Genomic DNA, 56358 nt, shown 5'->3' with positions numbered 1-56358 from the left:
ACCTGCCCCCCGGCACCGGCGACATCGCGATCTCCGTCGCCCAGCTGCTGCCCAAGGCGCAGATCCTCGTCGTGACCACCCCGCAGGCGGCCGCCGCGGATGTTGCCGAGCGGGCGGGTGCGATCGCCACCCAGACGGGCCAGACCGTGGCCGGCGTCGTGGAAAACATGTCCTACCTTGAAATGCCCGACGGCGGCAGGATGGAACTGTTCGGCAGCGGCGGCGGCGCCGTGCTCGCCGGGCGCCTCTCGGCCACCGTGGGTGAGGACGTGCCGCTGTTGGGCCAGATTCCGCTCGAAGTCCTGCTGCGTGAGGGTGGGGATTCCGGAGTGCCGCTGGTGCTGGGCCGTCCGGAGACGCCTGCGGCCGTGGCCTTGACGGGGATCGCCGGCAGGCTGGCGTCGGTTCCCCGCGGCCTCAAGGGCATGCCGCTGGGTCTGCAGCCCCGCTGACAGCGGCCGGCCGCATCCCTGCGCAGGCACTGCGGCGGGCCCGCCGCGGGAAGTCCTAGGTCGCCTCTGAGTCGAAGGGTGCCGGTTCGCCCTCGGGCAGCCGCTCGAGCACCCGCTCGGGGCGGTGCGCGGCGACAGCAGTCGCGGCAGCGGCCGTGGAGACCGTTGCCGGTGCCCCGGCGCTCATCGGCTTGGTGTCATCGTCAAGGAGCGCTTCCTTGATGATCCGGCGGGGATCGTACTGGCGCGGATCGTACTTCTTCCAGTCGACCTCATCGATGTCGATGCCGACTTCTTCCTTGATCTGTTCCCGCGCACCTGACGCCATCCGGCGCACTTCCTTGACAATATTGGCAAGTTTTTGGGTGTATTCGGGCAGCCTGCTGGGACCAATCACCAGAAGGCCGATGATCAGCAGAAGTAAGAACTCCGGTCCATTGATTCCAAGCACTTTAGGAAGGTTACCCTCTCGCTCGGGCTGGCGACGATTCCGCGAAGTCCGTATGCCGGCCATGTCCGGCCCGTCCCTGCCTCACGGTGCCAGGTGCTCCAGGATTCGGCTCAATCCGCGCTCGATCCGTTCCGGAAATCCGTTGTGCGAGGCCGGCACGGGAGTGCCACTGCTGACCCGGGTCAGCGCGGCAACGCCGTCGTCCGCCTGCTCGGCCGGCAGGTCCGAAATGTACGTGTATGTCGCCGCCGACGTCTGGTAGATGGCCCGGTAGGGCGGGGCGGGGTTGACCCAAAGAAAGCCATACCCGGGTTCGGGGGCGGCCGACGGCGTGCCGGCCTTGGCCGGGATAAAGCCGTCAGCCACGGCGGCGTGTCCGGTCAGCACATTGATGGGCGAGACTTCGGCCCGTGCGGGTGCGGGGGGCGCCGCGGGCGCCCGCGTCGAAGCGTGCTGCTCAAGGACCGTGGCGAAGTGCCGGCCATCCGTGAGGCGAAGTTCCAGGACCTCGTCCCCGGAGATGACGCCGGCACGGGCCCAGATGAGGTGGAATCCGAGCTCGCGCAGCTCCGGACATGTCCACCCCTGCGAGCGGAACGCAGCAAGCTCACCGGTGTTCAGCGTCCCGGCAGGGGTGAAGTCGGGCTCGCCGCCGAGGCCGAACGCAACACGGGGCCCGGTTCCCTCGGCGCCGGCGACGCCGGATCCGCTGGTGTCGAACAGCTCCGTTGCACCGAGCGGCTCACCGCTGCCGGGCAGCCCGGGGGCATCCGGGTGGGCGAGGGTGGCAGTCTCTGCGCCTTCGGCGGGGACCGCGTCGTCGCCTCCCATGACGTACGCGGTGCCGGTCATGAGGGCCAAAGCGGCGACGGCTCCGCCGACAGCAAGCACCGGCAGGCGCGGGCCGCGGCGACGGGCGCCGTGTGGACCCGCGGCGGCGGCGCGACCGGCGACCGGTCCCGCCGTCCCTGGCCGGCCCGGCAGGGCGTGTCCCGGCGGGAACCGGTCCGAGGGCCACGGACGATGGCCGGCCCCGGCAGCGCCCGCCGCGCCCGGCCGTTCCGCTGCATCCAATACGTCCGCTGTGTCCGCCGGGTCGGGGCGTTCCGCCATGGCCCGTTCCGGAGCTGAAGGTGCCGAAGGTGTAGGAGCCGTAGGTGCCGGAGCTGTAGCTGCAGGCACCGCAGCTTCCGGGGCTGTTTGTTCCCGCTCCGCTTCGGCTGTCCGTTCGGCCGCCGCCCGTTCCGCGGCCAGCTGACCGGTCCGTGCCAGGAGCCGTGCAGTCAGGTCCTCACTGGCCTCGGGCACGGCGGCGCCGCGGAGCTTCTCGAGGTACTGGCGTTCGCGCTGTTGCCGGGCGCGGCATTCGGCACACGATTCCACGTGGTCGTGGCGGCCGGCGGCCCATTTCCGGGTAGCCCCGGGCCCGCCCCAGAACCTGCAGCCTGGTGCTCCCAGCAGCCGTCTCAGCAGACCCATTGACCGGTTCAGAGGAGGCCGGCGATGCGCGGCATCTTGAGCCGCGGCTTGAGGGACTGCTTGGCCGGCTGCGCCGGGCGCGGGTCGCGGTGCGCGAGTTTTTCACGGAGCATTGTCCGGCCGCGGTGAATCCGGGACCGGACGGTCCCGAGTTTGATGTCCAGCGCGGCGGCGACTTCGTCGTAGGAGAGCCCTTCGAGGTCGCACAGCACGACGGCGGCGCGGAAGTCGGGCGGAAGTTCCTCGAGCGCTGCCTGGACGTCGACGTCGAGGTTGTTGAATTCGAAGCTTTGCTCCGGCCCGGGCTCCCGGCCCGGCAGCCGCGACTCGGCGTCGTCGGCCAACGCATCAAAGCGGATCCGGCTCTTGCGCCGGGCCTGGTCCAGGAACAGGTTGGTGGTGATCCGGTGCAGCCAGCCATCGAGCGTGCCGGGCTTGAAGTTCTCGAGCGAACGGAAGACCCGCACGAACACCTCCTGGGTGAGGTCCTCGGCGTCGTACTTGTTTCCGGTCAGACGGTACGCAAGGCGGTAGACCTTGGCGGAGTGGTTCGTCACCACTTCCTCCCAGGTCGGCCGGACCCATTCGGCTTCCGCCGCGGTCCGGGACTGGCCGGTTGAATCTGTTGCCTCTGTTGCCGGGACAGGTGCCAGAATCGACATCGTCCACTCCCCTCGTGGATGGTACCTACGCCTGAATTGTGCCTGCTTGCACAGGTTTCTGCACCCTTCATTCGACGCCGATCACCACGCGGATGAGCGGATACCCATCATTTCAAAATAAGCTGGGAATTTCCTGATCCACCGCGGTCTTCCGCCGAAGGCAGAACGACCCCCTCCGGCCGGGGCCACGGTGCTGCCGCTTCCGCGTCCCGTCCCGCCGGACACAGTACGCTGTAGGGAACACTCCCCTGCCGCCCAGAAAGCGATATCCCATGAGCGCCGATAAGTCCACGAGCTGGTCCTATGCAGAAGATCTGCCTGCCGAGGATGAGGTCCTGTTGCACGCGCGCGAACGGTCCTTCGAGCTTGGTGTGACCCCGATCGGCCCCGGCGTGGGCGCCGTGCTGACGGTGCTGGCGGCGGCGTCCAAGGCACAGACCGCCGTGGAGATCGGCACCGGCGCAGGCGTGTCCGGCGTGTGCATCCTGCGCGGGCTGGGTCCGCAGGCTGTCCTGACCACTATCGACGTCGACGTCGAACACCTCAAGGCAGCGCGCGAAGCGTTCCAGGAGGCCGGCAGCCCCGCCAACCGCACCCGCACCATTTCGGGCCGGGCCGGGGATGTCCTGCCCCGGCTTACGGACGGCGCCTATGATCTCGTCTTCATTGACGCGGACAAACCGAACTACCCCAGTTACGTCGAACAGGCCGTGCGGCTGCTCAAATCCGGCGGGCTGCTGATCGTCAACGATGCCCTCGACAAGGACCGGGTCGCGAACCCGGCCGCCCGGGAAGCCACCACCGTGGTGTTGCGCCAGATCGGCAAGTCCATCCGCGACGACGACCGTCTCGCTTCCGCCATGCTGCCCACCGGAGATGGCCTGCTGATCGCGGTGAAGAAGTAGCCGCCAGGATTCACCAGCCCGGGTGCAGGGGCGGGCGCTGACAGCAAAGGGCAGGGTCCGCAGCCTGGTGGCCGGGACCCCGCCCTGTTGCAAAGCTCTTGGCGTGACGCTATTCGGTGACGCCGACGAGGCATTCCTTGAGGTTCGTCGCCTCAGCGGCATTGAGTTCGACTACAAGCCGCCCCCCGCCTTCGAGCGGAACACGCATGATCAGGCTTCGTCCCTCTTTCGTCACTTCCATAGGGCCGTCGCCGGTGCGTGGTTTCATTGCCGCCATAAGGAATATCCCCTCCATTAGTCCCTGACATACCAGCCCGGCCGGGCTGCGTCCGCTTGGCCAATCAAGCCGTCCGGCAGCGCTCCAGGAGGCTGCCGTGACCGGCAAACTCACAAATAAACCGCTTACAAACTGTGTGCTTCTTGTCCTTGCTTATCCTCTATTATCGCGTAACAATCCGCCCGTAGCTAATCGTTGGACTTTCCAGCGCGTCCCGCCAGGCCGGGCCGGCACCGCCAAATGGTGCTGTGCGTCACGGCGGGTAGTCCCCTCCGCCCGGCAGTTGCGCCCACGCCCACAGCCACACAATCCAGACGACCTGCAGCAGCACGAACATGACCACCACGGTGCCGCGGTAGGCGCGGGAACGCGAGAGAAGGGCGGCGCTGAGGGCGAGCGGGAACAGCGGCAGCAGCATCCTGAACGTGCTGGTCTGGGGGTGCAGGAAGACCAGCAGGTAGCCCATATAGCAGCAGCACCAGAGCCTCAGCTCGGTGCCCAGGGCGACGACCGGCCGGGACATCATCAGCAGCGTGAACGCAGCAACGAACACGAAGGGAGCCAGCACGCCGAAGGTCGGCCCGAACAGCATGATGCCGGCGTCGAACCATGGCTTGAACGGCACCAGGTCTTCGCCGCGCCATGCGGTTTCGGTCTTGGTGTAGGCGCCCGGATCGCCGGTCGCGGCCCAGGCGATGGCCGGCCACAGCAGGGCACCGATGCCGCTGACGGCGGTGAGCCCGCCCAGTGACCACAGCTCGGCGTTGCCGGGGAGGGCGAGGCCGTCCCGGCGCTGCACTGTGACGCCCTGTGTCGCGGGGCTCTGGTTCGCGGGGTGTTGTGCCGTGGCGTGTTGTGCCGTGGGATGCTGCACAATGCGGGTCTGCGCACTACGGGTTTGCGCAGTACGGGTTTGCGCAGTACGGGTTTGCGCAGTGAGGCGCTGCCAGAGACGGTAGAGCAGCAACAGGCCCATCATCGCGGCAAACGGAACCCCGGTAGGCCGGGAAAGGCACATCAGGACCACAACGGGCATGGCCCACAGGTACCGGCGCTCCATGACAAGCAGCAGCGCGGCGCCGAGGAGCAGCAGGTTGAGGGATTCGGCGTAGGGCACCTGCAGCACCGGCGCCACCGGGAAAGCCGCCAGGAACACCGTCCCCCAGAGCGCCGTGCGGTGCGTGGCCCGGTGCCGGAAAATTCTGTACGCCACGAGGGCTGCACCCACACCGGAGACCATGGCAATGGCCGTCAGGGACCACGCCGGGCCCGTGCCTGTCAGCCCGGACACCACCCGGCCCAGCACCGGAAACAGGGGGTAGAAGGCCCACGTGTTCTCCTGGACGGTGCCGGCGTCGTCGGTCGGCAGAAGCGCCGGATACCCCGCCTGCAGCGCTTGGGCGTACCAGCGGGCATCCCAGATGTTGATGAAGTTCCAGTAGTCGGGCTTGGCGGGAAACCACGGATTCACGCCCTGGTGCAGGGCGGCGGCCATGAAGATGCAGGCGCTGACCAGCCTGGCGGCGATGTAAAGTCCGGCCACCTGCGCCCACCAGGGCCACCGCGCCATCCCGGCGCCCGCGGCGGCGATGCGGCTCCACAGGGCCGCGTTCAACCCCTGGGGCTTCCGGGCCTCAGGCGCCGCGACGGTCTTCGGGTCTTCCACGCGGCTCACGGACGCTGTTCGGTCGGCGGACGGAGGCGCTCCAGTTCCTCCCCGAGTGCCTCGATCTCCTGGTCCTTGGCGGTGATCTGCTCCCGCAGATCATCCAGGACCTGATCCACCTGGTCCATCCGGTAGCCGCGGAGTCCGACGGCGAAGCGCAGACGGTCAATGTCCGCCGCGGCCGCGCGCTCGGGCAACAGGACCGGCGGCAGGGATGCGACCGGCTCGTCGAAACCGTCGTCAAAGGAACCGCCCGCACCACCGTCCCGGCGGCGACGGAAGATTTTCGGTGCCAGGCCGGTGCCCAGGAGGACGGCGACGCCGATCAGCACAATCGCCAGGAAAACCAGGAAGAGACTCACTAGACCATCGTGCCAGAAGCCGGACGCCGGAGCGCTCAGGCGGACGGATCAGCCCCGCGTTCCCTTGATGTTTGCCGTGCCGGTCCCGTTGGTGGAGCCGCCGTTCGGGTTCCGGTGGCGGGCGGCGCCTTCCACGACCAGCTCGACGGCCCGCGCGGGGTCGTCCACCACCTGCACGAGGTCCAGGTCCTCGGCCGAGACCATTCCCTCCGCGACGAGAGTGTCCCGGACCCACTCGAGCAGGGGGCTCCAGAACGCGGTTCCCACCAGGACGATCGGGAAGGAAGTGACCTTGCGGGTTTGGACCAGGACCATGGCTTCGAAGAGCTCATCCAGGGTGCCGAGGCCGCCGGGGAGCACGATGAAGCCCTGGGCGTACTTGACGAACATGGTCTTGCGGGCGAAGAAGTACCGGAAGTTGATGCCCAGGTCCACCCACTGGTTCATGCCCTGTTCGAAGGGCAGTTCGATTCCGAGCCCCACGGAGACGCCGTTGCCCTGCACGGCGCCCATGTTGGCGGCCTCCATCGAGCCGGGGCCGCCGCCCGTAATCACGGCCAGTCCGGCCTCGGCCAGCCGGCGTCCGACCTCGACGCCGAGTTCGTAGTACGGGCTCCCCGGCACGGTGCGGGCGGAACCGAAGACGCTGACTGCCGGACCGAGATCGGCCAGCGCGCCGAATCCTTCCACAAACTCGCTTTGGATCCGCAGCACGCGCCAGGGGTCGGTGTGGACGAACTGTCCCGGCCCTTTGGTGTCCAGCAAGGTCTGGTCGGACATCGTGACCTTGGCGGCCTTGCGGCGCAGCTCAAGCGGACCCTTGTGGCGGATCCCGTTGGGCGCCGGTGTGCTCCGGGCCTCCCTTGCCGGCTTTCCGCCGGGATTCTGTTCCGGGTTCTGTTCGGGGTTTTGCTTGGGGCCGTGCTGCGGATCGGTACTCATGCCCATAGGCTAGCGCGGAACTCGACCGCCGCCGCGTCGGCGCGTCGGCGCCGCACGGCCGCAGCCGCCTGCCGAGGCCGTATGCCGAGGTCAACGGCGAATGTCCGACGCAGTCCAGCAAGGGGCCTGACGTGCAGGTATCTCTTGAATCACGATCTGCACCAAAATGAGTGATTGCCGTCATATCTGGTCAATCTTCGCTAGATTCGTACTATGACTACTCAAGTGCCCGGCGATGCCCTCGTCTCCCTGAAGGCCGTGAACAAGCATTACGGCCAGCTGCACGTCCTGAAGGACATCAACCTGAACGTCCGCAAGGGTGAAGTTGTTGTTGTCATCGGCCCCTCGGGTTCCGGCAAGTCGACGCTCTGCCGCGCCATCAACCGCCTCGAGACCATCGACGACGGCGACATCAAGATCGATGGCAAGGAACTGCCCGAGGAGGGCAAGGAGCTGGCCAAGCTGCGCGCCGACGTCGGCATGGTCTTCCAGTCGTTCAATCTGTTCGCCCACAAGACCATTCTGGAAAACGTCACTCTCGGCCCCATCAAGGTCAAGGGCGTTGCCAAGTCCGAGGCCGACAAGGACGCCATGGCCCTCCTGGAGCGGGTCGGCGTCGGGCATCAGGCCCCCAAACTTCCGGCCCAGCTCTCCGGCGGCCAACAGCAGCGCGTTGCCATCGCCCGTGCCCTGGCCATGAAGCCCAAGGTGATGCTCTTCGATGAGCCCACCTCTGCCCTCGACCCGGAAATGATCAACGAGGTCCTGGACGTCATGGTCCAGCTCGCCAAAGAAGGCATGACCATGATCGTGGTCACCCACGAGATGGGCTTCGCCCGCAAGGCGGCCGACCGCGTCGTGTTCATGGCCGACGGCCAGATCGTTGAGGACGCGACCCCCGAGGAATTCTTCAACAACCCCAAGAGCAGCCGGGCCAAGGATTTCCTGTCCAAGCTGCTGACACACTGACCGACTACGTTTTCGCACCCTGGCTGCCGGACGGCGGCCGCCCAATGAAAGGAATGTCATGATGGCATTTTTGACCCGAAGGAAATCCCTTCTGGTTGCCGCTTCCGCAGCACTGGCACTCAGCCTGAGCGCCTGTGGCGGCAGCTCCTCCACGACCACCAACCCGCCCGTAGCCGAGAAGCCGAGCTTTCCTGCCGATTCCACCATGGCCAAGCTTTCCTCCGCGGGCAAGATCACCATCGGCACCAAGTTCGACCAGCCGCTCTTCGGCCAGAAGGGCCTCGACGGCAAGCCCGTCGGCTTCGACGTCGAAATCGGCAAGCTGATGGCTGCCAAGCTGGGCATTCCCGCCGACAAGATCGAGTGGGTCGAAACTGTCTCCGCCAACCGCGAGCAGTTCCTCAAGCAGGGCAAGGTGGACATGATCGTCGCCACCTACACCATCAATGACAAGCGCAAGGCCGAAGTCGACTTCGCCGGACCGTACTACGAGGCCGGACAGGCGCTCATGGTGAACAAGGACAACAACTCCATCACCAAGCCCGAAGACGTCAAGGGCAAGAACGTCTGCTCCGTGACCGGCTCCACGCCAGCCTCGACGATCGTGGAGAAGTACGGAGCCGTCCTGGTTCCGGCCGCGACCTACTCAGCCTGCCTGGAACCGCTGCGGAACCACCAGGTTGAAGCCGTCACCACCGACAACGTCATCCTGGCCGGTTTCGTGTCCAAGGAACCGGACGCCTTCAAGCTGGCATCGGATCAGACCTTCACCAAGGAGCCCTACGGCATCGGCCTGAAGAAGGACGACACCGCCTTCCGCACGTGGGTCAATGACCAGCTGGAGGCCTCCGACAAGGACGGGTCCTACAAGAAGGCCTGGGAAGACACTGCCGGCACCGTCATCAAGACCACGCCCGCGCTTCCCACGATCGACCGCTACTAGCCGCCACTCCCGTCTTTCGCCTGGAATCCCCTCAACGCAGCTGAAGGAACTTATGGACGTCATTATTGAAAACCTCCCCCAGTATTGGGACGGTTTTCTCCGAACCCTTTTCCTGTCCCTGGTCTCGGGGATTATCGCCTTGGTCTTCGGCACCATCCTGGCTGCCGCCCGTGTCTCGCCCGTCGCCGCGCTGCGTGGCTTCAGCATGACGTACGTCGAGATCGTCCGGAACACCCCGCTGACCATCGCGTTCTTCTTCGCCGCAGTGGTTCTGCCCCGCCTCGGCGTTACGTTCCAGCAGTTCGAGGTCGCCGCCATCATCGCCCTGAGCGCCTACACCTCGGCCTTCATTGCCGAGGCCGTGCGCTCCGGCGTCAACAGCGTCCCGGTGGGCCAGGCGGAGGCCGCCCGCAGCATCGGCATGCAGTTCACCCAGGTGCTCTCGCTGATCATCCTGCCGCAGGCCCTGCGCACCGTGATCCCGCCGTTGATCAACATTCTGATTGCCCTGGTCAAGAACTCTTCTGTGGCCGGCGCGTTCTATGTGCTGGAACTCTTCGGCCAGGGCAAGCAACTGGCCAATGCCAACGGCGACGCCGTCATGTGGGTCCTGGTCGGCATCGCATTCTTCTACCTGCTGATAACCATCCCGCTTGGCTTCCTCGCCAGCGTCGTTGAACGAAAGGTGGCGATCGCACGATGAGCTCTGTTCTCTATGACGTCCCCGGCCCCAAAGCCCGCCGGGTCTCGCTGATCGGCTCCATCATCGGCGTGATCGTGATCGGTGGCCTCCTCGTCCTGGCAGTCGTGACCCTCGCCCAGCAGGGAATCTTCGACCCCAAACGCTGGGCGGTCTTCCAGCTTCCCGAGGTCTGGGCCCTGATCGCCGCCGGCATCGGCGCCACGCTGGCCGCCGCGGCCGTGTCGGCTGTGATTGCCTTCCCGCTGGGCCTGCTCCTGTGCCTGATGCGCATCTCGGACAACGCCTGGATCAGGGTGCCCACCCGGATCGTGCTGGAATTCCTGCGCGGCATGCCCGTCGTGCTCATGATGCTGTTCGTGCTGCTCGTCTTTGCCACCAGCTCGTTCATCGCCGTCGTGGCCGGCCTTGTCCTTTACAACTCGGCGATTTTCGCCGAGATCATCCGCGCCGGCGTCCAGTCGCTGCCCAAGGGTCAGCGTGAGGCCGGCCTGGCGATCGGCCTGACGAGCTTCCAGTGCCGGCTGACCATCGAGCTGCCGCAGGCCATCCGGCGCATGCTGCCGTCCCTGGTCGCGCAGCTCGTGGTGCTGCTGAAGGACACGTCGCTCGGCTACATCGTCGCCTACGGCGAGCTGCTCCGGGCCGTGCAGGTCATGGCGGACTTCCTGGGTCCGCAGTACCTGTTCCCGGTGTTCTTCGTGGCCGCGGCCATCTACATCGCGATCGACCTGGCAGTCTCCCGCCTGGCCATCTGGCTCGAACGCCGCGGTTCCAAGCGCGCCGCCGGCGGCGTGGCGCACGTGCCGGTCGCCGGTATTCCGGCCGCCAAGTAAGCCGTCCCGCCCACAAAGGGTCCGGAACCTCTCGGAGGTTCCGGACCCTTTGTGCGTTGCGCCTTGTTTCCTGCCTTGTTTCCTGGTCGTGGTGTCCTGGGCGTTGGTTCCTGGGCTTTGCTAGGCGCTCAGCCAGGTCCGCAGCGCCCGCAGGCATTCGCGGATGGCGTCCGCCTCGACGTGTTCGTTGTCCTTGTGCGCCAGCAGAGCATCGCCGGGCCCAAAGTTCACCGCGGGGATGCCCAGTTCACTGAAGCGTGCGACGTCGGTCCAGCCGTACTTGGGCTTCGGCTCCCCGCCGACGGCGGCGACGAAGGACGCCGCCGCGGGGTGGTGCAGGCCCGGCCGCGCGCCGGCCGCGCTGTCGGTGCGCACGACGTCGAATCCGTCCAGCAGTTCGCGCACGACGGCCTCGGCTCCGTCCGGGGTCTTGTCCGGCGCGAAGCGGTAGTTGATTTCCACGACGCACTTGTCCGGAATGACGTTCCCGGCCGTGCCGCCGTGGATCTTCACGGCGTTGAGGCTTTCGCGGTAGTCCAGGCCGTCAACCGTCACGGTCTGCGGCTCATACGCCGCCAGCCGGGCCAGGATCGGGGCCGCGGCGTGGATGGCATTGCTGCCCATCCAGGCCCGGGCCGAGTGGGCAGCCTCGCCGTTCGTGGTCACTTCGAAGCGGCTGGTGCCGTTGCAGCCGCCCTCCACCGTCCCGTCGGTCGGCTCGAGCAGGATCGCGAAGTCCCCGCCGAGCAGGGAGCCGTGATTGCGCACCAGACGGCCCAGGCCGCTCTTCACGGCCTCGACCTCCTCGTGGTCGTAGAAGACGAACGTGACGTCCTTGCCTGGTTCCGCCCCGCCGTCGAACATGGTGGCCGCCAGCGCCAGCTGCACGGCGACGCCGCCCTTCATGTCAGTGGCGCCGCGGCCGTAGAGGATCCCCTCTCCAGGGGCCCCGGAGGGCCAGTACGCCGGCACGGTCCCCAGCGAGCCCTCTGTGGTGGGCAACGGCACGGTGTCCAGGTGCCCGGCCAGGATGACGCGCTCGGCCCGGCCCAGGTTGGTGCGGGCGATGATCGAATCGCCGTCGCGGACCAGCTCCAGCTGCGGCAGCTGGCGGAGGGCATGTTCCACGGCGTCGGCCAGGACCCCCTCGTTGCCGGAGACGCTGTTGATGTCGATCAGGGCGGCCGTGAGCAGGGCGACGTCCTGGCGGAGGTCCAGATGGACCGGTGTGCGGACAGGGACGCTGGCGGTGGCACTGGCAGGGGTGCGCGGGTTCGTGGGGGTCACCGTTCCACCTTATCTGTTTGCCTCCCCGTCCCACCTGAGTCGCTGCAGGGGCCGTTTCCAGGCGTCAAGAGGTCCTGCAGCGGTCAATCGGGTTGTCATGAGTTTCAGCGCCCGACGGGCCTCTCGTTAGACTTGGGCCATGACTGAAACTGCTGCTTCCGCTGTGCCCGCCGACGCTCGTTCTGACGCCCGCTCTGCCTATGGCTACGGGGTGGCCACCGTCTCCACCCGCAACGGTGACGCCACCGTGCTGGACGTGTGGTTTCCGGCGCCCGTGCTCGGAGTCGCCGCGGAGCACCAGCGTGACGTGGAGAACGCGGACCAGTCGCTGATCGACATCGCCGCCAGCGGCATTGACCCGGACCGGGGCACAGAGCAGATCGTTGTCTTCGCCCAGATCAACCTGGATGCGGCACCCGCGGACACGGCGGACGCCTACCTTCGCCTGCACCTGCTCTCCCACCGGCTCGTCCAGCCCAACACCATCAACCTTGACGGCATCTTCGGCAAGCTTCCCAACGTGGTGTGGACCAACTTCGGCCCCGCAGCCGTGGAGGACTTCGAGCTGACCCGGGCGCGCCTGCGCAAGCGCGGCGCCGTCACGGTGTTCGGCGTGGACAAGTTCCCGCGCATGGTGGACTACGTCGTTCCCTCCGGCGTCCGGATCGCCGACGCCGACCGGGTCCGGCTCGGTGCGCACCTGGCCGAAGGCACCACGGTCATGCACGAGGGCTTCGTGAACTTCAATGCCGGAACCCTGGGTACCTCCATGGTCGAGGGCCGGATCTCGGCCGGCGTCATCACCGGCGACGGGTCCGACGTCGGCGGCGGGGCCTCGATCATGGGAACCCTCTCCGGCGGCGGCAAGGAAAAGATCTCCCTCGGCGAGAGGGTCCTCCTCGGCGCCAATTCCGGTGTGGGCATCAGCATCGGTGACGACTCGGTGGTGGAGGCAGGCCTCTACGTCACCGCCGGCACCCGTGTGCGCGTGATCGGCCCCAAGGACGCCGACGGCGAAGACACCAGCCGGATCGTCAAGGCCGTGGACCTTTCCGGCGTTCCGAACCTGCTCTTCCGCCGCAATTCCACCACTGGTGAGGTTGAGGTCCTCCCCCGCAAGGGCCAGACGGTGGAGCTCAACGAGGCCCTGCACGCCAACTGACCGCACCGGCTGGTACGGTATGGCGGGCGGCGAAGACCGCGCGGGCGGGGCCGACCCGCCCCGCCGAAAAAGCCGATGACGCAGCCCCCAGGGGCCTGAGGGAGTATTTTCGTGGCACGACGAGGGAGCTGGCGGCGCCGGATTGTCCTTCTGCTGACCCTGGCGATGGTCGCGGGCGGCATCTACACCGCGGTGACGTTCCTGCAACGGTCGGAGACCTTGATCACCGAACGCTGCACGGCCACGGGAAGCGGCGGCGATGACCTCTCCACCGACCAGGCGGCCAACGCCTCCCTCATCACCGCCGTCGCGGTCCGGCGGGGACTTCCGGCCCGGGCCGCCAGCATCGCGCTGGCCACCTCGATGCAGGAATCCAAACTGCGCAACATCGGCCATGGCGACCAGGCCGGTCCCGACTCCCGCGGACTGTTCCAGCAGCGGCCGTCCCAGGGTTGGGGCACCACGGCGCAGGTGATGGACCCGTACCACGCCAGCAATGCGTTCTACGATGCCCTCGTCGAGGTTTCCGGGTACGAGTCGCTCGATATCACCGTTGCCGCCCAGCGCGTCCAGCGCTCGGCGTACCCGGAGGCCTACGCCCAGCATGAGGTGATGGCCCGCGCGTTCGCCTCCGCCCTGAGCGGGCAGACGCCCGCAGGCCTGGACTGCTCGCTGCGCTCCCCCGACGCCGCCGGGAATCCTGCCGCCGTCACCGCAGGGCTGACCGCTGCTCTCGGGGACGTGACGGCGTCCACCGACGGCCGGACCCTGCTCGTCGAGGCCGAAGGAACCCAGGCCTGGGCTGTGGGCCAGTGGGCCGTGGCCAACGCCAAGGAGCTCGAAATCACCAGCGTGGAGGTCGAGGGCCGCGCCTGGAACCGGCAGTCCCGCGACGGCTGGCAGCCGGCCCAAGTCCCGGCCGGCCAAGTCAGGGTTACCGTCGCAGACGCCCCCGGCACCTGACCGCTACCGGGGGTCAGTTGGCAGCGGGGTCAGTTGGCAGCGGGGTCAGTTGCCAGCGGGGTCAGTTACCAGCGGGTCAGTTGCCAGCGGGGTCAGCCGTCACCGGGCGGGCTCAGACGAGGAGATCGACCACCGGCTGCACGTAGCTGCGGAACAGCTCCGGCTGGGACAACAGCTCGTGGCTCATGATGATTTTATCGGGCTCGAGATACCAGGCCCGCGGCTCCGCAAGCGGGAGCTCGATGATCGTCAGGCCGAAATCCTTTGAAGCCCGTCCCACGTCAAGCAGGCGGTCCTCCACCATGTCGGCCAGCAGCTCGTTGTTGCCGTTGGCTTCGCGCTCCGCCTCGAGGGTTCCGTATTCGGCGAGGCGTTCCCGGGCCCACGTCAAAGCGGCCCCGAAGTGGGCCTGCAGCACGCGCCGGAGGGCCGGCGAATTGCTGAACGCACGGAAGCCCGGAGGGGAGAGCTCGGGGGACATTTCCGGGTGGTCTTTCAGCAGCTGTTCCCACCAGGCCTCCCATTCGGTCTTGAGCGCAGCCGGGCCGCCAACCTCTGCGATCAGGTGGGAGTGGTCCGAGGCGCGGATCTTCGGTGCCGCATGGCAGAGCGCCGGGTGTCCCGCGGTGTCCAAGCCGGCGGCGTCACGAACGTAGAGGGCAATGAGCATGGGACCAGAAGTATCCATCGTGATCCGCCAGCCTGGTCCGCCGGTGTGGTGCATCCAATTGCCTCCTTGGCAAGACGTACGATCTCAGTCTATTCCTGTTGTTATGAGGCGTTAACGGCTGGCTGCCCGGCCGCCAGCCGTCGGTTCAGGCCCGCCAGGTGGGCTTCGAGCACATCCTTGCACATCACGGCCGTCATCCACTCGGGCTGCAGGAGGGCGTGCATCGTCAGGCCGTCCAGGACTGCCAGCAGCAGTTCCGCTTCGGTGACGAGCACCTGCTGGTCGAGGCCGGCCGCGTGGTCGGCGTCAGCGCCTTCGGCCTCGGCCAGGCCCAGGATGAGCCCGCCCACGACGGCGGCCACCGCCCGGTGGCTGCGGTCGGCCTCGGCGGCCAGGAACGGCCTTGTCCGGGCGGCATTCTTGAAGGCCATCCAGACGCAGGCATCAACCGCCCGTTCCTCGTCCAGCGGAAGAAACTCACCCAGCAGCGCCAGGACGGCCGCATGCTGCTCCCCTGAAACCGGCGGCGCATCGCCCAGCCGGGAGTCCGCGTCGGTGAGGCGGCCGACGATTCGGTCCACCACCACGGCGAACGCGTGGGTCAACAGCTCGTCGCTGCTGGCGAAGTAGTGCCGCACCGAGCCGACGGCCAGCTGCGCTTCATCGGCAACTTCCCGCAGCGAGGCCCGCTCGAGGCCATCCGTTGCGATGATCCTGAAGACTGCGTCAACTATTTCCTGGCGCCGGATGACGGCGTCGACAAATTTAGGCACTGGTCTTTTTTAGCACGTACGTGCCGCGGCCGCCCCGGGCCACACCGGTCCCGGCGGGGACGTGGCGCGGGTCACAGCGACACAGTGCCCCCATAAGTACGACGCCGGCCGCGCACCTCAGCAAAAGGTGCGCGGCCGGCGTCGTACTGTCTATCGCGCGCCGTGGCCGGCGGGCGGGCTACAGCGACGGGTAGTTGCGTTCCGGTTCGCCGACGTAGAGCTGGCGCGGGCGGCCGATCTTCGTATTGGGGTCGCTGATCATCTCGCGCCACTGGGCGATCCAGCCCGGCAGGCGCCCGATGGCGAACAGCACGGTGAACATCTTCTCCGGGAAACCCATGGCCTTGTAGATCAGGCCGGTGTAGAAGTCCACGTTGGGGTAGAGCTTGCGCTGGATGAAGTAGTCATCGCCCAGGGCTTTCTCTTCAAGGCGCATGGCGATGTCGAGGAGCTCGTCGTTTCCGCCGAGTTTGCTCAGGACCTCGTGGGCCGTGGCCTTGATGATCTTGGCGCGCGGGTCGTAGTTCTTGTAGACGCGGTGCCCGAAGCCCATGAGGCGGACGCCGTCTTCCTTGTTCTTGACCTTCTCCATGTAGTCCTCGGGCTTGATGCCGTCGGCCTGGATCTGGCGCAGCATCTTCAGGACGGCCTCGTTGGCACCGCCGTGGGCGGGGCCGAAGAGGGCGTTGATGCCCGCGGAGACGGAGGCGAACAGGTTCGCGTTCGAGGAACCTACCAGGCGGACGGTCGACGTTGAACAGTTCTGCTCGTGGTCGGCGTGCAGGATCAGGAGCAGATCCAGGGCCTTGGCGATGACCGGGTCCACCTCGTACTGCTCGGCCGGCAGGCCAAAGCTCAGGCGCAGGAAGTTCTCCACCAGGTTCATCGAGTTGTCCGGGTACAGCATGGGCTGCCCGATCGACTTCTTGTGGGCGTAGGCGGCGATGACCGGCATCTTGGCCATGAGGCGGATGGTGGACACCTCCACCTGCTCGGCGTTGAACGGATCCAGCGAGTCCTGGTAGAACGTCGACAGCGCCGACACGGCCGAGGACAGCACCGGCATCGGGTGGGCGTCACGGGGGAAGCCGCTGAAGAAGCCCTTGAGCTCCTCGTGCAGCAGGGTGTGGTGGCGGATCCGCTGGTCGAAGGACTCCAGCTCGGTGGGGGTCGGCAGGTTGCCGTAGATCAGCAGGTAGGAGACTTCCAGGAAGCTCGAGTGCTGGGCCAGCTGCTCGATCGGGTAGCCGCGGTAGCGCAGGATGCCGGCGTCACCATCGATGTAGGTGATGGCCGAGGTGGTGGCCGCGGTGTTCATGAAACCGGGGTCGAAGGCGACGGCGCCGGTCTGCTTCAGCAGCTTGGAAACGTCGTAGCCTTCGTTCCCTTCTACAACCTTGATGCGCGGGAGTTCGAGTTCGCCGCCGGCATGGCGCAGGGTTGCGCTGGTGGTTTCAGTCATGGAGTCTCCTCATGAGGCATCGGGGCCTCTGTCGAAAGCTGGTCCAACATCTGGTGAAGCTGCCCGCGGATCCTGTGCGGACAGGATTTCCAAAGGCTGCGCTGCCTTCTTGTGGAAAGCCACCATTGATCGTCAGTTAAAAAGTACCTTCACTTCGCGGGTGGCACTAATCCGGGGGGGCCGTAAAACGCCAAAAACACGCCACATGTGGCACGCGTCACAGCATTGTTACGCTTCCGGGTCAAGCCGCGAGACGGCGGCGTCGATCCTTTCGTCGCTGGCGGTCAGCGCCACCCGGATGAACCCGTTGCCGGCGTCGCCGTAGAAGACCCCGGGGCCAACGACGATTCCGCGGTCCGCGAGCCGGCCCACGGTGTCCCACGTCGCCTCGCCGGCGGTGGCCCATAGATAAAGGCCCGCCCTCGATTCATGGATTGTCAGGCCGAAACCTTTGAGCGCGGGCACGATCCGTTCCCGACGGCCCCGGTACAGGTCCTTCTGGGCCTGGACGTGGGCGTCGTCGCCGAGGGCCACGCGCATGGCTTCCTGGACCGGATAGGGCACAATCATCCCGGCGTGCTTGCGGCTGTTGACCAGGTTCGCCATGATCACCGGATCGCCGGCGACAAATGCCGCGCGGTAACCGGCCACGTTGGACTGTTTGCTCAGCGAATAGACGGCGAGCAGGCCATCGTGGGAGCCTTCTGCGACCTGCGGATCCAGGACGCTCGGGACGGGGGCGCCGCCACGCTGGAGGTCCCACTCCCCCCAGCCGAGCTCGGCGTAGCATTCATCGGACGCGACGACGGCGCCGAGCTCGCGGGCCTGCCGGACGATCCGCCGCAGCGACGCGATGTCGCGGACGCTGCCGGTGGGGTTGGCCGGTGAATTGACCCAGACCAGGCGCACGCGGGCCCGGGTGCCGGCGTCGAGCTCGTCGAGGTCGTCCGCGGCGACCTGCTCCGCACCGGCGAAGGTGGCCCCGATGTCATAGGTGGGGTACGCAACCGTGGGCCGGACGACGACGTCGCCCGGCTTCAGGCCGAGCAGGAACGGCAGCCACGCGACGAGTTCCTTGGAACCCACCGTTGGCATCACATTCTGCGGGTCGAGCCCGGGGACGCCGCGCCGGCGCGCAAACCAGCCGGCGATGGCTTCCCGCAGGGCCGGCGTCCCGTGCACCGTGGGATAGCCGGGGGCGTCCGCGGCGGCGCGCAGTGCGTCCTGGATGAGGGCCGGCGTCGCGTCCACCGGGGTTCCGATGGAAAGGTTGACGGCTCCTGCCGGGTGCCGGGCTGCCGTGGCGAGATACGGCGCCATGGCCTCCCACGGGTAATCGGGCAGGCTCAGGCCGAAGGTGCGCACCGCGGATGTCACCGTAGCGCCGTCCTAGTTCTCTTGGTTCTGCGGCGGCAGGGCGGCGATCATGGGGTGGTCGGTGTGGGTGTTCCCAACCTTCGCGGCGCCGCCCGGGGACCCGAGTTCGTCGAAGAACTCGACGTTGGCCTTGTAGTAGTCGGCCCATTCTTCGGGGGTGTCGTCCTCGTAGTAGATCGCCTCCACGGGGCAGACCGGCTCACAGGCACCGCAGTCCACGCACTCGTCGGGGTGGATGTACAGGGAACGCTCACCCTCGTAAATGCAATCGACGGGGCACTCCTCAATACATGCCTTGTCTTTGACATCTACACACGGCTGCGCGATTACGTACGTCACGTCCCTGGCCTCTCCACGTTGGTTCCGGCGACCGGCCGGATGATTTCCAGGCCCTGAGCCGGGCTGCTGACTTCTGAGCCTATTATCTCCCAGCCTGTTCCCGCGAACCTAGCCGGACGTCACACATGCTCCGCGTCTTACGATGATCTGATGAGCTCGCCTTTGCCCTTGCCCCAGCAGTTTCTCTCCGCCGCCCCGCTCGGCACCCGCGTTGTGGTCCGGTACAGGATCGACGGCGGCCTGACGGATGCCCTCGGCGAGCTCGTGGATCGCGCCGACGGCGTATGCACCGTCCGCACCCGCCGCTCCGACGTCGTCATTGCCCTCCCCCTTGTCGTGGCAGCCAAGGAAGTCCCGCCGCCCCCGCCGCGCCGCGCCGCGCGGGTGCAGGAGCCCTGACGGGCGGTTCCGGGGTGGGCGCGTCGGTGGTGGTTGCGCCGAGGGGATATGCCCTCCGCCCCACCTGACAACTGGACATGCCCTCCCCTGCTGGCCAACCACGCACATGTCCAGCCCCACACCCGGCCACCAATGGACATGCCCTCCCCACCTGGCCAACCACGCACATGCCCAGCCCCACCTCCGGCCACCAATGGACATGCCCTCCCCACCTGGCCAACCACGCACATGTCCAGCCCCGCCCCCGGTCATCAATGGACATGCACTCCCCTTGCTGCTGGAGATGCACATTTCGGCGCCGTGCTCATCGCCGCCAGCCAGCGCGGGACATGTCCAGTGGTGAATCGACGGAACAAGGGACATGTCCAGCGGTAAACCAACAGAACAAGGGACATGCCCAGTGGTGCATCTAAAGAGCACGGGCCATGTCCAGTGGTGCATCGAAAGAGCGCGGGACAATTTCAGCGGTGGCTGGGCGCGGTGCAGGATCAGAGTGCAGGACCACAGTGCCGAACCGCATCGCAAGGGCACACGAAGCCGGACGTGGAGTCTGACTCTAGGCGGCGGCAGATAGCCTGTTCAAGGCTTCGCGGACCATAGCGATGAAATCCTCGGGGTGGTCCCTCAGCAGCGGGTACGTCACAACAAGAGTCGGGATTCCACGTCGCGTGGTGACGTTCCAACGCCGCCGGTCTTCCTCGAAGCTTGCCCTGTCCATGTGGAATCCCGCCCCGTCAGTCTCGATGCCGAGACGGCCGTCGACCATCAGGTCCAGGTGTCCCATCCCTGGAACGTTGACCTGCGATTCAACATGGAAGCCGGCCCGCCGCAGCAGGAACCGGGCCAGGCACTCAATGAGCGACTGCGACTGCGGGACAATCTCCGACACGATCCGGCGCTCCCGGGTGTCGTTCCGGCCATCGAGGCGCCGACGCAATGAACCCAGCGGGAGTCCCTTCAGCACGACGGCGGATTCGGCGATGATCAGCCCGTGAGGTTCGGGTAGGCAGCGCAAGCATTGGATGACCGTGTCCAGGAGTGTCGGCGGGGCGGGCGCCCGGTGGCACACGAAGCCCTGGTAGCTCCTGCTGTGGGTGAGGGCAACGTGCGGCTGGGCCGGGGCTTCAAGGACCCACAGCCCGCTGAAGTGCGCCGCGGTGATGCACGCCGGTTCCGCCGGAAGCGAGCGTATGGCGATCAGCTGCGCGTCTGCACCGGGCAACGCATAGACGCCGCGGGCCACCCGTGACACGGCTCCCGAGGCCATCGCGGACTTGAGCTGAAAATCGGAGACCCCCGCGGCGGCAATGTATTTGGCGCGGGCGACGCCGTCGTAATTCGAGAGCACCTCAATGATGTTGGCCATTCACCCATGGTGGAGCCGCACTCTGCGCCCTGGAAGTCGGATCCCGCACTATGTGGAAAACTGCACCGGCCGGATGGGGGCGGTGCCGGACAGGTCCGACCATGAGGGGGGCATGTCCCGCGCACCAACCCGGGGGCCGGACATAATGCCATTGTGCCCACTCGAGCGACCGAAAAATGGGCATGTCCCGAGGGGAGCCGGGCAGGGCGGTCCGGTCCTGGCCCGTCGTCACCGGTCCTGGCCGGTCGGCCTCCTGTAGCGCCGGCACCAGGCCAGCATGGCCACGGTGATGCCTGCGATGCCGAAGACCCAGATATTGCCCGCGGCGTCGCCGATGACCGGGCGCTTGCCCGTTTCCAGGGTGGACCACCAGCCAATCAGCGCGTAGCAGAGGACTCCGCAAGCCGCCGTCGGGACGACAGAACGGAATGCCGCCCCCAGCCACAGCTGGACCGAGCCCAGCAGCACGAGCGCAGCGACGGCGCCCCACGGGACGTCCACTCCGCCCAGGACCAGATCGTGGCGATGCAGGGCGGTGCCGGCCAGGGCAACAAAAAGAGCTGCCGGCACGGCGGCGGCAATGCCGCCTGCCGTACCGGCAGCTCTCTTAATCACGTTGTGGCTGAAGCCCGGAGACCGGGATCAGACCTTGGCGCGGGCGCGGTTGGCCTTGGCACGCTCGTTGGTGTCCAGGATGACCTTGCGGATACGGATTGAATCCGGGGTAACCTCAACGCACTCGTCTTCGCGGGCGAATTCGAGGGACTCTTCAAGGGTCAGGTCGCGCGGGGGCGTCAGGTTCTCGAAGGTGTCCGAGGAAGCTGCACGCATGTTGGTGAGCTTCTTTTCCTTCGTGATGTTCACGTCCATGTCGTCGGCGCGGGAGTTCTCGCCCACGATCATGCCCTCGTACACCTCGGAGGTGGGCTTGACGAAGAAGGATCCGCGTTCCTGCAGGTTGATCATGGCGAACGGGGTCACAACACCGGCGCGGTCGGCGATCATCGAACCGTTGGTGCGGTACTCGATGGGGCCGGCCCACGGCTCGTAGCCTTCGGAGATGGAGGCGGCGATGCCGGCGCCGCGGGTGTCCGTGAGGAACTTCGTGCGGAACCCGATCAGGCCGCGGGCCGGAACGATGAACTCCATGCGGCACCAGCCGGTGCCGTGGTTGGCCATGTTGGTCATGCGGCCCTTGCGGGCTGCCATCAGCTGGGTGACGGCGCCGAGGTACTCTTCGGGCACGTCGATGGTCATGTGTTCCATCGGCTCGTGGACCTTGCCGTCGACGGTCTTGGTAACCACCTGCGGCTTGCCGACGGTCAGCTCAAAGCCTTCGCGGCGCATCTGCTCGACCAGGATGGCCAGTGCAAGCTCGCCACGGCCCTGGACTTCCCAGGCGTCGGGACGCTCGGTGGGGAGAACCTTGATGGAGACGTTACCGATCAGTTCCTTGTCGAGGCGGTCCTTGACCTGGCGGGCCGTGACCTTGGCGCCCTTGACCTTGCCGGCCAGCGGGGAGGTGTTGATACCGATGGTCATGGAGATGGCCGGGTCGTCAACAGTGATCAGCGGCAGCGGCTGCGGGTTCTCGGCGTCGGTCAGGGTCTCACCGATGGTGATCTCCTCGATGCCGGCGACGGCGACGATCTCGCCCGGGCCAGCGGACTCAGCCGGGACGCGGTCCAGTGCCTTGGTCGCGAGAAGTTCGGTGATCTTGACGTTCTTGAGCTCGCCATTGGCGCGTGCCCAGGCCACGGTCTGGCCCTTGCGCAGGGTGCCGTTGTAGATGCGCAGCAGCGCCAGGCGGCCCAGGAACGGTGAGGCGTCCAGGTTGGTGACGTGTGCCTGCAGGACACCGTTCGGGTTGTAGGTCGGGGCCGGGATGTGCTCGATGATGGCCCGGAAGAGCGGCTCGAGGTCTTCGTTTTCCGGGGCGCTGCCGTCGGCGGGCTGCTCGAGGGAGGCGCGGCCGACCTTGGCGGCGGCGTAAACAACCGGCACGTTCAGGATCTTGTCCAGGTCGAGGTCCGGAACTTCGTCGGCGAGGTCGGAGGCCAGGCCCAGGAGCAGGTCCATGGATTCGTGGACAACTTCTTCGATCCGCGCGTCGGGGCGGTCGGTCTTGTTGACCAGGAGGATCACCGGCAGGTGCGCGGCGAGGGCCTTACGCAGCACGAAGCGGGTCTGGGGCAGCGGGCCCTCAGAGGCATCGACGAGGAGGACGACGCCGTCGACCATGGACAGGCCGCGCTCCACCTCGCCACCGAAGTCGGCGTGGCCGGGGGTGTCGATGACGTTGATGGTGATGGTTTCGCCGTTGGAGGACGGTCCGTTGTAGGCCACCGTGGTGTTCTTCGCCAGGATGGTGATGCCCTTTTCGCGCTCCAGGTCACCGGAGTCCATGACGCGGTCTTCGAGGTGGTTGTGCTCGGCAAAGGAGTTGGTCTGCTTGAGCATGGCGTCGACCAGCGTGGTCTTGCCGTGGTCAACGTGGGCCACGATCGCGACGTTGCGCAGGTCACTGCGCGATGCAGTGGCTACCGCGGTGTTGGTGGTGGTTTCAGACATGCGTTATTGCTCGATTCAGTGGTGAAGTCAGCTGTGGTATCGCGACATTTCCAACCGGAACGCACGACAGATAAGTCCCTTTGGCACAGGGCACCTACTACCATTCTAAACGCTAGGTCATTTATTGGCCTAAAATGCGGATCGGTGACCAGCGTCCGCGCTGTCGCCAGAGCAGGACGGGCGCACGGAAATGGTCTATCACGTGTGAGTAAAGTCACTGGATTTTCCAGCGCCCATGCACCATCATTGCTCTGATAGCAGCAAGCAAGCCCGGAGACATTCATGCGAAACGCCTCGGCCCTGTCCCGCTTCGTCGCAATGATGATCGCCACCGGCGTGGTTCTTGGCGGCTGCGGACAGACCTCTTATTCACCTGCGCCCGACGCGGGCTCTTCCGAAGTGGGCTCTTCCGACGCTGGATCATCAGAGTTGGGAGCTGTGGGCACGCCACTGACCGGCAGCGGGGCCGGAGCGGCCGTTGGCGCCGGAGTCCCGGTCGCGGCCGGGTCCGCGGCCAAGACGCGCATCGGGTCCACCATCGACCCCGCCGCACTGCCGAGCGGCTCGACCTACCGCAATCCTGCCAACGGCCGCAACGAGATCATCGTCAAGGACACCAGCAATGTCGCCGTGCTGATTGGCGACTCGCAATCGGAACCTTCCTACGGCTGGCCCAGGCAGGGTCTGGCCGCTGCTGGGTACAAAGTCTTCTTCTGTGGCCGGGGCGGCACCGGTTTCGTGGCGTCCAACGGCAAGACCGGCAACTACATCGACGCGCTTCAGCGCGGCGACTGGAAACTCCCGTACGGCACTCCTCCCCTCGTGGTGATCGAAGGCGGCGGGAACGATGCCGCACGCGGCGCCTCCGACGCGCAGATCGTCTCCAACGCGGAACGGCTGATCGCCAGCATCCAGCAGCGTTACCCCGCTGCCCGGATACTCATGGTCGGCACACTCGGGCGCGGCGCCCACTACGGCGGAGGACGCCGGAGCGAGGTGGACGCGCTTTTGGGGCGGGTGGCGGACCATCACGGGCTGTCGTTCGTCAGCGCAGGCGACTGGCTCACCCGGTACAACCTGACGGGCTCGATGGCGGACCGGGTCCACCTGAACCGGCAGGGCCACGCGGCCCTGGGCGCCGTTTTCGGCCAGCGGCTGCAGTCCCTGGGGTTTGACTACGCCGACCCCGGCATGCTCGCCGGCTTATCCCACTAACGCAGGCTTGTCCCACCGGCGCAGGCACCGCCAGCGCCGGGCCACCGGCGCAGGCACCGCCAGCGCCTGGCCACCGGCGTGGGCACACCGCCAGCGCCGGGCCACCGGCGTGGGCACCGCCGGCGCACGGGCCACCGGCGCAGGCACCGCCAGCGCACGGGCCGCAGCACAACAAAGGAGCCGGTGTCCGCCCCGAAGGGAGGACACCGGCTCCTGTACTGCCAGCTGCTAAGCGCTGCTGGCGGCGGACTTCTTCAAGCCCTCAGGAAACGGCCGCTCAGGCCACGTCCATTTCCGGCGGCAGCATGAGGCCGGCTCCGGGGATGGCGTTGAGCAGCGCCCGGGTGTAGTCCTGCTGCGGCGACTCGAAGACGTCGTCCGTCGAGCCTGTTTCCACCAGCTTGCCCTTCTCCATGACGCACACGCGGTCGGCGATCTGCCGGACCACCGCGAGGTCGTGGGTGATGAACAGGTAGGTCAGGCCGAGCCTGGACTGCAGTTCGGCGAGCAGGTTCAGCACCTGCGCCTGCACCAGCACATCCAGTGCGGAGACGGCCTCGTCGCAGATGATCACTTCGGGGTCCAGGGCCAGGGCGCGGGCGATCGCGACCCGCTGGCGCTGGCCGCCGGAGAGCTCGTTGGGGTACCGCTGCATGGTGGACTGCGGCAGCGCCACCTGGTCCAGCAGTTCCCGGACCTTCTTCTCGCGGCTGGCCTTGTCCCCGATCTTGTGGGTCCGCAGCGGTTCCTCGATGGTCCGGAAGATGTTGTACATCGGGTCCAGGGAACCGTACGGGTCCTGGAAGATCGGCTGTACCCGGCGCCTGAAGGCGAAGAGCTCCTTGCTGTTCAGCGTGGAGGTGTCCACGCCGTCGAAGATGATCTTGCCGGAGGTCGGCGTCAGGAGGTTCAGGACCATCTGCGCCACCGTGGACTTGCCGGAACCCGACTCCCCCACGATCGCCGTCGTGGTTCCCCGCTTGACGTTGAAGGAGATGTCGTCGACGGCGGTGAAGTCCGTGGACTTGCCCAGGCCAGAACGCAGCTTGAAGACCTTCCTGAGGTTCTGGATCTGCAGGACGTCGTCGGACTTGGCCGGCTCAACCACGCCGGTCTCGCTCGGGGCGAGCATGTCGTCGGTTTCCACACCGAGTTCCTTGGCCGCCTGGATGCGCCGGGACGCCAGCGACGGCGCCGAGGCGACCAGCCGCTGGGTGTACGGGTGCTGCGGGTTCTGCAGCAGCTCCAGCGAGGGTCCGGATTCGACTACCTGGCCGCGGTACATGACCACCACCTGATCGGCACGCTCGGCGGCGAGGCCGAGGTCGTGCGTGATCAGCAGCACCGCGGTGCCCAGTTCCGTGGTCATCTTGTCCAGGTGATCGAGGATCTGGCGCTGCACGGTCACGTCGAGCGCCGAGGTCGGCTCGTCCGCGATGAGCAGGCGCGGCTGGCAGGCGAGCCCGATCGCGATCAGCGCGCGCTGGCGCATGCCGCCGGAGAACTCGTGGGGGTACTGCTTGGCGCGGCTTCCGGCGTCGGGCAGCCCGGCCTGGGAAAGGACCTTGGCGACGTCGTCGGGGCCGCTCGGGAGTCCGTTGGCCTTCAGCGTCTCGCGGACCTGGTCGCCGATCTTCCACACCGGGTTCAGGTTGGACATCGGGTCCTGCGGGACCATGCCGATGCTGTTGCCGCGCAGTTCGATCATCCGCTTTTCGCTGGCGTTGGAGATGTCCTCGCCATCGAACAGGATCTGGCCTGCCGCGACCCGCCCGTTGCCCGGGAGCAGGCCGATAGCAGCCAGCGCGGTGGTGGACTTGCCGGAGCCCGACTCGCCCACAATCGCGACGGTTTCGCCCGGCATGACGGTGAGGTGGGCGTTGCGGACGGCGTTGACCTCGCCGTTGCTGGTGGTGAACCCGATGGCCAGGTCCTTGATTTCAAGCAGCGGGCGCTCAGTGGCGTACTCAGCTTCCTGGAAGTCAACAGAGGCGCTCATGGTGTCCCCTTTCATCGCTTGCGGGCTTTGGGATCGAGGGCATCACGCAGGGCATCGCCCAGCATGATGAAGCTCAGGACGGTGATGGACAGCGCGATGGCCGGGTAGATCAGTGGCATCGGGTTGGACCGGAGGGAAGCCTTCGCCGCGTCGATGTCATTGCCCCAGGACATGACGCTGGCCGGCAGCCCGATGCCGAGGAAGGACAGCGTGGACTCGGCCACGATGAACGTTCCCAGGGAGATGGTGGCCACGACGATGATCGGAGCCAGCGAGTTCGGCAGGACGTGGCGCATGAGGGCGCCGAACTTCGAGACGCCCAGCGACCGGGCGGCCGTGACGAAGTCGGCGTTCCGGACCTCAACGACGGCGCCGCGGGTGATGCGGGCAATCTGCGGCCAGCCGAAGATGATCAGGATGAGCACCAGCGTCCACACGGTCTTGTTAGCCCGGAACATCGGCAGCTGCATCAGCACGATCGCGCCCAGGATCAGGGGAAGGGCGAAGAAGATGTCATTGATGCGGGCCAGGACCGAGTCGATCCAGCCGCCGTAATAGCCGGCGACGGCACCCATGATGCCACCGATCAGCAGCACGCCGATGGTGGTCAACAGGCCCACGGTCACCGAGGACCGCGTACCGAAGATAACGCGGGCGTAGACGTCGCAGCCCAACTGGGTGAAGCCCAGCGGGTGGCCCGCGGCGGGGCCGGCGTCGGAGTTGGCCAGCTGGCAGGCCTCCGAGGTCGGGTCGATCGGCGAGAAGAGCCCCGGGAAGAGCGACACCGCCACGACCACGAGGATCAGGAACACGGAGATGATGAAGAGCGGCTGCTTGCGCAGGTTCTTCCAGGCCTCACCCCACAGGCTTAGCGGTGCGGCTTCGTCCTTGACCCGGTCCGTTACCTGGAGCGGAGTCTCGGAGACATCGGCCACGAAGTGCACGGTCCGGCGGGCCGGGCGGCGCGAATCGGCGTGCCGTGCGGTGGTGGTGGTGTTATCAGGAGTCATAACGGATCCTCGGGTCAAGCCAGCCGTAAAGCAGGTCAACGAGCAGGTTGGAGAGGCAGTAGATCAGCACCAGGACGGTGACGATCGAGACCACCGTGGGCCCTTCGCCGGACAACACGGCCCGGTAGAGCCGGTTGCCTACGCCCGGAACGTTGAAGATTCCTTCCGTGACGATTGCCCCGCCCATCAAGGCACCGAGGTCGGCGCCCAGGAAGGTAATGACGGGAATCAGGGAGTTGCGCAGGATGTGGACGCGGACCACCTGGAACCGGGAGAGGCCCTTGGCGGTGGCGGTGCGCACATAGTCGGCGTTCATGTTTTCGATGACGGACGTGCGGGTCAGGCGCAGGACGTAGGCGAACGATCCCAGTCCCAGCACGATCGCCGGCAGGATGAGGTCCGGGATGGTCGCCGCAGAGCTGACGGTCGGTTTGGCCCAGCCGAGCTGGACTCCGATGGTGAACTGCAGCAGGAAGCCGAGGACGAAGATCGGGATGCCGATTACGATCAGCGAAAAGATCAGGACCGTGGCGTCAAAGAGCTTGCCCTTGCGCAGGCCGGCGATGAGGCCGAAGATGATGCCGAAAAAGGCCTCGAAGATCAGCGCCATGATGGCCAGCCGCGCCGTGACGGGGAAGACCTCGCCGAGCACGGCGGCGATGGGGCGTCCGGAGAAGTCCTGGCCGAGGTCGAACGTGAAGATGCTCTTGAGGTAAAGCAGGTATTGCATCCAGAACGGCTGGTCCAGGTGGTACTGCATGCGCAGCTTGGCTGCGACCGCCTCGTTCACCGGCTTGTCGCCGAACAGGGCCACGATGGGGTCACCGGGCAGGCTGAAGACCAGGAAATAGACCAGCAGTGTTGCGCCCAGGAAGACGGGAATCAGTTGCAGGAAACGCTTGAGGATGTATGTCGACATCAGCGAGTCACACCCTCGTTGGCAGGCATCCTGTCCAGGGATGCGGCGGAGTTGTTCATCAAAGAACCTTTTCACTATGGATGCAGGCCGGCGCCGGTTTGCTCACGGCGGCAGGGCTGCGAAAAGTTCGCCCGAAAGAGCCGGGCATCAAGAAAATAAATGGAGGGGAAACACGACGACGGCGGAGGCCCCAGTATGGGCGGCCCCCGCCGTCGTTTTGTTGTTACTTACCGGTTACGTTGTAGTACAGCGGGACGCCGTCCCAGCCGTAGTCGACGTTGGCGACCTTGTCGCTCCAGCCGCCCTGGGCAACCTGGTACCACAGGGGGATGGCCGGCAGGTCCGTCAGGAGGATCTCCTGGGCCTTGTTCATGGCCTTGTTGCCGTCGCTGACCGACGCGGCGTTCAGGCCGTCAGAGATGGCCTTGTCGAACGTCGGGTTGGCGTAGTTGGCGTCGTTGGAGCCGGCACCGGTCTTGTAGATCGGGCCGAGGAAGTTGTACAGCGACGGGTAGTCTGCCTGCCAGCCGGCACGGATGGAGCCGGTGAGGGTCTTGGCGGTGGCGTCGTTGCGGGCTTCCTTGAAGGTGGCGTACGGCTTGCCTTCAACCTTGATGCCGAGCGTGTTCTTGAGCTGGTTGACTACTGCCTCAACCCAGGCCTTGTGTCCGCCCTTGTCAGCGTTGTAGGCAATGGTGAACGTCTTGTTCGCGTCCCACTTCTGGATGGCGTCAGCCTTGGCCCAGGCTTCCTTGGCCTTGTCGGCGTTGAAAGTCAGGTTCTCGGCTCCGGCGATCGAGTCGCTGTAGCCGTCAAGCACAGGTGCCGTGAAGTCCTTGGCGGGCTGGCGTGCGCCGTTGAAGATCACCTTGGTGATCTCTTCGCGGTTGATCGCCATGGAGATCGCCTGGCGGCGCAGCTTGCCGGCCTCGCCGCTCCATTCCGGCAGGTATTCCGGGATGGCGATGGTCTGGTTGCCGGCGTACGGCTTGTTGATGGTGCGGTCGCCGAGGTCAGACTTGAAGTTCTTCAGCGCGCTGGTCGGGATGGTCTGCAGGATGTCCAGGTTGTTGGACATCAGGTCCTGGTACGCCGAGTCGTCGTTCTGGTAGATCTTGAACGTCACGCCGGCGTTCTTGGCCTTGCGCGGGCCGTTGTAGTCCGGGTTCGGAACGAGCTGGATCTGCACGTTGTGCTGCCAGCCGCCGTCCGCGAGCTTGTACGGGCCGTTGCCGACCGGCTTCTCGCCGAAGCCCTTCGGGTCCTTCAGGGCACCGGAGGGAACCGGAACAAACGCGGTGTAGCCAAGGCGAAGCGGCCAGTCAGATTCCGGCTGCTTCAGTTCGACGGTGAACGTCTGGTCGTCAACGACCTTCAGGCCGGACATGGTCTCAACCGTGGAGCCCTCTGCGCTGGCTTCGTCGTAGCCCTTGATGCTTTCGAAGAAGCCACCGCTGAGCTGGGCGTTCTTGGCTGCGGCGCCGAAGTTCCAGGAATCGACGAAGGACTTGGCCGTGATGGCCTCGCCGTTCGTGAACTTCTGGTCCTTCTTGACCTTGATGGTGAAGTGCTGGCCATCCTTGCCCTCGATGGACTCGGCGAGTTCGTTGACCGGCTTGCCGCTGGGGTCGTAGCTGACCAGACCCGCGAAGATCATGTCGATGACCTTGCCACCGCCGACTTCGTTGGTGTCGGCGGGCATGAGGGGACGCTGGGGTTCGGAGCCGTCGGCGAGGATCACTTTGCTGGTGTCGCCGCCGGTACTGCCGCTACCGGTTGCGGAGCCGCTGGCACCGCATCCGGTCAGGGCGAGGGCGGCGATAGCCACCATGCCCAGTGCTTTGGAAGTGCGCGAAAAACGCATTCCGCCTCCTATGAGTTGTGGGAGTTCGTGAGGGAAAAACTTATGCTTCCCCGTAAGCAGGCACAGGGGTATCCCCTGTGACGTGGCCTACATATGGAAGTAGCCTAGCCCTAAACCGTCCAAATGTTGGAACTCTGTTGCCAAACCGTGATCCGACAATCTCATGACGAGTAACGTCAAGCGGAGTGTATTTCAAGTCACACGCTACCGGCTGGTAGTATTCGCCCGCGGTGTGACCTGGGTTACTCGCCCTTAACTGGAATCTGCCGGTGTTAGCCCCTGTTCCAACCCCCTCCAGGAAGCCTCAGCTGGCCCCTGACAGCAGCTGCGCGCGCAGTTCGCGGCGCTCGCGCTGCTTGTCCGGATCCGGCAGCGGAACCGCCGCCAAAAGCCGCTGGGTGTAGGGCTCCTGGGGATTGCGGAGGATCTGGTCGCGGGTCCCCTGCTCCACGATCCTGCCGCGCTGCATGACACAGATCCGGTCCGCGAGCACGTCCACCACCGCGAGGTCATGGGTGACGAAGAGGCAGGCGAACCCCAGTTCCTTCTGCAGGTTCTGGAACAGATCGAGCACCTTGGCCTGGACTGAGACGTCGAGGGCGGAGGTGGGCTCGTCGGCGACCATCAGCTTGGGCTTGAGCGAGAGGGCCCGCGCGATCCCCACGCGCTGCTTCTGGCCGCCGGAGAGCTCGTGCGGGTAGCGGTTGCGGTAGTCGCGCGGCAGCTCGACCTGGTCCAGCAGCGCCTCAATCCGCCGCTGCAGGTCGGCGCCCTTCGCGGCCCGTGCCAGGAACATCGGCTCCCCGATGCTTTCCCCGATGGGCAGCCGGGGGTTCAGGGACGACGACGGATCCTGGAACACCATGCCGACATGCCGGCGCATCTCGTGGAGCTGCCGGCCGTTCCGCTTGGCGGCGGAAATGTCCTGCCCGACTACCCGCATGGTGCCTGCCGCCACCGGCAGCAGGCCGACGGCGGCCCGGCCGATGGTGGTCTTTCCGGAGCCGGACTCGCCGACGAGACCGACCACCTGTCCGGGATAGATGACCAGGTTGGCCCCTTCCACGGCACGGAAGGCCGGCACCCGGCCCTGCTTCGGGTACTCGATGGCGACATCGGTGAGCTCCAGGACCGGCTCGCCCTTCGGCTTGGCCGCTTCGGCCGCGGCCAGGGCGGCGGCGTTTTCGCGTTCGCGCCGGATCAGCTCGTCTTCAGGAATGGAGAGGATCTCGACGTGGGTCGCGGCCGCGAGGGCGGCGGTGACGTCCACGTCCGCCGTGGAATCCGCGCCGCCCTGGCCCAGGTGTGGGACCGCAGCCAGCAGCGCCTTGGTGTACTCGTGCTGCGGATTGTGGAAGATCTGCGCTGCCGTGCCCGTCTCCACGATCAGGCCCTTGCGCATGACGGCGATCCGGTCGGCGAGGTCGGCTACCACTCCCATGTCGTGGGTGATGAGCACAATGGCGCTGTCCAGTTTGTTCCGCAGGTTGCGCATGAGGTCAAGGATTTCGGCCTGGACGGTCACGTCGAGGGCCGTGGTCGGCTCATCGGCAATGAGCAGCTTCGGGTCGCAGGAGAGCGACTGCGCGATCATGGCGCGCTGGCGCTGGCCGCCGGAAAGCTGGTGCGGGTAAGACCGGAAGGCCTTCTCCGGATCGGGCAGTTCGACAAGTTCCAGCATGCGCAGGGCCCGGAGCCGGGCTTCTTCCGGGGAAACTTCATTGTGCAGACGCACAGTTTCGACGATCTGCGACCCCACGGTGTACACCGGGTTCAGGGCCGTCATCGGCTCCTGGAAGATCACCGCGACGTCCTTGCCGCGCACCGCGCGGATATTGGCCTCATTGCTCCCCAGCAGCTCACGGCCGGCAAGCTTGACACTTCCTGTCACACGGCTGTTACTCGGCAGCAGGCCCAGCAGCGCCATCGAACTGGCACTCTTTCCGGAGCCGGACTCCCCCACGATGGCGAGCACTTCGCCGGCCCGGACCTCGTAGTTCAGGCCGATCGCTGCCGGGACCCATTTCTTGTCCACGCCGAAATCCACGCTGAGATCCCGGACCTCCAGGACAGGTTCGCCTTTGCCAGGCACAGGTGACGCCGGCGGATCGAGGGTGATGAAGTCAGTCATGATGGGCTATCCTTCCGCCCGGGCCGCCGGTGCACCGGGGATTAGTGCTGCGGCTCGGAATACTGAATTATTGGGGGCATGAGCTCTACGCCGCACGCCGGAAATGTTGAAGTCTTCAAAGCACGAACCAACAAATGGTTCGCGTTGCTGTCCTGGGCGGTGGCCGCGTTCGGTGTCGTGGTCACGGTCGTCATGGCGGGTCCGGGGGCGCTGGGCGGCATCGCCCCGCTGGCCTTCATTGCCTTCATGGGCTGGCAACTGTTCTGGATGCCGTCCGTTGTAGTCCACGATGCCGGCGTCACCCTGGAGAATCCGTTCCGCTCGATTGAGGTGCCGTGGGCAGCGCTGGTGCACGTCGATACCCGTTTTGCGCTGACGCTGGTCACCGCCCGGAAGAGCTACACCTCCTGGGCCGCGCCGGCCCCCGGTATCTGGGGCGGCCGCCATGCCCGCCCGGAGGACCTCCACGGCCTGCCGGCAACCACCTACGGTCCCGGCAAGTCGGTCCGTCCGGGAGATCTGAAGACCACGGACTCCGGCCAGGCTGCCATGCTGGTGCGGGCCCGGTGGCATGACCTCGTGGAAGGCGGGCAGCTTGCCGCCGGCGACGCCGCCAGCACCGCGGCAACGGTGACCGTCCGCTGGGTGGCGATTGGCGCCGTCGTACTGCTGCTGGCGGCAAGCTACCTGGCGATTACCGCCGGTTAGAGCGGTCCTGCAGGGGGCCGGCATCTACTGGCCCCGTGTTCCGTCGGCCGGCCCGTCGTTGCGGGGATCCTCAGGCGCCGAGGCGCCAAGTCCGGTGACGGTACCTGCCTGCACCGCGGCACCCCCATGATCGGCCGCCTTCTTGGCATTGAATTTCTTCTGCCGTGGGTCAAAGGCGTCCCTCAGGCCGTCGCCGATGAAGTTGATGCTGAGGCAGATGAGCACGATGAACATGCCCGGGAACCAGAAGAGCCAGGGCCGTGTGGCGAAGGCCTGCTGGTTCTGGGAGATGAGCAGGCCCAGCGACGTGTCCGGGGCCTTGACGCCGACGCCGAGGTAGCTCAGCGCCGTTTCGGTGAGGATCGCGGCGGACATGGTCAGGGTCACGTTCACGATCAGCACGCCGACGGCGTTGGGCAGGATGTGCTTGAAGATGATCCTGGCGTTGCTGGCGCCGGAAATCCGGGCCGCATCCACGAACTCGCGTTCGCGCAGGGACAGGAATTCGCCGCGCATCAGTCGGGCCAGGGCGACCCAGCTGATCAGGCCCAGGAAGATTCCGAGGGCCAGGACGCCGTTGGTGCTGGCGAAGGAGGCGAACCAGCTCCCCTGGTCCCGGCGGCCGGCGAGGGCGGCCATGACGGCGGCCAGCAACAGGGCCGGAATGATGATGATGACGTCGGTCAGGCGCATCAGGATGGCCTCGGACCAGCCGCGGAAGTACCCGGAGATGGCACCGACCACGACGCCGATCAGACCGGCGATGAGGCCGATCACGATCATGATGGTGATGGACTGCTGCGCGCCGCGCATGGTCATGGCGAAAAGGTCGCGGCCGATCCGGTCCTGGCCGAACGGATGTTCGCCCCAGGCCAGCGGCCACAGCGAGGAGGTCGGTGCGCCGCCGTTGACCAGTGGCGAGACTTGCGTGTGGGAGTACTTCCACCAGCCGGGGATTCCCAGGTAACCCACCGAGGTGAAGGCCAGGATGAAAATGAAGGCGAACACCACGAGGCCGATAATGGCGCCGGAGTGTCCGAGGAAACGCTTCCGGACGATCTGGCCCTGGCTGAGACCCTTGGCCTCAAGGACCGGCTCAACGCCGGCCGCGGCTGATATCCGCGAGGCTTCGTCTTCGGCCATGATTACTTCCTGCTGACTTGGCTGGCTCATGCTTTTACCCTTACGCGCGGATCCAGTGCGGAGTAGGCGAGGTCCGCGATGAGGTTGAAGACCATGGCCGTGATGGCCACGCAGATGAAGACGCCCATGACCGGGTTGGGATCGGTGTGCGCGATCCCGTCCAGGAACAGGAAGCCCATGCCGCGGACCGAGAAGACGGTTTCGGTGATGACGGCACCGCCGATCAGCGCCCCAATGTCGAAGGCCACGATCGTGGCGATCGGGATCAGGGCGTTGCGGAAGGCGTGGCGCATGATGACGGTCCGCTCGCTCAGGCCTTTGGCCCGGGCCGTGCGGATGTAGTCCATGTTCATGATTTCGAGCATCGAGGCCCGGGTGAAGCGGGTGTAGCTGGCCAGTGAAATGAGAATCAGGGCCAGGGTGGGCAGGATCAGGTGCGTGAAGGAGTCAAGGCTCAGGACCCAGAAGTCGCCCTGGATGTTCGGCGTGCTGGCACCGATGGTGGCGATCGGCCGGCCGCGCACACGGCTGTTGTTGAAGTAGCTGGGCCACGCCTGCATGTACCGGTCCAGCAGGATCAGGAAGCCGACCAGGAACGAGGTGATGGCTGCCGCCCGCATGGACTGCCCGCGGTCGTAGCCGCCCACCAGGTAGCCGATGCCCATGCCGATCAGGACGAAGGCGACCGCCAGGAGCACGATCATCAGGAACGTGGCCTCGTTGAGCAGCGGCTGAAGGAGGAAGTAGAGCACGACTCCGACGCCGACGGCGATGAGGGCCGACTGCAGGGCCTTGCGGTTTTTCAGCCCGGCGGAGAGCAGGGTCACGGCGAACGCGATGCCGACACCGGCGATAGCGATGACCACGGGGCCCATGCCCGGGGTCTTGAACCATTCGGTGGCGGAGAAGTAAATGAGCACCGCGGTGACGAAGGCGAAGGCGACGGCGCCGGCCAGCAGCCGGCGCCGCATGGTCCCGCCCGCCGCGACGGCTGTCACTGCGCCGACGACGACGCCGATCCCGAGGGCCGCGGGCAGCGGCACGTCGGGGTTCCGCAGGAAGTCGTTGAAGCCGATGGCGCCGAATTCCTTGAGCAGGACGGCGACCCAGAAGATCGGCAGTGAGAAGAACAGGAAGGCCATGAACGTCACGCCGTAATCCAGGGTGCTGTACTGCCGCAGGGCGGTGACGATGCCCAGGGTGATGCCGATCAGGATGGCGAGCACCGTTGCCGCGGTGACGAGGGTCAGGGTCTGGACGAGCGCGAAGCCGAGGGCCTCGGTGATGGGCTGACCGGCGATGTTTTTCCCGAGGTCACAGGAGTTGGCGAACGGAACGAGGCACTGGACAGCGCCGCCGAACCATTTGAAGTACCGCAGCGGGGCCGGGGTGTCCAGCTGCAAGAGCTCGGTCCTCGCGTCCATGAGCTGCTGCTTCTGGGGCGTGGGGTTGGCGCGGAATTCCTCGAGGGGATCGCCGGACGCCGCTGTCAGGAGATATACGAGGTAAGACGCACCGAGAAGGATGAGGGCGGCAGTCACGAGCCGCCGGAAGATGTAGGTCACCATTGGAATAGAACCTCGGAATTCGGGCCCAGGGATTGCCCGGACCGGTCGCGGAGTTTGGCCGGTTCCCGCCGATGTGGCGGCGGGACCACGGCATCGTCAGGGATGTCGCCAGAAAGGCGCCGGGACCGAAGAAGCTGTGGTCCCGACGCCTTTCCAGCAGTGTTACTTGGGGTCGCGGGCTACTTCTGCGCCCATTCCCAGAAGTTCCACCAAACGCCGGTCTGGTTCGGCATGTACTTCACACCGGTGATGCGGTCGCTGTACGCGTCCACGCCAACCGACTGGAACAGCGGCAGGCCGTAGGCCGAATCCCAGATCATCTTGTCGATCTGCGCAACGAGGCCGTCCTGCTTGCTCTTGTCGGTGGTGACAATCAGTTCGTCCATCAGCTTGTCGGCTGCGGGGTCGCTGAACTGGTTGAAGTTGGAGTCGTTGCCGGACTTGAAGATCTGCGGAACGCCGGACACGCCGACACCCGAGTTGCTCCAGCCAAAGATGGTGGCATCGTAGCTGCCGTCACCGAGGGCCTTGCCCCAGTCAGACTTGCCGAGGCCGCCGTCGACGATCTTGAAGCCGGCCTTGGTGGCGGACTCGCTGATCAGGGAGAAAGCGTCAACACGGTTGGGGTTGTCCTTGTTGTACATGATGCGAACTTCGGGGGTGGCGCCGTTGAGGAGCTTCTTGGCACCCTCGATGTCCACACCCTGGTAGGCGGAGGAACCATTGTTCTTGGCCGAGTCGGCGTACGGGGCCTGGTCCGGAACGAACAGCTGGGAGTCAAGCGGTGCAGCCTTCGGATCCAGCTTCTTGACGATCTTGTCGACGATGTCCGTACGCGGGACGGCCTTCATGAACGCCTCGCGGACGTTCTTGTCGGCAAACGGGCCCGAGTAGTTCAGGTCGATGTGGTCGTACGCGAGCTGGTTGCCGACGTCGACCGTCACGCCCTGGCTTTCGAGCGCCTTGAGCTGCTCCACGGTGTCCGCGGATGCCTGCGGGGCGATGATGTCGGCCTCGCCGTTCTTGAGAGCCTGGACCTGGGCGGGTGCCTCACCGATGTAGCGGACGGTGATTTCGTCCAGATTGGCTTCCGGTCCCCACTTGTAGTCCTTGTTCTTGACCATGGTCAGGGACTGGTCCTGGTTGACGCTCTTGACGATGAACGGACCGTTGGAGAGGTAAAGGCTCGGATCGGCCGGCAGGGTCTTGGTGTCAAAGCCGGTGTTCCACAGGTCCGCCATAGCCTTGAGCTGGGCGTTCGCCGGCTTGGGGGCCTTGGAATCGCCGCGGGGCATGCCCTTCAGCAGGTCAATGAACGCCTTGGTGTCCGCCAGGCCTGCCTTCTTGGCCAGGACGTGGGCGGGGATGTCGACGCCGGGGCCGCCGATGGCGATTTCCCAGTCCGCGAAGGGCTTGGAGTACTTCAGCGTCATGCTGCGGCCGTCGTCACCGAGTTCCGGGAAGTCGGTGAGGGCGATACCGGTGGGGTCACCGGCGTAGGAGAAGTAGGACGTTCCGGTCTTACCTTCCGCGTCGGCGTCGTTGTAGTAACCGGAGAAGGCGGCCCACTGCAGCACAAGGTCGGCTGCGGTAACAGGAGTGCCGTCGGACCACTTCACGCCGTCGTTGATGGTGTACTTCACCGTCAGCGGATCGTCAGAGACCTTTTCCATCTTGCCGAACTTCTCATTGCGGACAACATTGAGCTTGTTGTCGATGTAGAAGAAGCCCGAGTGCGTGGCGTAGCTGACCTTTGAGTTGATGTCAGTGTTTCCATCGGCCGTGTTCGGGTTGAACGTATTAAACGCGTTGACCTCTACTACAGTTGCCGATCCGCCTTGCTTGCTTGCTGCCGCCGCAGTGGTCGGGGTTGTCCCGCCACTGTTGCCCGCGCAGGCGCTGAGGGCGATGGCAGCTGCTGCCGCCACGCCCACTGCTTTGGAAATACGACCCAAGCGCATTCCGCCTCCTTGTTTCTGTGGTGTGGGTGAGACCGGCGCCGAAGGCGCCAGACAGACGTCCACACTCCCCCAGCGGCAGTGTGGCCCGTCTCACATGGCATGAAGCGTAACCCCAAAGACCGTCCGGAGCCACCAAAGTTGACTCACCGTAAAGTTCGTTATGGAGCTGCAACATTGGGCAGGTTCCACAGGGCCAGCTTTCCCACAAAACGTTGACGGCGGCGTAACAAAAGGATAAAAGCGCCGCACACAGAAAAAGCCCCAATCCGAGAATCGGGGCCCTCCAGTTAATCCTTAATTACTTGGCAGAATTACCGCGCTGAGCAACCCAGTAATCTCGTCGTGAAGCCTGGGGTCGGCGGGTCCGAGTCCGTCAAGCACGTCTTGGATACTCACGGTCGACTGACGGACTTCCTTGACGCCGGCCCGCGTGAGGAATAATCGCGAGTAGTCCGCTTGGCCCGATTCGACCGTTCGGGTCCAGCTCGGATCCCGTTCGTTGGCGAACCACGCGGACGGCCCGAACTTGAGCTGGAGCCTCGACCGGCCCAGGTCGTTCGGTTCTTCTTCCACGTCGATGTTGATGGTCCACTGGTATATCCCCGCTAATCTCGCGTCGATTCGGCGCACAAACCCCTCGCCCCGAGTCGCGTTGAGTTGGCGTCTGAGCGGTCCCTCGCTGAAGGCGCTGAGGCGCCCCTTGACTCGCTGGAGGAGGTCGCGGCCCTCGCCAAACCGTTCCCTCGCTTGCACCGCAAGATCATCAGCAAAGCGCTTGGCGGCTACTTCCTGCGGCTGCTCCTGATATCTGCGTACCTCCCCGGTATCACACATGGCAACAACGAAGTTGATCAGCTCTTGGTCACCCACGAGGCCCTTTCCTCTAACGAACTTACGGTGCAACTGTTCGATGAACGCGTAGGCATCGGGATTCTTATGCTGGTAAGCCCTGTCGCCACCGACGTGTTCCAGCAGTCGCTCAGCCAACTTGCCATATGTGAGGACCGCGGCGTTCTCCCACCCCATGGTCTGCAAGGACGCATCCTCATCGCGACACAAGAGAACGACGGAACCCCGTTTGCCGTCCCGCACGCTGAACGCCAGGTAGCCGCTGTAACTGTGTCCGTGACCGTCAGAGGTGAAATAGTTCTCGACGACGACGACCGCAGCTTCGCTCTCAAGGACAAGGTCGGCGATGTCCGCTCCCCACGCGCCCATCGCGACGTTCACCTCCTGACGCACCAAGTAGCTGCCATGCGGAAGCGGTTCGCTCCCCGCCGAAACCCGGTTCAACTCGTCGATAAAGATCCGCAGGAAACGGTCGCCCAGGATGTGCGTCTGTTCGGGGTCCAACAACCACCTAAAGACATTCGAGATCTGCTTTTCGTGGAGTCCGTGGTGCATAACGTCAAAGACGTTGAAACCCAACTCCAGGGACCTGCCAAGCACTGGCAGGAGCCCAGTTACCAAGCCATCTGACACGACACCCTCCCCGAGCATAGAACGTGAAGGCCAGATGGAAGACGGCGACGCCGCGAGACCCCCACATGGCTATGACTGGGCACTATACATTGAATCGGAGTTCCACCCGCGTTTCGTCACGGAGAGCCTCCGTCTCATCACGGCTGACCATCGCGACAGGTCGTTGGCGTGAACTGGGACGGCGGCGGCTCGTGTCCTCACGTTCCTCAGCTGCCATCAGCCGGCTTCGAGGACGAAGAAGATGAAGGACAGGAACGCTGTCTTCTCGCCGGTGAGCATGCGCGGCGGAAGGAGTTCGTGCGGTGTGTTTGGAGATGGCCCTGGTTCGCTCACGGTGGCGACGCGGTATCCCGCCGATGTGAAGGCGTTGATCATCGCGTGAAGTGGTCGGTGCCAGAAGGTCAGAACCGCAGGCTCGCCATCGAACTCGTAATCCTCCGAGTACTGCCGGATGGCGAAGTAGTCCTCGGCTGGTTGGGTGATCACGCTGACGGTGGGGTGGTTGACCGACAGGATCAGGCGACCGCCCGGCTTCAGCACGCGCCGCAGTTCGCCAAGCGGCGCTGACCAGTCCTCCAGGTAGTGCAGAACCAAAGACGAGACAACGTCGTCGAAGGAGCCATCCGCGAAAGGCAGCGGCTTGCTGAGGTCGGCCAAGTATAGATCCGCGGTTCCGCCAAGTCGCTGTCTTGCCAGTTCGAGCATCGCAGGACTGGAATCGAATCCGGTCATGATCGCGCCCTTCGCGCTCAGTGCCGCGGACAGGGGCCCGGAGCCGCACCCTGCATCCAGGACCCGGTGGCCGTCGACGTCGTCGGCGAGGCCAATCATCGCCGGCCGCTCGTAGTAGGCGTTGAGGAGGCTGGAGTCGTTTTCCGCCGAGTAGCTCTCGGCAAAACTGTCATAATGGTCGGCTTTCACGGATCCTCGCTCTCGGGTAAACGCTCATGGTCAGTAGGGTCGGCCCGATCCTAACAACGTGGCCGTAAAGCCCGTAAGCATCGCCCGTTGATAACAGATTCGGTTTCGTGTGTTGGATCAACGCGGTTGGTCTGTTCTGGTGGTCGAAATGATTACCGTGAGCCAGAACGCCTGCGTCGATAGTTTATTGTCGGCAGGTGCAGCAAGACTGAGAACGTGAATATTGTCCTGATACCGCCTCTGCTCTGCTCTCCGCTCGCTTACGCCCCGGTGATCGATACCGTCTGGACGCGCGGGCAAGTCACTTTGGCCGATACCCGGCACGACGACACCATTGCGGCCATGGCCGAACGGATCCTCCGCGAGAACGTCGGCGACATTGCTGTTCTCGGAACAAGCATGGGAGGGTACGTCGCCCTCGAAGTCATCCGCCAGGCGCCCGATCGCGTCACCGCTCTCGCACTCGTAAGCACGTCCGCCCGAGCCGACTCCGCGGAGCAGCTCCAAGCGCGGGCGCGCCAGTCCGCGCTCGTTGAAGGCGGGCATTTCGACGCTCTTGTCGACGCCGCCTTCCCTGGCGTCGTCGCGGCAGACAACGAATCCGACGATGCACTCCTAGCCACTTGGCGCTCCATGACCAGCCCAGTCGGTGCAGAAGCCTTTCTCCGACAGCAGCAGGCAGTCGTGCAGCGCGCCGATCTTCGCTCGATTCTGCCGTCCATCGCCTGCCCGACAGCGATCATCCACGGAGCCCAGGACCGCCTCATCCCTCTGAACGCTGCGGAAGAAATGGCAGAAGCGCTGCCCACGGCCCGGTTCACCGTCGTCGAGGGTGCCGGCCACTTCCTGTTCCATGAGCAGCCCGCCGCCGCACGGGACGCCGTTAGCTCCTGGCTTGAGTCCGCCACATAGCCAACTGTCCGTGAAGCCCTCACCCGCTCGCAAAAGCGATAGCCGCCAAGAACACGTGTTCTTAGCGGCTATCGCTTTTGGCCTCAGGGAGATCAGAAACCAGACGTTGAAGCGGAACTCCACGACGTTCCGCAGTCGAACAACGTCACGGGTGGCCGTTCGTGCTTCTCAGGAGGTCGAGGATGGCGGCTTCCTTGGACGGGGCCTGGATGGGTCGGGCCACCACCAGCGATGTCGCGATCGGCGCTCAGCCCTGCGTTGGGCCGCGTCCAGATAGTCCTCGCGCGCCGCATCAAAGACCTCGTGAGGAAGACTCAGCGTTGCACGGCTCAACTGGCGTCCTACCAGCAGATCGCTGATTGCCCCCGGGATCTCCCGCGTCCCCCGAGCACCTTTCACGGACCGCCTGAGCTGCACGCCCTGCTCCGTGAGCCGCATCCCCCAGGATGAGTCGACCTCAGCAAGGCTGGAACCGACCAGGACCGCTATTGCCGTCTCTACCCGTTCCCGGGAAGGGACGTCGGCCTGCAGCATGTCCCACCCCGGCAGCAGCGCACGGAGCGACGAGGAGCGCCTCCCATCATGCAGCAGGGTCACGAGCGTTGCAGCGTCATCCATGTCTATGCGGTCCACGCCGTTCAGGCTAGCGCACTCCGAGCCGCCACCGCCTCGGGAACAATCACCGTCTCGGAAGAACGTTAAGTTCCCCAACACTTCGGCCGAGGATTCCCGGGAGGTACCGGAGCTGACTCAGACGTTAAAGCGGAACTCCACCACGTTCCGTCACCAAACAACCCGTTGTAGAACAGGGGGTACGCTGACGAACATACTGGTCGACCATCACGAGATCCGGATTTCGACGGCTACTGCGACCCCATGGTCCGCCGGCTGCTTGAGGACTAATGTTCCCTAGCGTCGCAGCGAGCGGCCAATCTGGCTGATAGCGGCATCATAGGCCACATCCCAGATCCAGCCAGCAGCCGGTGCACCGGCCAGCTCCAGTGACACCAGCCCGTGGACTTGGCCCCACACGACGGCGACCATCGAGGCGATCTCGTCATCCGCTGCTCCGGGCAGCGCTGCGGCAACCGCGGCGAACAGCGGCGCGATCGACGGCTCAGTGGCACCCGGCGTCGGCCGACACGGCACCTGGCCGGCCAGTGAGCCGCCGAACATCAGGCCGTAGAGGATCGGATGCTCCAGTGCCCAAGTTCGGTAAGCCCGGCCCAATGCTTCGAGGCCGGCAGCGGCGACCTCTTGTTGGGAGGCAGCAAAGGAAGCGAAGCCATCGTCGAGCACGGCAGTCAACAGCTCCGCCTTGCCCCCGAAGAGCGAATACACCGCCGTCGTCGACGTCCCAGCGGTAGCGGCAATACTGCGCAGCGATAAGGAGGCGGCGCCGTCGCGGGCGATGAGGGAGGCTGCGGTGTCGAGCAGCCTGCGACGCAGGGTCTCATCGTGGACTATGGGTCTTGCCATAGGACAAGTATGGCATAACACTGTTCTGTAACAGCGTTATGAATAGGAGAAGCCCATGTCGGAGCAAGTGCACGCAGGACGTTTCACTGCCGATCCCGGAGGCGGCCCGGTGACAATCTTCCTGATTGGGATGCGCGCCAACCGGTGGTGGCAATTCGGGAAAGTGGCAAGGGTGGGGGCGGCCATGCCCAGGATGCTTGCCCACCTGGCCAAGACGCCGGAGGCTGGATTGTTGGGCTACCAGCAATGGTTCGGGCGGACGACCATCATGATCAGCTACTGGAGGAGCCCGGAGCATCTGCAGCGGTTCGCGGCCGACCGGTCGGCGCCGCACCTTGAGCCCTGGCGCCGATTCATGCGCGAATCCGCCGGTACTGGCGACATCGGCGTATGGCACGAAACCTACGAGACGATGCCCGGTGGCAGGGAAAGCGTGTATACCGATATGCCGGTCTTCGGGCTGGCAGCCGCTACCGGTCACGTACCAGTGGGAGCGGGACTGAACACCGCACGCCAGCGCTTGGAGGCAGACGAGGTAAGTTGGCGTCTGTCCGAATGAGCCGTCTAGATTGCAGTTTCTCACTGTGCAAGGTCCCCGGCCAATAGTGAAGGCAGAGCCTGTTGATTGGAGTCATCGCCGCGATTCTCCGCCACGGACGGCGACCCGGCACGCTTCCGGTGAACCCGGCGCAGCAAGCCTCACCACCGTGCGAACGGGCCGCAGCACTCCCGAAACAAATCCAAAGTTCCTACGAGGAGAAGAAACTAAATGCCGACTTTCAACGGCCCCGAAACAGGACCCGCTGTCGCCCATTTCGAAACACCGCGCCTTCATGCCCGCCCATTCCATCCGGCAGATGCAGAAGCCTTTGCCGCCTATCGCGCCCAGCCCCAGGTCGAGCGGTACCAAAGCTGGAGCAATTACACCCTTGAACAAGGTCGCACCCTCATCAACTCGATGCAAAACATCCAGCCCGGCATACCGGGAGAGTGGTACCAGTTCGCCCTCGAAAGACGTGCCGACGGCATTCTCATCGGCGATGTTGCATTAAAGGTGAACGACACTGAAAAGAGCGAGGCGGAATTGGGATTTACGCTAGCGCCCGAGCACCAGGGGCACGGGTATGGCCGTGAGGCGGTTCTGGGGCTCCTCGGCTACGCCTTCGAGCAGTTGCATCTCCACCGCATACTAGCTGTCACCGACGCGCTCAACGATTCTGCGGCCCGGCTTCTTGAGAGGGTGGGAATGCGGAGGGAAGCCCACTTCCACGAAAACGTCTTTTTCAAAGGTACGTGGGGAAGCGAGTTCGTCTTCGGAATACTGGACCGGGAGTGGACTGCAGGTCCACGGAGCGTACCGGATCTGCCTCCGACGGAATCGGGCCATAAGGAAACGACCGGGATGGCCCCCTCCCCGGTCGGCATCAAGGGGTTAGCTGTGAAATGACTCGTGAGCGCTGGTAAGGGAAAGACCCGCATCGCCTCGCGTTGGAGTCGCAGGTCATTGGGTATCCGGGGAAAAACCCCGAAATTTCCTATGCACCCGGACTCCGTCCGAAGGTCCTCGACGCTACGACTATCAATTCTGTTACAAGAAATGCCGCCCTCGTACGTTTCACGGAGGGCGGCATTTCTACTGATTCAGGCGAAGAATCTACACATTAAATCTAAATTCCACGACGTCGCCGTCGGCCATGATGTATTCCTTGCCTTCGATCCGGACCTTGCCGCGGGCCTTCGCCTCGGCCATGGAACCGGCCTCGATCAGGTCATCGAAGGAGACGACCTCGGCCTTGATGAAGCCGCGCTGGAAATCGGAGTGGATCACGCCGGCCGCCTGCGGGGCAGTGTCGCCCTGGCGGATGGTCCACGCGCGGGTTTCCTTGGGGCCGGCCGTCAGGTAGGTCTGCAGTCCGAGGGTGTGGAAGCCGACGCGGGCCAGCTGGTCCAGCCCGGATTCATCCTGGCCGTTCATTTCCAGCATCTCGCGGGCTTCTGCCTCGTCGAGCTCCACCAGGTCGGACTCGAGCTTGGCGTCCAGGAAGATGGCGTCGGCGGGGGCCACGAGGGCCCGCAGTTCCGCCTGCTTCTCCGGACTGCCGAGGATTCCCTCGTCGGAGTTGAAGACATAGATGAAGGGTTTGGCCGTGAGCAGGCCGAGTTCCTTGAGGTGCTCCATCTCCAGCTTGTCGCTCTTGATGGACGAGAAGATGGTGTCGCCGCGTTCCAGCACTGCCTGCGCCGCCAGGATGGCCGCCAGTTCGGCGGCCTCCCGCTTCTTGATCTTGACTTCTTTTTCGATCCGCGGGATGGCCTTTTCGATGGTCTGCAGATCGGCCAGGATCAGCTCGGTGTTGATCGTCTCCATGTCGGAGCTGGGATCGACCTTGCCGTCGACGTGGATGACGTCCGGGTCATCGAACACGCGGACAACCTGCGCGATGGCCTCGGCCTCACGGATGTTGGCGAGGAACTGGTTGCCGAGGCCCTCGCCCTCGGAGGCGCCCTTGACGATGCCGGCGATATCCACGAAGGACACGGCGGCGGGCAGCAGGCGCGCGGAGCCGAAGATGCCGGCCAGCTTTTCAAGCCGGGCATCCGGCAGGTTCACGACGCCGATGTTGGGCTCGATCGTGGCGAACGGATAGTTCGCCGCGAGGACCTGGTTGCGGGTCAGTGCGTTGAAAAGGGTTGATTTGCCGACGTTGGGCAGTCCGACGATGCCAATAGTAAGAGCCACGAGCATATATTCTACCCGCACCAGCCGCCGGCCGTTGCTGCGGCCTGCGGCTGCGCCTGTGCGGCGGCAGGGTGCCGGCGCGGGCGCGGGGCGGTGTGGGGCGGTGTGGGGTGTTCCCGGGGCGTTGTCGGGTGGTGCGGCGGGTACATCCCGGAGTGTTTCCGGGTGTTCCAGGGTGTTCCGGGCGTCGAAGCCAAAACTGTCACAGGGGCATGTCACAGTGAAGGCATGGAAGCTTTTTCTCTGATTCTCGCCCTGCTCATGCTGCTCACGGGCGCCGTCACCGGCGCCGCCGTCGTCTATGTCCTGCTGCGCCGGCGCTATCTGGCCGTGGAACAGGACTTCGACGGCGTGTCAGCCCGGCTGTCCGAGGTCAGCGCCCAGTTCGCCGCCGCCGACGCCGAGAGGCGCCTGCTCGCGGCCCAGAACCGGGAACTCGGCGAGTCCCGGAACCACGACGGCAGTGTGCTCCGTGCGCTGGCGCCGGTGGCAGAAAAGCTCACTGCCGTGCAGCAGCAGGTATCCCTGCTCGAACGCGACCGGCTGGAGCAGTACGGCCAGCTGGCCCAGCAGCTGCAGGAGGCCCGCCTGTCCGATGAGCAGCTGCTGCGGTCCACGCATGCGCTGGAGTCCGCTCTGCGCTCCAACAGCGCCCGCGGCCAGTGGGGCGAGGTCCAGCTGCGCCGGGTGGTCGAGGCGGCAGGCATGCTGCGGCACGTGGACTTCCACGAACAGCTCCACAGCGGGCAGGGCCACAGCTCCGGCATGGACGGCAGCCTCCGGCCCGACCTCGTGGTGCAGCTGCCCGGCGACAAGCAGCTGGTGGTCGACGCAAAGGTCCCGCTGGCGTCGTATCTTGCCGCCCAGGACCTCGGCGCCGCCCAGGCGGGCCAGCAGTCCTCGCAGCTGCCCGGCAGCCAGCAGGCGCACCTCGCCGCCCATGCCAAGGCCCTGAAGGCCCATGTGGACGCGCTGGGCAGCAAGAAGTATTGGGACATCCCAGGCAACTCTCCGGAGCTGGTGGTCTGCTTCCTGCCGGCGGAATCAATCCTGGCCGCCGCCCTCACGGCCGACCCGGCCCTGCTGGACTACGCGCTGGCCAAGAACGTGGTCCTGGCCTCCCCCGGGACCCTGCTGGCGGTGCTGAAGTCGGTGGCGTTCACGTGGCGGCAGGACGTGTTGACGGACAGCGCCCGGGAACTCTTCGAGCTCGCCCGGCAGCTCTACGACCGGATGGGCACGCTCGGCGAGAACGTCACCAAGCTGGGGTCCTCGCTGAAGACCTCGGTTGAGCGGTACAACTCCATGGTCGGGACCCTTGAGGCGCGCGTCCTGCCGACCGCGAGGAAACTCAACGCCCTGGAAGCCGCCGGACTGGCCACTCCCCCCGCCGTCGAAGTTACACCGCGGGCAGTCGCGGCCCCGGAACTTCAGTCTCGTGACGAGTCAGAAGAGTCCGCGGCCTAGGTGCCCTGCGCTTGGGTCTCCGTACCCAGGACTGTCCAGTGCTTAGGACTGTCCGGTACCCAGGACTGTCCAGTGCTTAGGAGTGTCCGGTGCCTAGGACTGTTCGGGGCGGGTGCCGCGGCCGCCGAGGGCGCGGGTGACGTCGCCGGCCTGCTTCAGGGTGGCCCGGAGCTCCTTCGGCAGGGAGAACAGGAGGTCTTCCTCGGCCGTGACGACTTCCTCGACCGATCCGTAGCCGTAGTCGGCGAGAAGCCGCAGCACATCCTTGACGAGGACTTCCGGGACAGAGGCCCCCGACGTCACGCCCACCGTGGCGACGCCCTCGAACCACGTCTCGTCAACCTCGTTGGCGAAGTCGACCCGGTAGGAGGCCTTGGCGCCGTATTCCAGCGCCACCTCCACGAGGCGGACCGAGTTTGAGGAGTTGGCGGAGCCCACCACGATCACCAGGTCCGCCTGGGGCGAGATCTTCTTGATGGCCACCTGGCGGTTCGTGGTGGCGTAGCAGATGTCGTCGCTGGGCGGGTCCTGCAGGGTGGGGAACCGCTCCTTGAGCAGGCGCACGGTCTCCATGGTTTCGTCCACGCTGAGGGTGGTCTGCGAGAGCCAGATGACCTTTTCCGGGTCGCGGACCGTGACCTTGTCGACCTCGTGCGGGCCGTTGATGATCTGGATGTGTTCGGGGGCCTCGCCGGCGGTGCCTTCGACTTCCTCATGGCCGTCGTGGCCGATCAGCAGGATGTCGAAGTCATCCTTGGCGAACCGGACGGCTTCGCGGTGCACCTTGGTGACCAGCGGGCAGGTCGCGTCAATGGTGCGCAGGCCGCGGTCCTCGGCGGACTGGACGACGGCGGGCGAGACTCCGTGCGCGGAAAAGATCACGAGGGCGCCTTCCGGAACCTCGTCGGTTTCATCGACGAAGATGGCGCCCTTTTCCTCCAGGGAGCTGACCACATGGACGTTGTGCACGATCTGCTTGCGGACGTAGACCGGCGGGCCGTAGTGTTCCAGGGCTTTTTCCACCGCGATGACTGCACGGTCCACGCCGGCACAGTAGCCGCGCGGGGCTGCCAGGAGGACCTTTTTGGGACCGGCGACCGGGGCCGCGGCCAGGACGTCTTCCGGGGAACGCCGCCTGCGCGGAACGGATGGCATCGGAACGGAGACAGCGGTGGTGGTCATGCTCCCATGCTACCGGTGTTCAATCCTGCCCCGTTTGCGGCCGCCGGCGACCCGGACAGCCACTCCCGTGGCTACCAGTGCTGCTCCCGCGACGGCAGCAGCGACGATCCACTGGCCGAAGCTGGCAGAGCACGCCGCGACGAACTCGTTCTTGAACAGCTCCGCCACATCGTTACCGCTCGAGGTCCCGGCGACAGCGGCGCCGGCGGCATCGCTGGCAAGCTTCCATACCCCCGCGAGCACCAGCGTCCCAACGCCCATTCCGACCAGCACGGTCCACCGGCGTCGGGCCGCAACGAACGCCAGAATGAAGGCGATGGCCGCGCCGACGGCAACGGCGTAGCCCATCGGGGCGTAGACGGTGACGCGTTCGATCATCTGGCGCTGGTCGGACTGCCCGATATGGATCAGCACCTGGCCGGGCGCCTCCAGCGGAAGGGTGGTCGCCGCAGTGACCTGCTTGGCCACCAGCCCGGCAAGCGGCGCGACATCCAGGGTGAGCGAGGACGACCCGTCAACCTCCGGCGGCAGCGTGCTGGGGTCGGCGAACGTGAGGCGGTGGCTCTTGCGCAGGGTTTCAGCCCAGGCCTCGGGGTAGCCGGGCAGTCCCGTCAGCGAGCGCGCCGCGCTGTCCAGGACCGGCCGGGCCAGCTCCGTGAAGGCTTCGGGAATGCCGGCGCTGGCGGCCAGGCCGTCGACGGCGGCCGCGGCCAGCCGCTGCTGGAACGCCGGGTCCTTGCCCAGCGGCGCGGTCAGGGCAACGAAGCCCTCTTCCTGGACGATGTTCTGGTCCACCCACATGGCTGGAACGGCGACGGCTGCCATCAGGAGCCCGATGAGGACGGCGACGGCAGAGACAAAAGTGCGCAAGGGATTCCTAGGAGGTTGATGGCATCCCTCCCATCCTAGGGCGGGGCCGGGCGCGGCCATAAAGTCGGACCCCGGTGGTAGAGCTATGGATAGAGTTGACAGAGACAACTTCCGGCTGCCGGCCGGCCCACCCGCCGGGGAGCGGGCCGCCGGCAGTCGCGGTGTAAGGACATGCAGTAAGCGGCACGCAGCAAAGGACACGCACACATATGCACAAGGCACTCCACCAGGCACTCCCGGCCATGGAGCCCACGCATGCCTGAGGACGCGGCGGCGGCCACCACGCTACCGGCCACCGCGGCCCAAACCAGTCCGGACAACCCCTGGCCGCTGCAGTTGCTGTCCCAGAAGCTCAAGATGCATATCGACCGCGCGCCCTCGGCATGGGTTGAGGGGCAGGTAATCGAACTCAACCGGCGTGGCAGCAACGCCTACCTGACCCTGCGGGACATCGACGCCGAAATCTCGCTGCCGGCATCGGTCTGGACCACAGTGCTGGACCGCCAGGCCGCCCCGCTGGAACGCGGTTCCCGGGTTGTAGCCCTGATCAAGGCCGAATTTTGGCTCAAGACGGGCCGGCTGAACATGTCTGTGAAGGACATCCGGCCCGTGGGCCTCGGCGACCTCCTGGCCAGGATCGAGCGGCTGCGCCAGGCCCTCGCCGCCGAAGGACTCTTTGCCGATTCGCGCAAAAAGCGGCTTCCATTGCTCCCGCACCGGATCGGCCTGATCACCGGCCGCGACTCTGACGCCAAGAAGGATGTACTGCGCAATGCCGCCCTGCGCTGGCCGGCCGTCGAATTCGAGATCCGCGAAGTAGCGGTCCAGGGGAACACCGCCGTAGCCCAGATGATCGCGGCCTTGCGGGAACTCGACGCCCACCCCGTGGTCGACGTCATCGTCATCGCCCGCGGCGGGGGCGCCCTCGAGGACCTGTTGCCGTTCAGCAGCGAGGAGCTCATCCGGGCCGTCGCGGACGCGTCCACCCCCGTAGTGAGCGCGATCGGGCACGAAGCGGACCGGCCTATCCTCGATGACGTCGCAGACCTCAGGGCATCAACGCCCACCGACGCCGCGAAGAGGATAGTTCCCGACGTCGCCGAGGAGCTTGTCAGGGTCCGGCAGGCACGGGACCAGCTCCGTCGCGGGGTCACCCGGCTCGTTGAACGCGAGGGCGACCGGCTGGCCTCCCTGCGTTCGCGCCCCGTGCTGCTCTCCCCCGACGTCATGATCAGCCAGCGCCACGAGGACGTCGAACGGCTCAAGGTCCGCTCGCACTCGGCGATCAGCGCCGCCGTCGTGCGGGCAGCGGACCAACTGATCCACCTCAAGGCGCAGGTGCGCGCACTCTCGCCGCAAAAGACACTGGATCGCGGCTACGCGGTGGTCCAGCTCGCCGGCGACGGAAACGCCCCCGCGGCGCACCGGGACGTTGTGCGCCATCCGTCCCAGGTGCCCGCCGGCACGGACCTCACGGTTCGGGTGGCCGGCGGCCGGTTCACGGCCCAATCCACCGGCGGCCAGGAACCGGCCGAGGAATAACCCCGGCGGACGGACGTGCCCACACGGCCACCCGTCAGCGCCACAGAACACGGCCACCCGTCAGCGCCCCGAACAGGCACCCCCGTCAGCACCACAGACAGCGTCACCGCGGCACAAACCGCGACAATCAAGGAGCACCCACATGGCAGCAGAACCCAACCCGAACGCCGACATCGAGGCCCTCAGCTACGAGGACGCCCGCGAGCAGCTGGTCGCCGTGGTGGGCAAGCTGGAGGCCGGCGGCGCAAGCCTGGAGGAATCGCTTGCGCTGTGGGAACGCGGCGAAGCGCTGGCCAAGCGCTGCGAACAGTGGCTGGAAGGCGCCCGCAAGCGGCTCGCCGCGGCCCGGGACCAGGCCGCGGACAAGAGCTAGGCACCGGCACGCCGCGGCGTGCCGGTTCCCTCCGTATTAGGAGCGCTCGACCAGATCCCGTTCCAGATCGACGTCGAACTCCGGATCCGGCCACTGCAGCTTCAGCCCTTCCAGGGCGTCCAGCATCAGCTGCTGCACCGCGATGCGGGCGTACCACTTCTTGTTGGCCGGCACGACGTACCAGGGCGCGATGTCAGTGGCCGTCTTCTCGAACGCCTCCTGGTACGCATCCATGTAGTCGTTCCAGAAGGCGCGCTCCTTGAGGTCGGTGCTGCTGTACTTCCACACCTTGGTTTCGTCATCCAGCCTGGCGAGCAGCCGGTCCTTCTGCTCGTCCCGGCTGATGTTGAGCATGACCTTGACCACCGTGGTCCCGGCTGCCGCCTGCCTTGCCTCGAATTCGTTGATGGCCTTGTAGCGCCGCTCCAGTTCCTCGGGACTTGCCCAGCGGTGGACCCGGTGAATCAGGACGTCCTCGTAATGCGAGCGGTCAAAGACGCCCACCATGCCGGCCCCCGGCACTGCCTTCTCGATCCGCCAGAGGAAATCGTAGGATTTCTCCTCCGGGGTCGGCGCCTTGAAGGACTTGAGCTGGACACCCTGCGGGTCCATCTGGCCCATGACATGGTTGACGATCCCGCCCTTGCCTGCGGTATCCATCGCCTGCAGGACCAGCAGGATGCGCTTGGTGCCGCCGAACCGGGATTCGGCGAAAAGCTGCTCCTGCAGGGTGGTCAGCTTGCCATCGAGCTCTGCCAGGAGCGCCTCGCCGTCGGATTTCCCGCCCGGGTAGCCCGGGGTGGAGTCCGGGTCGCAGTCCTTCAGCTTGAATTTTTTTCCGACCAGCAGCGTCTCGGCGGGGTGCCGCTCGAACATCACAGCATCTGTCATGGAAAGCCTCTTTCCAGTTTCGTGCAGCCGCTGCGCGGGCGAGTCCCCGAGCTCCGCTGCTGACCGAAGCCTAGTTCCCCTTATACCGGCTCAGGAAGTCCGCCATGCGGTTGATTGCTTCCTCGAGGTCCTTGACGTTCGGCAGCGTCACCATCCGGAAGTGGTCCGGCCGGACCCAGTTGAACGCCCTTCCGTGGGACAGCAGGATCTTCTGCTCGCGGAGCAGGTCCAGGACAAATTTCTCGTCGTCGCGGATGTGGTAGACCTCGGGGTCCAGCTTCGGGAACAGATACATGGCCCCGCGCGCCTGCTGCGTGCTGACGCCCGGGATGGCGTTGAGCATGTCATAGGCCTTGTTCCGCTGTTCCAGGAGGCGCCCGCCGGGCAGGATGAGGTCGTTGATGCTCTGGTAGCCGCCGAGGGCGGTCTGGATGGCGTGCTGGGCCGGCACATTGGCGCAGAGGCGCATGTTGGCCAGCAGGTTGATGCCCTCGAGGTAGTCCGCGGCGGCCTTTTTCGGCCCGGAGATGGCCATCCAGCCGGCCCGGAAGCCGCAGACTCTGTAGGCCTTGGAGAGCCCGCTGAACGTCAGGCACAGGACATCGTCGCCGGTGAGCGAGGCGAGGTTTACGTGTACCGCGTCTTCGTAGAGGATCTTCTCGTAGATTTCGTCGGCGAAGAGCACCAGGCCGTGTTTCTCCGCGAGGGCAACGATCTTCTTCAGCGTCGCCTTCGGGTACACCGCACCTGTCGGGTTGTTCGGGTTGATGACCACGATGCCCTTGGTGCGCGGCGTGATCTTCGCTTCCATGTCCTCGAGGTCGGGCTGCCAGCCGGATTCTTCGTCGCAGAGGTAGTGCACGGGCTTCCCGCCGGCCAGGGCAACCGAGGCCGTCCACAGCGGGTAGTCCGGGGTGGGGATGAGGACCTCATCGCCGTCGTCGAGCAGGGCCATGAGCGACATTGTGATCAGTTCGCTGACGCCGTTGCCGAGGTAGATGTCATCCACGTGGATGTTCTGGATCCCGCGGGTCTGGTAGTACTGCGAGACGGCGGTGCGGGCCGAAAAAATGCCGCGCGAGTCGCTGTAGCCCTGGGCATGCGGCAGGTGGCGGATCATGTCCACCAGGATCGCGTCCGGCGCTTCAAACCCGAACGGGGCCGGGTTTCCGATGTTCAGTTTGAGGATGCGATGACCCTCCGCCTCCATCTGCTGGGCGGCCTGAAGAATCGGTCCACGGATGTCGTAAAGGACATTATGAAGCTTGGTGGACTGCTTGAATTCTGCCATTCATCAAATATGCCATATGGAGGATGTACTTCCGCTGAGACATGACTCACACACGGGCGCCGCAGTAACAACAACGACGCCGGTGCCCGGGCTGTAAGCCCGGACACCGGCGTCGCAGAGTCGCCAGTGCCTACTGCTGGGCGAGGCCCTTTTCCTTCAGCCACGCGTCGGCGGCATCTTTCGGGTTCTGCTTCTGGCTGCCGCTCACGGCACGGTTGAGGTTGATGAGGTCTTCCGTGGTGAGGACCTTGGACACCGCGTTGAGCGTTTCCTTTGCCTTGTCCGTCATCTTGGCCGAGTTGTACAGCGGCAGCACCTGCTGGGCGATGAAGTTGTTCTTCGGATCCTCCAGCACCACGAGGTCGTTGTCCGGGATGGACGGGGTGGTGGTGTAGATGTCCGCGACCTGGACCTGGTCCGAGAGCAGCGCCTTGAGCGTGACGGCGCCGCCGCCGTCGCTGAACGGCTCGAGTTTCTTGGGCACACAGTTGTAGTTCTTCGCCAGGCCCGGCAGGCCGTAGGCGCGCTCGGCGAAGGTCGCCGGGGCGCCGATGACGAGATCGCCGCAGACCTTCGCCATGTCTTCGATGGACTTCAGCTGGTGCTTCTCGGCCGTGGCCTTGGTGACCACCATGGCGTCCTTGTCCTCAGCCTTGGAGGCATCGAGCACGGCCAGGCCCTGCGGGAGCTTGGTCGGGAGTGCCTTCGCGATGTCTTCGGCGGAGACCTCGGTGGCGTCCTTGTTTACATACAGCAGCAGGTTGCCGCTGTAGTCGGGAACAACGTCCACCGAGCCGTCCTGGACTGCTTTGATGTAGACCTCGCGCGAGCCGATGTTCGGCTTGGTGCTGGCGGTGACGCCCGCGGCGTTCAGGGCACCGGCGTAGACCTCGGCCAGGATCTGGCTCTCGGGGAAATCAGCCGACCCGATCACCAGGGCACCGCCGGAACCGGAGGCGGCACCGCTGCTGGCCGGGGCCGAGCTCAGCGGGTTTGATGAGCCTCCGCAGGCGGACAGGGCCATGGCCAGGCCGACGCCGACGGCCAGGCCGCCGAATGCGCGCCGGCCAAGGCCTCGTTGGCGGGATTCCTTCATGACGTACCTCCTTGAACAACAGTCTCCGCGATCACGGGGTCTGTGAGATCAACCGCAGCCTGCTGGCTGCGGTTCGGCTTGGATGAGGCGCCCCGTGACAGGAACAGCCTCTGAATAAGGGCAAGGATAAGGTCGACGCTGATGGCAAGGGCGGCGATCAGCAGCGAGCCTCCCAGCATTTGCGGGAAGTCGGAGAGCACGAGCCCGTCGAACAGGTAACGGCCCAGGCCGCCCAGGTTGATGTAGGCGACCACGGAAACGGTGGCGATCACCTGGAGCACCCCGGTCCGGAACCCGCCGTACATCACCGGCAGCGCGTTCGGGAATTCCGCCCGGAACAGGACCTGCCACTCGGTCATGCCCATGGCGCGGGCGGCATCCACCACGTTGCGGTCGACGCTGGAGATTCCGGCGTAGGTGCCGGCGAGCAGCGGCGGCACGGTCAGGATCACGAGAGCCCAGATCGGCGGCATCAGCCCGATGCCGGCGAGCAGGACGAACAAGGTGAGCAAGCCGAGGGTGGGCAGGGCGCGCAGCGCGCCCGCGACTGACACGATCGCAACCCGCCCGCGGCCGGTATGCCCGACGAACAGGCCGATCGGGACGGCGATGGCGATGGCGATCACCATCACCAGGCCGGTGTAGAACAGGTGTTCGGCCAGGCGCACCGGGATTCCGGCACTGCCGGACCAGTTCTCCGGATCGCTGAGCCAGGCAAAGGTGTCCGTGACGACGTTATTCACGCGTTTCCCCCTCCGGTCTTGGGACGCGAAAACCGCATCGCCGCAGCGGCGGGGCCAGTCCTGTCCGGGCCCGCGCCCGAACCGGTGCTGCCACCCGTGGCCGCCGCGGCCCGGGTCCAGGGCGTCAGCAGCCGTTCAAGCAGCACCAGGACGGCGTCCATCAGCAGCGCCAGGAGAAGGATGGCGATGATGCCCACCACCACTTCGGTGACGAAGTCACGCTGGAGGCCGGAGGTGAAGAGCATTCCGAGGTTGCCGATGCCGAGCAGTGCCGCGACGCTGACCAGCGAGATATTGCTGACCGAGACCACGCGCAGCCCGGCGAACAGCACCGGCAAGGACAGCGGCAGGTCGATCTGCATGAAGCGGGCGAAGGGTTTGAAGCCCATGGCGACGGCGGCCTGCCGCAGGTCCTCGTCCACCGAGTCGAAGGCATCCAGCGTGGCGCGCACCAGCAGGGCGATGGCGTAGATGGTCAGGGCCACCACCACGTTGACCGGATCCAGGATCCGGGTTCCGAGGATGGTCGGCAGGATGATGAAAAGCGCCAGCGAGGGGATCGTGTACAGCAGCGAGGACCCGGTGAGCACCAAGGACCGGAGCGCGCGGCTCTGCCGGGCGAGCTGGGCCAGCGGAACGGCTATGAGGACCCCGAACACCATCGGCAGGATGGCCAGGATGAGGTGCTGGCCGGCGAGGCTGAAGACTTCGGCCCTGTTGGCCAGGAACCACTCCATCAGAGCCCTCCGTGCCGGACGTTGCGGTCTGACTCGATGACGGCGAGGACTTCGGCGGCTCCGATGACTCCGGCCACCCGGCCGTCGTCGTCCACGGCGACGCCGAGGCCCGAGGGTGAGGACAGGGCCGCGTCCAGTGCCCGGCGGAGCGTGTCCCCCTTCCGGAACAGGGAGCCTCCGGGAACCATCGCCGGGGCGGTTCCGGTGGCGCGGCGGGGCCCGGCCCAGCCCAGGGGCCGGAGAGCGTCGTCGACCACCAGCTGCCATTCATCGGAGCTGCCCTCAGCCCTGAGCTGATCGGGCGTGAGAGTGGGGACGGGGTGGATGGTGACACCGTCCGAGGGGCTGAACGCAAGGTGCCGGAACCCGCGGTCACGGCCCACGAAGGAGGCCACGAACTCGTTTGCCGGGGCCCGCAGGATCTCCGCCGGGGCGGCGTACTGCGCCAGCTTGCCGCCGACGGCGAACACGGCCACTTTGTCGCCCAGGACGGTGGCCTCGTCGATGTCGTGGGTGACGAAGACGATCGTCTTGGCCAGGTCGTGCTGGAGCCGGAGGAGCTCCTTCTGGAGTTCGTCGCGGACCACCGGGTCCACGGCGCTGAAGGGCTCGTCCATGAGCAGCACCGGAGGATCGGCCGCGAGTGCCCGGGCCACGCCTACGCGCTGCTGCTGTCCGCCCGAGAGCTGGGACGGGTACCGCTTGCCGAGCGAGGAGGCCAGCCCGACGACGTCGAGCAGTTCCTGGGCGCGCTTGCGGGCGTCGGCTTTGGACACGCCGTTGAGCCGGGGAACGGTGGCGATGTTGTCCAGCACGGAGCGGTGCGGCATCAACCCGGAGGACTGCATGACGTAGCCCATGGACCGCCGCAGCTGCGCGGCAGGGACTGAAGTGACATCTGCCCCGTCCACGGTGATGACGCCGGACGTGGGCTCCACCATGCGGTTGATCATCCGCAGGGACGTGGTCTTACCGCAGCCGGAGGGTCCGACGAAGACAGTGATGGCGCCCTTATCGATGGACATGGTCAGCCCGTCAACGGCGGCCTGACCGCCCTGGTACTGCTTGGTGACGTTCTGGAACTCGATCATGGCTTCGGCC

Annotated in this window: 53 protein-coding genes (2 of these 53 cut by a window edge); 17 read left to right on the top strand and 36 right to left on the bottom strand. The window is 65.8% G+C overall.

The genetic code is table 11. The annotated features are described in order from the left end of the window. Positions 1–452 carry the 3' end of an Mrp/NBP35 family ATP-binding protein gene (locus AC1DDH_RS15530; RefSeq protein WP_476955768.1) on the top strand. 676 nt of this gene lie to the left of the window's left edge, so only the last 452 of its 1128 coding nucleotides appear in the window; its start codon lies off the left edge, out of view; its stop codon occupies positions 450–452. Between the two features lie 55 nt (positions 453–507). Here the strand turns inward: AC1DDH_RS15530 and AC1DDH_RS15525 are convergent, their stop codons facing one another. The 3 genes from AC1DDH_RS15525 to sigE all read right to left on the bottom strand — a co-directional run bounded on the left by AC1DDH_RS15525 (position 508) and on the right by sigE (position 3044). Then, the gene (locus AC1DDH_RS15525; RefSeq protein ID WP_230008673.1) at positions 508–903 is read right to left on the bottom strand and encodes a twin-arginine translocase TatA/TatE family subunit; all 396 of its coding nucleotides are present in this window, start codon (positions 901–903) and stop codon (positions 508–510) included. An 81-nt stretch (positions 904–984) separates the two neighbouring features. Next, positions 985–2382: a hypothetical protein gene (locus tag AC1DDH_RS15520; RefSeq protein ID WP_476955767.1), complete on the bottom strand. Its 1398-nt coding sequence runs from the start codon at positions 2380–2382 to the stop codon at positions 985–987. Positions 2383–2390: 8 nt separating this feature from the next. Continuing rightward, complete coding sequence (gene sigE / locus AC1DDH_RS15515) at positions 2391–3044, bottom strand: RNA polymerase sigma factor SigE (protein WP_079550334.1); 654 nt, start codon at positions 3042–3044, stop codon at positions 2391–2393. Positions 3045–3316: 272 nt separating this feature from the next. On the opposite strand from sigE, the gene AC1DDH_RS15510 reads away from it, so the two are divergent. Next, positions 3317–3949 carry an O-methyltransferase gene (locus AC1DDH_RS15510; RefSeq protein WP_018773821.1) on the top strand — a complete coding sequence of 211 codons (633 nt, stop codon included), beginning with the start codon at positions 3317–3319 and terminating at the stop codon, positions 3947–3949. 109 nt (positions 3950–4058) lie between these two features. Here AC1DDH_RS15510 and AC1DDH_RS15505 read toward each other — a convergent pair whose 3' ends face one another. The 4 genes from AC1DDH_RS15505 to AC1DDH_RS15490 all read right to left on the bottom strand — a co-directional run bounded on the left by AC1DDH_RS15505 (position 4059) and on the right by AC1DDH_RS15490 (position 7196). After that, positions 4059–4226: a DUF3117 domain-containing protein gene (locus tag AC1DDH_RS15505; RefSeq protein WP_079550332.1), complete on the bottom strand. Its 168-nt coding sequence runs from the start codon at positions 4224–4226 to the stop codon at positions 4059–4061. Between the two features lie 253 nt (positions 4227–4479). Then, entirely contained in the window at positions 4480–5901 is a 1422-nt protein-coding gene (locus AC1DDH_RS15500; protein WP_476955766.1) for a hypothetical protein, read from the bottom strand. Continuing rightward, positions 5898–6254 (bottom strand): DivIVA domain-containing protein, encoded by a 357-nt coding sequence (locus AC1DDH_RS15495; RefSeq protein ID WP_476855767.1) that lies wholly within the window; start codon positions 6252–6254, stop codon positions 5898–5900. The genes AC1DDH_RS15500 and AC1DDH_RS15495 overlap by 4 nt, the downstream gene beginning before the upstream one ends. Before the next feature lie 48 nt (positions 6255–6302). Further along, positions 6303–7196, bottom strand: coding sequence for an LOG family protein (locus tag AC1DDH_RS15490; protein WP_476855766.1), 894 nt, complete (start codon positions 7194–7196; stop codon positions 6303–6305). A gap of 213 nt (positions 7197–7409) precedes the next feature. Between AC1DDH_RS15490 and AC1DDH_RS15485 the strand changes: the two genes are divergently transcribed. Genes AC1DDH_RS15485 through AC1DDH_RS15470 form a run of 4 tightly spaced genes read left to right on the top strand, consistent with a single transcriptional unit; the run spans position 7410 to position 10644 of the window. Then, entirely contained in the window at positions 7410–8165 is a 756-nt protein-coding gene (locus tag AC1DDH_RS15485) for an amino acid ABC transporter ATP-binding protein (RefSeq protein ID WP_028275678.1), read from the top strand. 58 nt (positions 8166–8223) lie between these two features. Next, positions 8224–9108, top strand: coding sequence for a glutamate ABC transporter substrate-binding protein (locus AC1DDH_RS15480; protein WP_243180934.1), 885 nt, complete (start codon positions 8224–8226; stop codon positions 9106–9108). Positions 9109–9160: 52 nt separating this feature from the next. Beyond that, complete coding sequence (locus tag AC1DDH_RS15475) at positions 9161–9811, top strand: amino acid ABC transporter permease (protein ID WP_223913898.1); 651 nt, start codon at positions 9161–9163, stop codon at positions 9809–9811. Further along, positions 9808–10644: an amino acid ABC transporter permease gene (locus AC1DDH_RS15470; protein ID WP_223913897.1), complete on the top strand. Its 837-nt coding sequence runs from the start codon at positions 9808–9810 to the stop codon at positions 10642–10644. Before AC1DDH_RS15475 ends, AC1DDH_RS15470 begins: the two co-directional genes overlap by 4 nt. Before the next feature lie 120 nt (positions 10645–10764). Here the strand turns inward: AC1DDH_RS15470 and dapE are convergent, their stop codons facing one another. Further along, positions 10765–11862 (bottom strand): succinyl-diaminopimelate desuccinylase, encoded by a 1098-nt coding sequence (gene dapE, locus AC1DDH_RS15465; protein ID WP_476850372.1) that lies wholly within the window; start codon positions 11860–11862, stop codon positions 10765–10767. A gap of 208 nt (positions 11863–12070) precedes the next feature. On the opposite strand from dapE, the gene dapD reads away from it, so the two are divergent. Next, positions 12071–13093, top strand: a complete 1023-nt coding sequence (gene dapD / locus AC1DDH_RS15460; RefSeq protein ID WP_476955765.1) for a 2,3,4,5-tetrahydropyridine-2,6-dicarboxylate N-succinyltransferase — start codon at positions 12071–12073, stop codon at positions 13091–13093. Positions 13094–13204: 111 nt separating this feature from the next. Next, complete coding sequence (locus tag AC1DDH_RS15455) at positions 13205–14056, top strand: hypothetical protein (RefSeq protein ID WP_476855764.1); 852 nt, start codon at positions 13205–13207, stop codon at positions 14054–14056. A 112-nt stretch (positions 14057–14168) separates the two neighbouring features. Here the strand turns inward: AC1DDH_RS15455 and AC1DDH_RS15450 are convergent, their stop codons facing one another. The 5 genes from AC1DDH_RS15450 to fdxA form a co-directional block, all read right to left on the bottom strand. Further along, positions 14169–14780 carry a hypothetical protein gene (locus tag AC1DDH_RS15450; RefSeq protein WP_028275685.1) on the bottom strand — a complete coding sequence of 204 codons (612 nt, stop codon included), beginning with the start codon at positions 14778–14780 and terminating at the stop codon, positions 14169–14171. Between the two features lie 47 nt (positions 14781–14827). Further along, complete coding sequence (locus tag AC1DDH_RS15445; protein ID WP_476955764.1) at positions 14828–15499, bottom strand: TetR/AcrR family transcriptional regulator; 672 nt, start codon at positions 15497–15499, stop codon at positions 14828–14830. Between the two features lie 178 nt (positions 15500–15677). Beyond that, a complete protein-coding gene (locus AC1DDH_RS15440) occupies positions 15678–16961 on the bottom strand; it encodes a citrate synthase (RefSeq protein ID WP_028275687.1) in 1284 nt (427 codons plus the stop codon). Between the two features lie 228 nt (positions 16962–17189). Then, the gene (gene dapC / locus AC1DDH_RS15435; RefSeq protein ID WP_476855762.1) at positions 17190–18338 is read right to left on the bottom strand and encodes a succinyldiaminopimelate transaminase; all 1149 of its coding nucleotides are present in this window, start codon (positions 18336–18338) and stop codon (positions 17190–17192) included. Between the two features lie 12 nt (positions 18339–18350). Then, entirely contained in the window at positions 18351–18677 is a 327-nt protein-coding gene (gene fdxA, locus AC1DDH_RS15430; RefSeq protein ID WP_028275689.1) for a ferredoxin, read from the bottom strand. 150 nt (positions 18678–18827) lie between these two features. Here fdxA and AC1DDH_RS15425 point away from each other — a divergent pair, with 150 nt between their 5' ends. Continuing rightward, positions 18828–19076: a putative acetyltransferase gene (locus tag AC1DDH_RS15425; RefSeq protein WP_476955763.1), complete on the top strand. Its 249-nt coding sequence runs from the start codon at positions 18828–18830 to the stop codon at positions 19074–19076. Between the two features lie 556 nt (positions 19077–19632). On the opposite strand, the gene AC1DDH_RS15420 is transcribed toward AC1DDH_RS15425, so the two are convergent. From AC1DDH_RS15420 to typA, 3 genes are all read right to left on the bottom strand, one after another. Beyond that, positions 19633–20442, bottom strand: coding sequence for a type IV toxin-antitoxin system AbiEi family antitoxin domain-containing protein (locus tag AC1DDH_RS15420; protein ID WP_476858929.1), 810 nt, complete (start codon positions 20440–20442; stop codon positions 19633–19635). A 228-nt stretch (positions 20443–20670) separates the two neighbouring features. Next, positions 20671–21057 (bottom strand): hypothetical protein, encoded by a 387-nt coding sequence (locus AC1DDH_RS15415; RefSeq protein ID WP_476955762.1) that lies wholly within the window; start codon positions 21055–21057, stop codon positions 20671–20673. A gap of 27 nt (positions 21058–21084) precedes the next feature. Continuing rightward, a complete protein-coding gene (gene typA / locus AC1DDH_RS15410; RefSeq protein ID WP_079550304.1) occupies positions 21085–23013 on the bottom strand; it encodes a translational GTPase TypA in 1929 nt (642 codons plus the stop codon). 282 nt (positions 23014–23295) lie between these two features. Here typA and AC1DDH_RS15405 point away from each other — a divergent pair, with 282 nt between their 5' ends. Then, complete coding sequence (locus AC1DDH_RS15405; protein ID WP_476873781.1) at positions 23296–24228, top strand: SGNH/GDSL hydrolase family protein; 933 nt, start codon at positions 23296–23298, stop codon at positions 24226–24228. 277 nt (positions 24229–24505) lie between these two features. On the opposite strand, the gene AC1DDH_RS15400 is transcribed toward AC1DDH_RS15405, so the two are convergent. From AC1DDH_RS15400 to AC1DDH_RS15380, 5 genes are all read right to left on the bottom strand, one after another. Continuing rightward, the gene (locus tag AC1DDH_RS15400) at positions 24506–26227 is read right to left on the bottom strand and encodes an ABC transporter ATP-binding protein (RefSeq protein ID WP_223913888.1); all 1722 of its coding nucleotides are present in this window, start codon (positions 26225–26227) and stop codon (positions 24506–24508) included. A gap of 11 nt (positions 26228–26238) precedes the next feature. Next, positions 26239–27237 (bottom strand): ABC transporter permease, encoded by a 999-nt coding sequence (locus AC1DDH_RS15395; protein ID WP_230007110.1) that lies wholly within the window; start codon positions 27235–27237, stop codon positions 26239–26241. After that, complete coding sequence (locus AC1DDH_RS15390; protein ID WP_230007109.1) at positions 27227–28156, bottom strand: ABC transporter permease; 930 nt, start codon at positions 28154–28156, stop codon at positions 27227–27229. The genes AC1DDH_RS15395 and AC1DDH_RS15390 overlap by 11 nt, the downstream gene beginning before the upstream one ends. 223 nt (positions 28157–28379) lie before the next feature. Further along, complete coding sequence (locus tag AC1DDH_RS15385; RefSeq protein ID WP_476955761.1) at positions 28380–30020, bottom strand: peptide ABC transporter substrate-binding protein; 1641 nt, start codon at positions 30018–30020, stop codon at positions 28380–28382. Between the two features lie 304 nt (positions 30021–30324). After that, positions 30325–32151 carry an ABC transporter ATP-binding protein gene (locus tag AC1DDH_RS15380; RefSeq protein ID WP_230007107.1) on the bottom strand — a complete coding sequence of 609 codons (1827 nt, stop codon included), beginning with the start codon at positions 32149–32151 and terminating at the stop codon, positions 30325–30327. A gap of 78 nt (positions 32152–32229) precedes the next feature. Here AC1DDH_RS15380 and AC1DDH_RS15375 point away from each other — a divergent pair, with 78 nt between their 5' ends. Beyond that, positions 32230–32859, top strand: a complete 630-nt coding sequence (locus AC1DDH_RS15375) for a PH domain-containing protein (RefSeq protein WP_476850339.1) — start codon at positions 32230–32232, stop codon at positions 32857–32859. A gap of 24 nt (positions 32860–32883) precedes the next feature. On the opposite strand, the gene AC1DDH_RS15370 is transcribed toward AC1DDH_RS15375, so the two are convergent. The 5 genes from AC1DDH_RS15370 to AC1DDH_RS15350 form a co-directional block, all read right to left on the bottom strand. Further along, on the bottom strand, positions 32884–34002 hold the full coding sequence (locus AC1DDH_RS15370) for an ABC transporter permease (protein WP_476850371.1): 1119 nt from the start codon (positions 34000–34002) through the stop codon (positions 32884–32886). Positions 34003–34028: 26 nt separating this feature from the next. Then, positions 34029–35570, bottom strand: coding sequence for an ABC transporter permease (locus AC1DDH_RS15365; protein ID WP_476850338.1), 1542 nt, complete (start codon positions 35568–35570; stop codon positions 34029–34031). 179 nt (positions 35571–35749) lie between these two features. Continuing rightward, on the bottom strand, positions 35750–37531 hold the full coding sequence (locus AC1DDH_RS15360) for an ABC transporter family substrate-binding protein (RefSeq protein ID WP_223913883.1): 1782 nt from the start codon (positions 37529–37531) through the stop codon (positions 35750–35752). Positions 37532–37825: 294 nt separating this feature from the next. After that, positions 37826–39013 (bottom strand): PD-(D/E)XK nuclease family protein, encoded by a 1188-nt coding sequence (locus tag AC1DDH_RS15355; RefSeq protein WP_476955760.1) that lies wholly within the window; start codon positions 39011–39013, stop codon positions 37826–37828. A gap of 216 nt (positions 39014–39229) precedes the next feature. Then, positions 39230–39934 carry a class I SAM-dependent methyltransferase gene (locus AC1DDH_RS15350; protein ID WP_476955759.1) on the bottom strand — a complete coding sequence of 235 codons (705 nt, stop codon included), beginning with the start codon at positions 39932–39934 and terminating at the stop codon, positions 39230–39232. Between the two features lie 216 nt (positions 39935–40150). Here AC1DDH_RS15350 and AC1DDH_RS15345 point away from each other — a divergent pair, with 216 nt between their 5' ends. Continuing rightward, complete coding sequence (locus AC1DDH_RS15345; RefSeq protein WP_476850335.1) at positions 40151–40846, top strand: alpha/beta fold hydrolase; 696 nt, start codon at positions 40151–40153, stop codon at positions 40844–40846. Between the two features lie 909 nt (positions 40847–41755). Here AC1DDH_RS15345 and AC1DDH_RS15340 read toward each other — a convergent pair. Then, positions 41756–42325, bottom strand: a complete 570-nt coding sequence (locus tag AC1DDH_RS15340; RefSeq protein ID WP_476850334.1) for a TetR/AcrR family transcriptional regulator — start codon at positions 42323–42325, stop codon at positions 41756–41758. A 55-nt stretch (positions 42326–42380) separates the two neighbouring features. Between AC1DDH_RS15340 and AC1DDH_RS15335 the strand changes: the two genes are divergently transcribed. Next, the gene (locus tag AC1DDH_RS15335; RefSeq protein ID WP_476955758.1) at positions 42381–42884 is read left to right on the top strand and encodes a DUF4188 domain-containing protein; all 504 of its coding nucleotides are present in this window, start codon (positions 42381–42383) and stop codon (positions 42882–42884) included. Positions 42885–43094: 210 nt separating this feature from the next. Then, positions 43095–43772 carry a GNAT family N-acetyltransferase gene (locus tag AC1DDH_RS15330; protein WP_476850332.1) on the top strand — a complete coding sequence of 226 codons (678 nt, stop codon included), beginning with the start codon at positions 43095–43097 and terminating at the stop codon, positions 43770–43772. Between the two features lie 207 nt (positions 43773–43979). On the opposite strand, the gene ychF is transcribed toward AC1DDH_RS15330, so the two are convergent. Beyond that, the gene (ychF, locus tag AC1DDH_RS15325) at positions 43980–45065 is read right to left on the bottom strand and encodes a redox-regulated ATPase YchF (protein WP_028275710.1); all 1086 of its coding nucleotides are present in this window, start codon (positions 45063–45065) and stop codon (positions 43980–43982) included. Between the two features lie 228 nt (positions 45066–45293). Between ychF and AC1DDH_RS15320 the strand changes: the two genes are divergently transcribed. Beyond that, positions 45294–46532 carry a DNA recombination protein RmuC gene (locus AC1DDH_RS15320; protein WP_476955757.1) on the top strand — a complete coding sequence of 413 codons (1239 nt, stop codon included), beginning with the start codon at positions 45294–45296 and terminating at the stop codon, positions 46530–46532. Positions 46533–46625: 93 nt separating this feature from the next. Here the strand turns inward: AC1DDH_RS15320 and AC1DDH_RS15315 are convergent, their stop codons facing one another. Both AC1DDH_RS15315 and AC1DDH_RS15310 read right to left on the bottom strand, forming a co-directional pair. Continuing rightward, positions 46626–47714, bottom strand: coding sequence for a 4-hydroxy-3-methylbut-2-enyl diphosphate reductase (locus AC1DDH_RS15315; RefSeq protein WP_018773787.1), 1089 nt, complete (start codon positions 47712–47714; stop codon positions 46626–46628). A gap of 9 nt (positions 47715–47723) precedes the next feature. Beyond that, complete coding sequence (locus AC1DDH_RS15310; protein WP_230009061.1) at positions 47724–48584, bottom strand: hypothetical protein; 861 nt, start codon at positions 48582–48584, stop codon at positions 47724–47726. A gap of 255 nt (positions 48585–48839) precedes the next feature. On the opposite strand from AC1DDH_RS15310, the gene xseA reads away from it, so the two are divergent. Continuing rightward, entirely contained in the window at positions 48840–50126 is a 1287-nt protein-coding gene (gene xseA / locus AC1DDH_RS15305; protein ID WP_476955756.1) for an exodeoxyribonuclease VII large subunit, read from the top strand. 142 nt (positions 50127–50268) lie between these two features. Continuing rightward, a complete protein-coding gene (locus AC1DDH_RS15300; RefSeq protein ID WP_476850329.1) occupies positions 50269–50499 on the top strand; it encodes an exodeoxyribonuclease VII small subunit in 231 nt (76 codons plus the stop codon). 36 nt (positions 50500–50535) lie between these two features. Here the strand turns inward: AC1DDH_RS15300 and AC1DDH_RS15295 are convergent, their stop codons facing one another. The 6 genes from AC1DDH_RS15295 to AC1DDH_RS15270 form a co-directional block, all read right to left on the bottom strand. Continuing rightward, complete coding sequence (locus AC1DDH_RS15295) at positions 50536–51390, bottom strand: polyphosphate kinase 2 family protein (protein ID WP_476850328.1); 855 nt, start codon at positions 51388–51390, stop codon at positions 50536–50538. A 70-nt stretch (positions 51391–51460) separates the two neighbouring features. Next, positions 51461–52681, bottom strand: coding sequence for a pyridoxal phosphate-dependent aminotransferase (locus AC1DDH_RS15290; RefSeq protein WP_079550274.1), 1221 nt, complete (start codon positions 52679–52681; stop codon positions 51461–51463). Positions 52682–52811: 130 nt separating this feature from the next. Further along, positions 52812–53777, bottom strand: a complete 966-nt coding sequence (locus AC1DDH_RS15285) for an ABC transporter substrate-binding protein (RefSeq protein WP_223913874.1) — start codon at positions 53775–53777, stop codon at positions 52812–52814. Continuing rightward, positions 53774–54520, bottom strand: coding sequence for an ABC transporter permease (locus AC1DDH_RS15280; RefSeq protein WP_223913873.1), 747 nt, complete (start codon positions 54518–54520; stop codon positions 53774–53776). The genes AC1DDH_RS15285 and AC1DDH_RS15280 overlap by 4 nt, the downstream gene beginning before the upstream one ends. Next, a complete protein-coding gene (locus AC1DDH_RS15275; protein WP_476858937.1) occupies positions 54517–55257 on the bottom strand; it encodes an ABC transporter permease in 741 nt (246 codons plus the stop codon). Before AC1DDH_RS15275 ends, AC1DDH_RS15280 begins: the two co-directional genes overlap by 4 nt. Beyond that, positions 55257–56358 carry the 3' portion of an ABC transporter ATP-binding protein gene (locus AC1DDH_RS15270; protein WP_476947236.1) on the bottom strand. The gene runs 2 nt beyond the window's last position, so 1102 of the gene's 1104 nt are visible here — the last part of the coding sequence; only part of the start codon is in view: it crosses the right edge, with 1 base visible at position 56358; the stop codon is at positions 55257–55259. Before AC1DDH_RS15270 ends, AC1DDH_RS15275 begins: the two co-directional genes overlap by 1 nt.

It is taken from the genome of Arthrobacter sp. 10T425 (assembly GCF_056393985.1).
Note: the sequence above shows the minus strand (reverse complement) of the source record. Positions and strands in the feature narration are given on the sequence as shown.

Bases quoted from the DNA above. Each gene is read 5' to 3' on its own strand.
- AC1DDH_RS15520 (WP_476955767.1), bottom strand. From the start codon at position 2,382: ATGGGTCTGCTGAGACGGCTGCTGGGAGCACCAGGCTGCAGGTTCTGG.
- sigE (WP_079550334.1), bottom strand. From the start codon at position 3,044: ATGTCGATTCTGGCACCTGTCCCGGCAACAGAGGCAACAGATTCAACC.
- AC1DDH_RS15510 (WP_018773821.1), top strand. From the start codon at position 3,317: ATGAGCGCCGATAAGTCCACGAGCTGGTCCTATGCAGAAGATCTGCCT.
- AC1DDH_RS15505 (WP_079550332.1), bottom strand. From the start codon at position 4,226: ATGGCGGCAATGAAACCACGCACCGGCGACGGCCCTATGGAAGTGACG.
- AC1DDH_RS15490 (WP_476855766.1), bottom strand. From the start codon at position 7,196: ATGAGTACCGATCCGCAGCACGGCCCCAAGCAAAACCCCGAACAGAAC.
- AC1DDH_RS15485 (WP_028275678.1), top strand. From the start codon at position 7,410: ATGACTACTCAAGTGCCCGGCGATGCCCTCGTCTCCCTGAAGGCCGTG.
- AC1DDH_RS15480 (WP_243180934.1), top strand. From the start codon at position 8,224: ATGATGGCATTTTTGACCCGAAGGAAATCCCTTCTGGTTGCCGCTTCC.
- AC1DDH_RS15475 (WP_223913898.1), top strand. From the start codon at position 9,161: ATGGACGTCATTATTGAAAACCTCCCCCAGTATTGGGACGGTTTTCTC.
- AC1DDH_RS15470 (WP_223913897.1), top strand. From the start codon at position 9,808: ATGAGCTCTGTTCTCTATGACGTCCCCGGCCCCAAAGCCCGCCGGGTC.
- dapD (WP_476955765.1), top strand. From the start codon at position 12,071: ATGACTGAAACTGCTGCTTCCGCTGTGCCCGCCGACGCTCGTTCTGAC.
- AC1DDH_RS15450 (WP_028275685.1), bottom strand. From the start codon at position 14,780: ATGCACCACACCGGCGGACCAGGCTGGCGGATCACGATGGATACTTCT.
- AC1DDH_RS15440 (WP_028275687.1), bottom strand. From the start codon at position 16,961: ATGACTGAAACCACCAGCGCAACCCTGCGCCATGCCGGCGGCGAACTC.
- AC1DDH_RS15425 (WP_476955763.1), top strand. From the start codon at position 18,828: ATGAGCTCGCCTTTGCCCTTGCCCCAGCAGTTTCTCTCCGCCGCCCCG.
- AC1DDH_RS15420 (WP_476858929.1), bottom strand. From the start codon at position 20,442: ATGGCCAACATCATTGAGGTGCTCTCGAATTACGACGGCGTCGCCCGC.
- typA (WP_079550304.1), bottom strand. From the start codon at position 23,013: ATGTCTGAAACCACCACCAACACCGCGGTAGCCACTGCATCGCGCAGT.
- AC1DDH_RS15405 (WP_476873781.1), top strand. From the start codon at position 23,296: ATGCGAAACGCCTCGGCCCTGTCCCGCTTCGTCGCAATGATGATCGCC.
- AC1DDH_RS15400 (WP_223913888.1), bottom strand. From the start codon at position 26,227: ATGAGCGCCTCTGTTGACTTCCAGGAAGCTGAGTACGCCACTGAGCGC.
- AC1DDH_RS15395 (WP_230007110.1), bottom strand. From the start codon at position 27,237: ATGACTCCTGATAACACCACCACCACCGCACGGCACGCCGATTCGCGC.
- AC1DDH_RS15390 (WP_230007109.1), bottom strand. From the start codon at position 28,156: ATGTCGACATACATCCTCAAGCGTTTCCTGCAACTGATTCCCGTCTTC.
- AC1DDH_RS15385 (WP_476955761.1), bottom strand. From the start codon at position 30,020: ATGCGTTTTTCGCGCACTTCCAAAGCACTGGGCATGGTGGCTATCGCC.
- AC1DDH_RS15380 (WP_230007107.1), bottom strand. From the start codon at position 32,151: ATGACTGACTTCATCACCCTCGATCCGCCGGCGTCACCTGTGCCTGGC.
- AC1DDH_RS15375 (WP_476850339.1), top strand. From the start codon at position 32,230: ATGAGCTCTACGCCGCACGCCGGAAATGTTGAAGTCTTCAAAGCACGA.
- AC1DDH_RS15370 (WP_476850371.1), bottom strand. From the start codon at position 34,002: ATGGCCGAAGACGAAGCCTCGCGGATATCAGCCGCGGCCGGCGTTGAG.
- AC1DDH_RS15365 (WP_476850338.1), bottom strand. From the start codon at position 35,570: ATGGTGACCTACATCTTCCGGCGGCTCGTGACTGCCGCCCTCATCCTT.
- AC1DDH_RS15360 (WP_223913883.1), bottom strand. From the start codon at position 37,531: ATGCGCTTGGGTCGTATTTCCAAAGCAGTGGGCGTGGCGGCAGCAGCT.
- AC1DDH_RS15340 (WP_476850334.1), bottom strand. From the start codon at position 42,325: ATGGCAAGACCCATAGTCCACGATGAGACCCTGCGTCGCAGGCTGCTC.
- AC1DDH_RS15335 (WP_476955758.1), top strand. From the start codon at position 42,381: ATGTCGGAGCAAGTGCACGCAGGACGTTTCACTGCCGATCCCGGAGGC.
- AC1DDH_RS15330 (WP_476850332.1), top strand. From the start codon at position 43,095: ATGCCGACTTTCAACGGCCCCGAAACAGGACCCGCTGTCGCCCATTTC.
- AC1DDH_RS15320 (WP_476955757.1), top strand. From the start codon at position 45,294: ATGGAAGCTTTTTCTCTGATTCTCGCCCTGCTCATGCTGCTCACGGGC.
- AC1DDH_RS15315 (WP_018773787.1), bottom strand. From the start codon at position 47,714: ATGACCACCACCGCTGTCTCCGTTCCGATGCCATCCGTTCCGCGCAGG.
- xseA (WP_476955756.1), top strand. From the start codon at position 48,840: ATGCCTGAGGACGCGGCGGCGGCCACCACGCTACCGGCCACCGCGGCC.
- AC1DDH_RS15300 (WP_476850329.1), top strand. From the start codon at position 50,269: ATGGCAGCAGAACCCAACCCGAACGCCGACATCGAGGCCCTCAGCTAC.
- AC1DDH_RS15295 (WP_476850328.1), bottom strand. From the start codon at position 51,390: ATGACAGATGCTGTGATGTTCGAGCGGCACCCCGCCGAGACGCTGCTG.
- AC1DDH_RS15290 (WP_079550274.1), bottom strand. From the start codon at position 52,681: ATGGCAGAATTCAAGCAGTCCACCAAGCTTCATAATGTCCTTTACGAC.
- AC1DDH_RS15285 (WP_223913874.1), bottom strand. From the start codon at position 53,777: ATGAAGGAATCCCGCCAACGAGGCCTTGGCCGGCGCGCATTCGGCGGC.
- AC1DDH_RS15275 (WP_476858937.1), bottom strand. From the start codon at position 55,257: ATGGAGTGGTTCCTGGCCAACAGGGCCGAAGTCTTCAGCCTCGCCGGC.